This window comes from Ruegeria sp. CJ6 (genome assembly GCF_056536665.1).
Window position 1 is genome coordinate 282,772 of the sequence record NZ_JBQFQB010000003.1, and the last position, 54,089, is coordinate 336,860.

The following is a 54,089-nucleotide window of genomic DNA, read 5'->3' on the forward strand; positions in this document are numbered from 1 at the left end:
CCGGCACCGGCCCCAAGGCGGGCGGCCCGAACTATATGGCACGGTTCTGCGCGCCTGATCGGCAGAATGCTTTGGGACGCTGGGACAGTTCGGCTGAACCAGGTGCGCCCGAAGGGCAACCTGCAACGCCCAGCACCCAATCTCTGCCCGGTCCCACCGGCGAATCAAACCGCCTGACCGAATATTCCCGCTCCCCGCTTTTGTGCATGGGTCCGGGGGCCGAGGCCGCCAAAGCTCAGGCGGATGCGGTCAAATCGTTGGGTGGTACAGCGATCCGTATGACGGGCATGCTGGATCTGCACCGGCTTGAAAACCTGACCGGTTTCTCGGGTGTTCTGTGGTGGGGCGACGACGACACTGCCCGCCAGATCGAGCAGCATTTGGCCCGGCGCGATGGCCCGATCATCCCGCTGATCCCCGGGCAGCCCGACCGTGCGCGGGTACTGGGGGAACGCCATGTCTGTGTCGACACCACCGCCGCCGGAGGCAACGCCGCCCTTCTGGGAGGTGCGGCATAACCGGACCTTGACGCTGGGCGGCGAAAAGCCCAGCGTCGCGCCATGTTTCCGATCCGAGACCATAACCCTTCGGGGCGTACTCCGTTTGTTGTTTATGCCCTTATGGCTGCGAACATCCTGATCTTCCTCAGCTATGTGGGTGTCATGGAGGATGCGCGGCTGATCAATCAGCTTTATGTTGACTACGCAGTCATTCCTGCCCGGATAACTGACGGCTATGGATTCGAGACACTCGTGACGTCAATGTTCCTGCATGGGGGCTGGATGCATCTGGCGGGAAACATGCTGTTCCTGTGGATATTCGGCGACAACCTCGAAGACGAAATGGGGCATGTGCTGTTTCTCGTGTTCTATCTGCTGGCAGGAATCGGAGCAGGGTTGATTCACGTCTTTTCGGCACCGGATTCGGTGGTGCCAACAATTGGCGCGTCCGGAGCGATAGCCGGTGTCATGGGCGGCTATCTTCTGCTTTTCCCAAAAGCGCGCGTAGATATCCTGTTGATTCTGATCGTCTATATCCGGATCTTTACCATCCCGGCCTTTATCATGCTGGGTGTCTGGCTGGGCCTGCAATTCCTTGGCAGCCTCTCCAGCAATCCCGATGAAGGTGGCGTTGCCTATTGGGCGCATACCGGAGGGTTCTTTGTTGGTTTGATCCTGTGCATCCCCCTATGGCTCAGGCGCGGAGGGACTGGGTTCTGGAACCGCACCCACGGCCATCCACCGCATCCGGAACACAAGTACAAACTCTCGCAATCACGCATCCCCAGAGTGCCGCGCAAATAATCAAGCGTCAGCTCTTGGGTAGCCTACCGCCGCTCAGGTGGGTGATCTCTTGCGCCGCGCGCATGACCAGATCGCCCAACTCGGGCGCGCGTTCTCGGCTGAACCTTACGGTGGGTCCGGATACCGAGATACCGGCGCAAGGCTCAGCCCTGTCATTGAAGATGGCCGCACCAATGCAAGACATACCTTCATACCGTTCTTCGTGATCGTAAGACCAACCTCGGGTACGAGTTTCAGCCAGATCTGTATACAGGCCTGAAGCGGGCAACTGCGTATTTTCAGTGAAAGCAACCGGATCAATCCGGCCCAGAACTTTGCCTAAACTCTCTTCGCTCAACGCAGCGAGAATAGCCTTTCCTGTACCGGACGCATACATGGGCGTCCGCGCACCGGGTGGAAAGAAGGCCCGGATGGGGTTCTGAGTTTCGACCTGCCCGACAAAGACCACCTCTGCTCCATCGGGTACGGCCAGATTTGCGGTCTCACCGCTGTCTTGCATCAGACGCCGCAGGATCGGCCTGCCGATTTCCAGAACGCTCTTGCGCCGCAGAAAAGACGCACCGGTCCGATAGGCTTCGATTCCGACCAGCCATTCCTGCCGTTCCTCATCAAAAGATACGAACCCGTGTTTTTGCAGTGTCACCAGAATGCGATGCGTGGTGGCTGTCGGAACATCAACCTCGCGGGCAAGATCGCTTAGCCCGACGCGCTCTAGCCGGGCAACAGTGGTCAGTACGCCCAGCGCCCGATCCAATGATTGCATGGTCCCGGCCGAACTTTCTTTAAACAGCGATTTGGGTCTGCCGCGCGGTCGCTTTTGCGTTTCCATTTCTCACCTGGCTTTCGGACTTTCCCCCGAAAACCCGAACCAATTTTTCTGGCCCGGAATTCTCCGAGATCATTTTGATAAACTGAATTCCTATCCGTTTCAGCACCTTATCAATTTAACGGATAAAATGAAAATATTTTTCAAGAAAATTGCAACACACAACCGTTCAAGCGACACTTGGGTCCAAAGCAGAGGATTGAGTTATGTCGCATCAAAACCCGGTCTTTATCCCAGGCCCAACCAACATTCCTGATCGATTGCGCCTTGCCATGCAGGTTCAGACGCAAGACCATCGCGCCCCGGATTTCGTTGAAACCTTCGCCCCGGTACTGGAGGATACAAAACAGGTCTTTGGCACCACCGAAGGCCAGATAATCACTTTTCCAGCCAGCGGAACGGGCGGTTGGGAGGCAGCGATTACAAATACGCTCAGCCCCGGTGACAAGGTTCTTGTCGCCCGCTACGGCGTCTTCAGCCATCGCTGGATCGATCTGTGCGAAAGACACGGGTTGGACGTTCAGATTGTTGAATGTCCATGGGGAACAGGCGCGCCAGCCGACAGGTTCGAGGCCATCCTGTCCGCGGATAAAGCGCATGAAATTAAGGCCGTATTGGTGACGCATAACGAAACCGCGACAGGTGTGCGTTCCGATATCAGCGCTGTGCGCGATGCGATGGATGCGGCACATCACCCGGCCATGATGTTTGTGGATTGCGTGAGCTCTTTGGCCTCAATGCCGTTCGAGTTTGACCGGTGGGACGTGGATATTGCAGTCTCGGGGTCGCAAAAGGGGTTCATGCTGGCCACCGGCATGGCAATCCTATGCGTTAGCCCCAAGGCACTGGCGTCGATAGAGACTGCGCAACTGCCACGCACCTTCTTTGATTTCCGTGATATGATGTCGGCAAATGCGTCTGGCGGCTTTCCCTATACTCCGCCGCTGCAGCTGATCTACGGCATGCGCGAAAGCCTTAAGATGTTGTTCGAGGAAGGGTTGGACAATGTCTATGCCCGCCACACTCGCCTTGCCGAAGGTGTGCGCCACGCGACTGCGGCCTGGGGCCTGAAGTTGGTCGCACAATCTCCTGACCTCTACTCGGATACCGTCAGCGCCATTTTTGTGCCCGAGGGTTTCGACAGCAACGAACTGACTGACCATGCCTTCAACACCTATGGGGTATCCTTCGGCATTGGTCTGGGTGAGTTGAATGGCAAAGCGTTCCGTATTGGCCACTTGGGCAGCCTGACCGATGTTATGGTCCTGTCGGGGCTGGCCACGGTCGAGATGGCCATGGCCGATCTGAACTACCCGGTGAAGCTTGGCAGCGGGGTTGCTGCGGCGCAGGAATTCTATCGCGCCAGTTCAACCAGCCACGCAAAAGCCGCAGCTTAGGGAGGGCAGTCATGTTGGATCAAATCCCCGTCGCCGAACTGACCTATGCTGACGTGCAGGCTGCGCACGAAAGGATCGGGCCGCACATCCGACGCACACCGGTAATGACCTCGGACTATCTGAATGAATTGACCGGCGCACAGCTGTTCTTCAAATGCGAGAACTTTCAGGAAGCAGGCGCATTCAAAGTGCGCGGTGCCAGTAATGCGGTCTTCGGCCTAAGCGATGAAATGGCGACCAAGGGTGTTTGCACCCACTCAAGCGGGAACCACGCCCTGTCGCTGTCATATGCGGCTGGTCGCCGGGGCATTCCATGCAATGTGGTGATGCCGCGCACCGCGCCGCAGGCCAAGAAAGACGCGGTACGACGCTTTGGTGGTACGATCACTGAATGTGAGCCATCCACCTCTTCCCGCGAGGCAACGTTTGCCGAGGTGCAGGCCCGAACAGGCGGAGAGTTCGTGCACCCGTACAACGACCCTCGTGTTATCACTGGTCAGGCCACATGTTCGGCTGAGCTACTGGAACAGACCGATGGCCTGGATGCAGTGATCGCGCCAATCGGCGGTGGCGGGATGGTCTCGGGCACCTGTCTAACGGTCTCGAATCTGGCACCGGACACCGCGATCTATGCGGCTGAGCCTGAGCAGGCGGACGATGCTTATCGGTCCTTCAAGGCGGGTCATATCATCGCGGACGATGCCCCCAAAACGGTGGCAGACGGGCTGTTGGTCCCGCTCAAGGAAAACACATGGCACTTTGTGTCGAACAATGTGACCGACATCTTCACCGCGTCCGAGCAAGAGATCATCGACGCAATGAAACTCACCTGGAAATACTTGCGCGTGGTGATGGAGCCGTCTTCGGCCGTTCCTCTGGCCACCATTCTCAAGAACCCCGACACGTTCCGGGGCAAGCGCGTCGGCGTCATCATCACCGGCGGCAACGTGGATCTGGACAAGCTGCCCTGGCTGAAAGGGCAAGGAGAAACAGGATGAACAAACCGATGAACAGTGATCAATTCGAAGTTGGCTATGACATCCCTGCCGCGATTGGCATGGATGAATCCGAAATCCAGACGCCTTGCCTGATCCTTGATCTGGAAGCGCTGGAGCGTAACATCAAGAAGATGGGCGACTATGCCAAGGCGCATGGGATGCGGCACCGGGTGCATGGCAAGATGCACAAATCCGTAGACGTCGCGAAACTGCAGGAACAACTGGGCGGCGCAGTCGGCGTCTGCTGCCAAAAGGTTTCCGAGGCCGAGGTGTTTGCGCGTGGAGGCATCAAAGACATTCTGGTCTCGAATCAAGTGCGGGACCCGGCCAAGATTGACCGTCTGGCGCGCCTGCCGAAGCTTGGCGCACGCACAATCGTTTGCGTCGACGATGTGGACAACGTCGCTGACCTGTCTGCTGCTGCCGCTAAGCATGGCACTGAATTGGAGGTTTTTGTCGAGATCGACTGCGGCGCGGGCCGCTGTGGTGTCACCACGACCCCCGCCGTGATCGAAATCGCCAAGGCGGTTGAGGCCGCCCCTAACCTGAAATTTACCGGCATTCAGGCCTATCAAGGCGCGATGCAGCATCTGGATACGTATGAGGCACGCAAAGAAAAACTGGATACCGCAATCGCCATGGTCAAGGATGCCGTCGACGGATTGAAGGCTGAAGGGATCGACTGCGAGCTGGTTTCGGGCGGCGGTACGGGGTCTTATTATTTCGAAAGCAACTCGGGCGTTTATAACGAGCTGCAGTGCGGCTCTTATGCCTTCATGGATGCCGATTACGGTCGGATTCTGGACAAGGACGGTCAACGGATCGATCAGGGTGAATGGGAAAACGCCTTGTTCATTCTGACCAGCGTTATGAGCCACGCCAAAGCGGACAAGGCAATCTGCGATGCGGGCCTGAAGGCGCAATCCGTCGATAGCGGCCTGCCCTTCATCTTTGGGCGGGACGATGTGGAATACCTAAAGTGTTCGGACGAACACGGCGTGATTGGTGACCCGGATGGGGTGTTGAAGGTTAACGACAAGCTGCGGCTGGTGCCCGGCCACTGTGACCCGACCTGCAACGTTCATGACTGGTACGTGGGTGTGCGCGGCGGCAAGGTTGAAGCGCTTTGGCCGGTCTCTGCCCGTGGCAAGGCCTATTGAATTACAGATGAATGCAAGGGCGGACGTTTAGCACCGCCCTTACTAATGCCATCAAAAAGAAAGACAAACGCGATGATCATCGTTCCTGAAAAGGAAATCGGCGCTCTGTTAGGCCGACAGGAAAGCTATACTGCGGTTGAGCAGGTGTTTGCCGCGATGGCGGCTGGGGATGCCTACAATTTCCCGGTCGTGCGCGAGGCCATAGGTCATGCGGATGCGCTCTATGGGTTCAAGGGCGGGTTTGATCGCACGGGCATGAACCTTGGCCTGAAAGCAGGCGGTTATTGGCCAAACAATCTGGAAACGCACGGGCTGATCAATCACCAATCCACCGTGTTTTTGTTTGATCCAGATACGGGTCGCGTTCGGGCCATCGTTGGGGGCAACCTGCTGACCGCGCTGCGCACGGCTGCAGCTTCGTCGGTTTCGATCAACCATTTGGCACGCAAGGATGCCAAGGTGATCGGAATGGTTGGCGCCGGGCATCAGGCGACATTCCAATTGCGCGCGGCATTGGAACAGCGAAACTTTGAGAAAGTCATAGGCTGGAACTTGCATCCAGAAATGCTGCCCAATCTCGAAAAGGTCGCGGCTGAAGCGGGGCTGCCTTTTGAGGCTGTGGATCTGCCCGGCATGGTGAAGGCGGACGTGATTGTCACCATCACCTCCTCCTTCGCGCCAACACTGATGTCCGAGCACGTCTCCGACGGCACACACATCGCATGTATGGGCACCGATACCGTCGGCAAACAAGAGGTCGCCGCAGACCTGATCGCGCGCGCAAGCATCTTTACCGACGAGGTCGCGCAGGCCGTGACATTGGGTGAAAGCCAGCATGCCGTGGCTGCCGGAACCAAAGCCGAAGGCGATATCCGGCAGATCGGAGAGGTCATTAACGGGACCCATCCCGGGCGTGTGTCCGAGGCTGAGGTGACCGTGTTCGACGGTACTGGCGTGGGGCTGCAAGATCTTGCGGTTGCCAGCGCGGCAGTTGATCTGGCGGTCCAGCAAGGGATCGCGATCGAGGTCGACTTCTAAACCAAAACGCGCGCCCGGACCGGACGCGCGTTCCATGATCAAATGACCGGGGTTGAATATCAGCCCCGAATTACCTTTGCGAAATTGTCAAAGATCGGCTCATTGGCGCAGATCACTTCGCCATCCTCAAGCACGCTGCCTTCGGGGTTCAGCGCCTGAACAAAGCCGCCCGCCTCTTTCACGATGATGATGCCTGCGGCCAGATCCCAGGCGTTCAGGCGACGCTCCCAAAAGCCTTCGTAACGACCGGCGGCCACATAGGCCATGTCCAGCGCGGCAGCACCCCAGCGACGAACACCAGCACAGGCAGGCATCAGACGGGCGAGGTCCTGCAAGGTCGCAGGCAGATCCGAACGGCCACCGAATGGCAGACCTGTCGCGAAGATCGACTCGATCATGCGATGGCGGCCCGACACACGGATGCGCATGTCGTTCATCCACGCACCTTCGCCTTTTTCAGCAAAGAACATCTCATCCTTGGCAGGGTCATAGATCACACCCGAAACGATCTTGCCCTTATGTTCCAACGCGATTGAAACGGCCCAGTGCGGCAGCCCGTGCAGGAAGTTGGTTGTCCCATCCAGCGGGTCGACGACCCAGCGACGAGTCGGGTCTTCGCCGTCAATCGCGCCGCCCTCTTCGGCCAGCCAACCATAGGTCGGACGGGCACCCAGCAATTCCTCTTTCAGGATGGCTTCGGCCGCGATATCGGCCTTCGACACAAAGTCGCCCGCACCTTTCATCGACACCTGCAGGTTCTCGACTTCACGAAAATCCTTGACCAGAGAACGCCCCGCCTTACGCGCGGCCTTGATCATGATGTTGAGATTTGCACTGCCAACCATTTTCCATAGGCTCCTGTCCGGTCAAGCCGCGCGTATACTGGGGCAACGCGCCCTTGCCAAGAGGAATGATGTTCAATGTGAAATTGGACACTGACAGCTATTCGTCGTTAGGCAATTGTTGATCCGCGCTGGAGGTCGAATCGCTCTGGTCCGTCTGCCAGCCCGCACATTGAACTCGCACAAATCACTGTGATGCAATTCTAAGGAGATCTCATATGGCTACGTATCACGAGTTTCCCCAAAGAGAAATTGACCAACTTATCGAAACTGGGCGCGCCAATTTTGATGAACAAAACATAGCAGCGCGTTCATCAAAGGACGCAGTGCTTGGTGCTTCTCCGCTCGTTGTAGGTGAAGTCTGTATTTCGGTAACCGTCGAAGATGGAAAAGTTTGTCTGAAAATTCCAATTGTGGACATTGAGGAATGCTTCAAAGTGCCGGGCTGGATTCCCGATGGGACGGTAGCGAAAGCTTGTTTAAAGATTTGCTTTATTGGCCCTGTACCCAGCGGAGTATGCGTTGTGGTAACCGCGCTTGACAAGGAGGTCTTTCGACGGTGCTACGGAGCTTGCTAGTAAAATTGAAGCCGTGTTGTTGAAGAGTTTTCTGGCTTGGTTTAACAAGTTAATTCCATGCATGCTGCAGGCTACTGTGCCTGCAGCTTGTGTGCTTCGGCTCGTGCGAGTTCTACCAACTCTTGTACAAAGGGCTTTTCAAGGTCGTCGCAACGCACTGCAGCGTATAGTCCGCGGGTAACGCCCTGCTTGGTCAGCGGACGTGTTACATACTCAGAGTTGTACTTCACTTCGCGCACCACCCAATCGGGCAGAACGGATATGCCCCTATTCGAAGCCACCAACAACAAGATCACAGCGGTCAGTTCAACCTGTCGGATGGTGGCAGGCTCGACCCGGGCCGGGATCAGCAACTGACTGAAAACATCTAAACGGGTTCGTTCGACCGGGTAGGTAATCAGTGTCTGACCTCGGAAATCTTCAGCTTCGATATAGGGCTTTTCAGCCAATGGATGCGAAGACGCCGCGACAAATACGGCCTGGTAGTCAAAGAGTTCGACAAATTCGACACCCGGCAGATCTTCGGGGTCAGAGGACACCACCAGATCAACCTCTTCCTTCTGCAAGGCGGGCAACGCGTCGAATGCAAGGCCCGGGCGGATATCCACATCAACGTCTGACCAGGATTTACGGAAAGCTTCAAGCACCGGAAACAGCCACTCGAAACAAGCGTGACATTCGATCGCAATGTGCATCCGACCGGTGCGACCGTCGCGCAGCGATGAAAACTCATCCTGCATCGCCTCGACCTGAGGCAGAATTTGTTCAGCGAGCCGCAGCAGCCGCAAACCAGCTGCCGACAACTTCATCGGCTTGGATCGACGTAAAAACAGCTCGACCCCGGCCTGATCTTCCAACCCCTTGATCTGGTGACTTAGTGCGGATTGCGTGATGTTTAGCTGATCAGCTGCACGCGCAAGCCCACCGCATTCGTGGATGGCTTTGATCGTCCGTAAGTGGCGAAATTCGATATGCATTACTCACGTGACTCATGTTGTTGTTGAACAATATGAGTTTGTCTCACAATGCATCTGATGGCACAAGGGCATAAATGACAGCTACGAGGCCACTATGACCAAGCCTGAGATTTCATTCGAGTTCTTCCCGCCGCAGACTCTGGAGGCCTCGTTTCGCCTTTGGGATACGGTTCAGACCTTGGCGCCGCTGAACCCACGGTTTGTATCGGTGACCTATGGTGCTGGTGGTACAACACGTGAGTTGACGCGTGATGCAGTTGCAACCTTGCACAAATCCTCGGGGCTGCCTGTTGCTGCGCATCTGACTTGTGTCGATGCCTCGCGTCAGGAGACGCTTGAGATTGCAGACACATTCGCGCGCGCAGGCGTTCAGGATATCGTTGCCCTGCGTGGCGACCCCCCTAAAGGTCAAGACCGGTTCGCCCCCCACCCTGATGGTTTCACCAACTCGGTAGAACTGATTTCTGCACTGGCCGAGACCGAGATGTTCAGCATCCGTGTCGGCGCCTATCCGGACAAACATCCAGAAGCAAGCAATGCCCGCGCTGATGTGGATTGGTTAAAGGCCAAGCTGGATGCGGGCGCGGACGAGGCGTTGACCCAATTCTTCTTCGAGGCTGAAACCTTCTTCCGGTTTCGCGATGCCTGCGAAAAAGCGGGGATCGACAAGCCTATCGTACCGGGCATTCTTCCCATCGAGAACTGGAAGGGTGCGCGTAACTTTGCAAAACGCTGTGGCGCCCACATTCCCGACTGGATCGAGAACGCATTTGACAAAGCAATCCGGGACGATCGCGAAGATCTTCTGGCGACGGCGCTATGCACCGAACTCTGCTCGGACCTGATAGAAGGCGGCGTGGACAAACTGCATTTCTATACGCTCAACCGACCTGAGCTTACTCGGGATGTCTGCTTTGCCCTGGGCATTACACCCCAGGCCGAATTGCAGAACGTCGCCTGATCCCACAGTTTTTGCGTTTGCCCTGTATCGCCGGGCGTGGCAGTCGTCTGCCATGCTCATTTGCGACAACCGCTGCGCAGGCGACAATCTCGATATGCACCCGTCAACTGTTGCCCTACCTCAGTCTAATTCCTGAAAAAATTTGACAAAAATGTGATCAATGGCAATCTGACCCCGTTGTAGTTTTAATGAGTGTTTTGAGTATGAAGCCAGTGAGCAAGGTACAGGCTCGGGCCGAAGCATTGCAGGTTCTTGGTCTGCCCCCAAATGCAAACGCAAACGAGATTCGTGAAGCCTGGCGCAAAATCGCGTTCCACGATCATCCTGATCATACCGACGGTGATTATTCCGGTTTTTCGGATGCTAAATCAGCCTATGATTTTTTGCGTAAAGAAGGGATGACACGCAAAAACGGTTTAGATTCTTCTACACCGCGTCGTCCTCGTTTGAAGAAACGCGTAATCGAACTGGCCGCAGATGAAATCAAAGCTTGTCACGATCTGTTAAAACCTGAACGCGCGCTGAAGGATTTATCGGAACTGGGTGAACCGGACGCCGCCAAAAGCGCCCGCGAATCTTCGGACCATGTTCCTGATGCAATCGGATGCTTCGGGCGCGATCTTACCTACTTCGTCGCATCGTCAGTCTGCGAAGGGTCTAACCGCGTTGCATTGCCAACCTCGGTCCTTTCCGGCTACCGCAAGTCAGAAACAGAGATTCTGACCTTTCGGTCCAAGGGCTCGGGCTCCGGTGAGATTGTCATTCCTGACCCGATACGCGAGAGGAAATTTCCCGGTGCCAAGAGTGTAACAATACGGTTCGAAGCGGATCAACACATGCGGGATATGTTCGAGTTGGCGGGGTGAGAGAACCCGCCAGCGAAAAAAGCCCGGCCTTAGTGGCCGGGCTTTCTTTCATTAATCGGAATCAGTTGGAAATCGGGCCTTCTGATGTGAATTTCGGGATCACGCTGGTCGAAGCGGCATCCCCTTCGATTCCGGGCCAGTTGCCTTCCGCCAGGTCGATGTTGGCCGGAACATCCTCTTCCCAGAAACCAACAACAACATCAGTGATGTTCAGATAGAGCTTGTCATCGACAATACGCCACAGATTTGGGTTGCCCGGAACCTTGCCGCCTTTCGACACGCCGTATGCACAATGGCCATCATATTGCGGTGCGTAAAAGGCCGGGTTTTCCAGAAACTTGTCACGGTTCTCTTCGGTCGCAAACGCCCAGGTTACACCATTATAGTCTGCGGTGATGTCGGCCCGACCGCGAACAGCCTCGGGTTGCGACTGGCCTAAGGGCACCTGATCCAGGCTGCGGTAAGCAACAACGTCGTATCCCGATACGGCAAATCCGGTGCCATCAACATATTGTTCTCCGGCGAACGCGGGCACGGCAAAAGCCATCGTCGCGGCAAGGGTCAGCGCAAAGCGTTTCATGTGATTGGTCCTCATGTCCTTACGGTTTCTGGTCACCCGAACTGCGGGTCTGGTCAAACAATAGGTAATTTTGGCCCGGCGCGAAGACCCCCTCGCGCCGCTGTGAAAACCAGAGGGGTTTTGTGAGGTGAACGAGGTGCAATGTTACAAATATCTCGCCACATCCGGGGTTGGACTTTGAGTTTTGCAATATTAGCTGTGAAGGCGGCGGCGTTTTGGCCAAATGATGCAGAAAGGCAAAAGATGAGCGAACAATCCACTTACACACCCCCAAAAGTCTGGACTTGGGACAGCGAAAGCGGGGGACGCTTTGCCAATATAAACCGGCCCATAGCTGGTGCGACCCACGATAAGGATCTTCCGGTCGGGAAGCACCCGCTTCAACTGTATTCGCTCGCCACCCCAAACGGCGTCAAGGTTACAGTCATGCTGGAGGAGCTTTTGGCATTGGGCCATTCCGGGGCCGAATACAATGCGTGGCTGATCAACATCGGTGAAGGTGATCAGTTCAGCTCGGGCTTTGTCGGGGCCAATCCTAACTCTAAGATACCGGCGCTGTGGGATCATTCAGGTGAAACACCTGTGCGCGTTTTCGAGAGCGCCTCCATCTTGCTGCATCTCGCTGAGAAATTCGGTGAGTTTCTGCCCGCCAGCGGTGCCGAGCGGACAGAAGTGATGAACTGGTTGTTCTGGCAAATGGGCAGCGCGCCATATCTGGGCGGTGGCTTTGGCCACTTCTACGCTTATGCGCCTGAGAAATGGCAATATCCGATCGACCGTTTCGCGATGGAGGCCAAACGCCAGTTGCATGTGCTGGAACTGGAACTTGCCGATAAGCCTTATATTGCAGGTCAGGACTATACGATCGCCGACATGGCGATCTGGCCGTGGTACGGGCAGCTTGTTCTGGGCCGTCTATACGATGCGGCAGAATTCCTGGATGTCGAAAGCTATGAAAACGTGATGCGGTGGGCCAAAGCCATCGATGCTCGCCCCGCCGTTCAGCGCGGCCGGATGGTCAATCGTGCGTTTGGAGAGCCGCATACGCAGTTGCACGAACGTCATGACGCCAGCGATTTTGAGACGCGCACGCAGGATAAACTGGAAGCGGCAGACTAACGTCCTGCGCTACTTCAATATCGGGGGCCGCTCGGGATCACTGCCCGGCGCGGCCCTTTCCATTTGGGGCGCTTGAGGCTGGGGCAAATCGAACCGCAGCCCAACCTTTGCCAGGGCAGAAGTAGCCGGATCCTGCACTTCAAAAAAGCCAACATCCAGCGCTCCGGCCTCGATCCCCGAAAAGGTCAATGCCTCGGATACGGCGCGTGCAAGCGCTGGCTGCGCGCCTTCGACCGCCGAAACAAAACCCAACAAATGACCCTGCCCCCCATCCTCGGTCCTTGTTCCAACCAGAAACGCCGCCGCAGCCAGACCTGCAGCCGTCGCCAGCTTTGCATCAAGCGCGGTTAACAGAACATCAGGCAAACCGGAGGGCGGATGGAATTCGGCAAGTCGCTGCTGCACCTCCTTAGGACCATGCTGCAGCGTGTCAGACAACCAACCGAGCGCTTCAGCGGGGATCAACATCGACGACGGTGCAACATCAAGGTTCAGACCCAGCCCGACCCCCTGCCCCGACAACATCCCTGAAAGAACACGACCCGACAGAGCGACATAGGGGACCGGTCGACCCGCAAATGCAGCCAGTCGTTCCTCAAGATCAAACACCAGAACAAAACGACCATCCGCCACATCGAACAGCTCGGGCGAAATGCTTTCATCCTTCGCTTCTTCGGTGAGCATCAGAAAGAGCTCGCTATCGGCCAGTCTTTCAAAAAAGCGTAGTCGAGCGTTGTCGTCTTCCGGGGCCGCCTGCATGGCGGCATGTGCAGCATCCAAAGCTGTGGCTTCAGTCATTCAGAACCTCGTGCACCCGTTTCTGTAGCACCGGCAACAGCTCGGCCTCGAACCAGGGGTTTTTCTTCAGCCAAGCCGTATTGCGCCAGGACGGGTGAGGCAAGGCAAAGACGCGCGGCGCATGGTCTCGCCAAAGGCTGACGGTCTCGGTAACCGGTGTTTTTACGCCAAGATGGTATTTATGGGCATGACCCCCGACGAGGATCGTCAACGGTACTTCTCCCAACTTAGCCATCACTTTGTCATGCCAGGTGCGCCCGCATATCGGCGGCGGAGGCAGGTCGGCCTTTCGCTCATTGTATCCGGGGAAGCAAAACGCCATCGGCACGATGGATACGCGCGAACGGTCATAAAATGCGTTCTCATCCAGTCCCAGCCAATCCCGCAGCCGGTCACCCGAAGGGTCGGTGAAAGGCTTCCCTGAAGCATGGACGCGCGCGCCCGGTGCCTGACCTGCGATCAAAATGCGCGCACCGGGGCGAAACCAGACCACCGGGCGCGGCTGGTGCGCAGTCGCGGTCTGCGCGAACCTGTCCGCACACAAACGGCAGGCTTGGATGTCCTCTATCAGCGAATTCATCGGATCAACAGGCTTTTGCAATGTTCATCGATGAAGATAGGCATCATCTACCCTCGAGCCAATGAAACCGTCCTTGCAACACATCAATGTCATGAACGCGGATGCGCATTGATCATTTGTTTCATATTTCGACATAATGTGGCCAACATGGATCGGTAGCACACCGATCCTCAAACCGTCAAAACCCCGAGCGATCTGCAGGCCGCACATGCTGGAATTCGAAAATGTCAGCAAGTCTTTCTGGACCGGAACCCGCCGCAAGGTGATTCTGGATCGGGTCTCGTTCCGGGTCGAGCTTGGAACATCTCTTGGCGTGCTGGCCCCGAACGGAACCGGCAAGACCACGTTGATCAACATGATGGCAGGGCTGGAAAAGCCCGACGAAGGCGTGATTCGGCGCGACTGCCGCGTATCCTTCCCCATGGGCTTTGCAGGAGGTGTGGCCAAGCGCCTGTCCGCGCTGGAGAACGCACGCTATATCGCGAAGATCTACGGCATGGATCCCGACTATGTCGAAGCCTACTGCAAATGGCTGTGCAACTTGGGTGAGTATTTCGACCAGCCGCTCGGAACCTATTCGTCCGGAATGCGGGCCCGGTTTACATTTGCACTGATGCTGGCCCTGGATTTCGATATGTATCTGATCGATGAGGGGATGCCCTCGACAACCGATGTCGAGTTCAACAAGAAGGCGGGCGACATTCTGAAAGAGAAGCTGCGCACGACAACCTTGGTGATCGTATCGCACAACCCTTCGCTTCTTGAAAAATTCGCGCGGCAGGCTGCGGTATTGGTAGACGGCCAGCTTTACATGTTTGAAACCTTGGAAGAGGCAAAGCAGCTCTATGACTACCAAACCCAAGGCTAGGAAATACAACCCCGACCGCACGGCACGCGGTTCTGGCACTGCCGAGGCACGCTCGGACGCCATTTCGCGCATCCGAAAGGCGACCCAAGGCACAGACTCGGCTGACGACACTCAGCAACCGGGCAACGAGTTGGACGCGATCAAACGCGAAGGTCTGACAGGGCGGCAATTGCGCGTCGCGCGGCGTTTGGCGCACAAGAACGGGCTGGCGGCGACGTCAGACTACGATGCGGTCCGGCTGTTACGAAAGAAAGGAATTGATCCGTTTCAGCGCACAAACCTGCTTGATCTGGCAGCTCCTGACCAAGGTAAGCCAACTGGTGATGACGCCGCGCAAGACAATATAAAGATTCACCTGCCGCAAACGACCAGAGACTCGCAGAAGAACCTGCCAGGACCCGAACTCAGCCCGGCCGAACGTCGTGAATATGAAATCGGGCAGATCCAGAAAGACATCGCCCGCCGCCGCCGCCGCAAGCTTGCCGGGCTATTCGCACGATTGACGGTGTTCGTATTCATTCCAACGTTTATCGTGGGCTACTATTTCTATCGCGTGGCGACGCCGTTGTATGCCAGCGACTCGGTGTTTTCGATCTTGCAAGCGGATGGCGGCGGTGCCTCGTTCGGTGGATTTCTGGCGGGCACGCAGTTTGCGACGGCGCAGGATTCCGTGTCCACTCAGGAATTTCTGGAATCCAAGGATGCATTGGAACGGCTTGAGCGTGATGTCGGATTTACTGAGTTTTTTCGGCAGGATTGGATAGACCCGATCCAACGATTGCCGGCTGATGCGACGCTTGAAGAAACCTACAAGCTTTATAAGCGTATGATCACAATCGGATATGATCCTAGTGACGGCGTCATCCGAATGGAGGTCGCAGCGCCGAGCCCCGAGATAGCGGTCGATTTGTCCAGGCGGCTTATCTCTTACGCGGAAGAGACCATCAATGGTCTGACTGAATTGAAACGCGAAGACCAGATGCGCGATGCCTTGGCGAGTTTTGAGGCTGCGCAAGAGGCACGCAGACAGGCTCAGGAAGACCTGATCGAACTGCAGCTGCAAGGTGCGATACTGGACCCGCAAAGTGTGATCGCCAGCCTGCGAGGAAGGATCGATCAGTTCGAATTCGAGCTGCAGGACAAAGAACTACAATTGGCCGCGCTTCTCGATAATACGCGCCCCAACCAGGCCAAGGTGGATGGTACACGGGCGGATATCGCGCGGCTGCAAGCGGTCCTTGATGAGTTGAATGCCGAGATGCTGGATGTGTCGGCGGGCGAAAATTCGCTGGCGCGTTTGAGCGTGCGAATCCAGATGGCTCAGGCCGATCTGGCGGCGCGTGACATGATGCTGCAAACGGCAATGCAGCAAATGGAAGCTACACGGACCGAGGCCAATCGAAAAGTGCGGTATCTGACCGTCTCGGTGAACCCGGTCGCCAGCCAGGAGCCCAGCTATCCGCGCAAGTTCGAAAATACGATTTTGGCATTCCTGTTATTTGCTGGTATCTACCTGATGATCTCGCTTACCGCGTCGGTCCTTCGTGAACAGGTATCCTCGTAAGACTCATGAAACATGTAAAAATAGCCGACCTGACGGTTGGCAACGACCTTCCGCTGACCATCATTGCCGGCCCTTGCCAGCTTGAAACCGCCGATCACGCCCAAATGATCGCCGGCACCATGAAAGAGGCATGCGACGCCGCAGGTGCGCAATATGTGTTCAAGGCCTCGTATGACAAAGCTAACCGGACCTCGCTGTCCGGCAAGCGCGGCATGGGCATGGAGTCCGGGCTGCAAGTGCTGGAAGATATCCGCAAGACCATGGGCATACCGGTACTGACCGATGTCCATACCGAAGCGCAATGCGCGATTGCGGCTGAGGCGGTCGATATTCTGCAAATCCCTGCGTTTCTGTGTCGTCAGACGGACATGCTGCTGGCGGCGGGCAATACCGGCAAAGCGGTCAACGTAAAAAAAGGGCAGTTTCTTGCCCCGTGGGAAATGCCGAATATCGTCACAAAGATCGAAAGCACTGGCAATCAGAACATCCTGCTGACCGAGCGTGGAACTTCGTTTGGCTACAATACGTTGGTCGCGGACATGCGGTCGCTGCCGCAGATGGCGCAAACCGGATATCCGGTCGTCATGGACGCGACCCACTCGGTGCAACAGCCCGGCGGCCAAGGTGGTTCCTCGGGTGGGCAGCGTGAGTTTGCGCCGGTGATGGCGCGCGCCGCTGTATCTCTGGGCGTCGGAGCCGTTTTCATAGAAACCCATCAGGATCCCGACACCGCCCCCTCAGATGGGCCGAACATGATCCCTCTGGATCAAATGGGCCATCTGGTTGACACATTGATGCGATTTGATGCGCTAGCCAAAGAAAACCCAATTCAGATTTAACGATTGAGATTTGTGATGACCAAGCCTTTGCCTGAGGTGACCCCAAACACCTGGAGCTTTCTGCGCGATCCGATGATCAAGCCCACGGGCTTTCGCGAATATGACGCGCGGTGGAAATACCCCGATGAGATCAATCTGCCAGGCATGACGGCCCTGGGTTTGGGTCTGGGCACACAGATGCTCAAACGCGGGATCGAACCCGTGATTGCAGTGGGAAATGACTATCGCGATTATTCCCTGTCGATCAAAAACGCTCTGATCGTTGGACTTATGCAGGCGGGTATTCAGGTGAAAGATATCGGCCCAGCGCTCAGCCCGATGGCGTATTTCGCGCAATTCCATCTGGACGTACCGGCGGTTGCGATGGTCACGGCAAGCCATAACCCGAACGGTTGGACCGGCGTCAAAATGGGCTTTGACCGCCCATTGACCCACGGCCCTGACGAAATGTCGGAACTGCGCGACATCGTCCTGAACGGGGAAGGTGTTGCACGCCCGGGCGGGTCATATGAATTCGTCGATGGCGTGAAGGAAGCCTATATCGACGATCTGGTCGGTGACTTCAAAATGTCGCGTCCGCTGAAAGTGGTTTGTGCCACCGGCAACGGCACCGCCGCCGCCTTCGCGCCCGAGATTTTCGAAAGGATCGGGGTTGAGGTTGTGCCCAGCCATACACGGCTGGATTACACCTTCCCCAATTACAATCCGAACCCGGAAGCCATGGAAATGCTGCATGACATGGCCGACACAGTCAAATCCAGCGGCGCGGACCTGGCGCTAGGGTTTGATGGGGATGGCGATCGTTGCGGTGTTGTGGATGACGAAGGCGAAGAGATATTTGCCGATAAGGTCGGCGTCATCATGGCCCGTGATCTGGCCAAGCTGCATCCAGGTTCGACCTTTGTAGCCGATGTGAAATCCACTGGGCTGTTCGCCAGCGATCCCGAGTTGCAAGCGCTTGGGGTCAAAGCCGACTACTGGAAAACCGGCCATAGCCATATGAAGCGCCGCGTCAAGGAAATCGGTGCGCTGGCTGGGTTTGAGAAATCGGGACACTATTTCTTGGCCGAACCGGTCGGGCGCGGATACGACTGCGGAATGCGCGTGGCGGTGGAAATCTGCAAACTGATGGACCGTAACCCGGATCAAAGCATGTCGGACCTGCGCAAGGCGCTGCCCAAGACGTGGTCAACACCCACCATGTCTCCTTACGCAGCGGATACTGAGAAATACGAAATCCTGCAGCGCTTGGTCGAAAGACTGGTCGCCAAAGCCGATGCGGGCGAACGCTTTGCGGGGCGGGCTATCAAAGAGGTCGTGACCGTCAATGGAGCCCGGGTCATTCTGGACAATGGCAGTTGGGGACTCGTCCGCGCGTCATCCAATACACCCAATCTGGTCGTCGTCTGCGAAAGCAGCGAAAGCGAGGATGAAATGCGCGCGATCTTCGCAGATATCGACGCCGTCATTCGAACTGAACCCGGCGTGGGCGAATACGATCAGACAATCTAAATGACACTATGAAGGGCACCCATTTCGGCGCCCTTTGTTATCGCGCTTAGATCAATCCCCGCCAAACAGCTTGAGCAGGCCTTTCTTGGCCTCATCCTCAAGCTTGTTCTTCAGCGCGTCTTCGATGTGATCGGAATCCGTCACCGTGGTATCCAGTTCTTTACCAACCTTTTCCAAAACCTTCTTCTTTGCGTCGTCTTCCAGTTCTTTAACTTTGCCTTCGGCTGCCGCCTCAATGACTTTGGTAAGGTCCGGCTTGATCGACGGGTCGCTCCACGGACCTTTAATTCGGACGGGTACCGATATCCCCTGCCCTGAGTTGGCGCGCAGGGCAACTGGTGTGAACAGATAATCGATATCGCGAGCTCCTAAGCCAATGCGGCCCGTACCGTCCGCCCGGAAATTATCCAGCTGCATCAACAAGTCCTTGTTGGTCAAGTCGCCATTCTTCATCGTAAAGCTGGCCGTAAGGCTGTTGAATACGGTCGTACCACCCGATCCCTTTCCCCGCCCCATAAGGCGGTCAAGATCCAGCCCCGAGATAACGCCCCGCCCGACCTCGATATCTCCTTTACCGCTGAGCGATCGCATGATCTGATCTTCGCTCTGTCCGACGCCCAGAAATTCAAGATTGCCTGAACCGGTGCCCGAAAGCCGTTTGATATCCCCAAGCGTTTCGAGCGCTTCGTTGATATCGATATTGGCGGCTTTCAGATTTCCACCAACCGACAGACCGTTGCGATTATTGGCGACCACCTGGCCGTTCAATTGCCCCGAGAACAGCGAGGCCGGGTGCATCTGCAATACAGCCCGCGACCGATCAAGGCTGAGTGTCAGATCACTTTTCCCAAAGGTCATACCCGGAACCGCAATCGAGGTCGCTTGCAAGCGGATCTTGCCATTTGCCAGCGCCAGAAACGACGCATCAATTGGGGCTTTTGACCACCCTTCCGTATCTGAGGTGCCGTCAGAAGCGTTGCCTCCGCTTACCTTCGATAAGTCGAGATCGCCTGCGTTCAGACGCGCAGTCATCTGGGGCGGATTTGAAATCTGGATATCAGCTTCGCCCTCAAGCCGGTTTTGATCCAGAACCGCGATCATGTTGCGCAATGAAATCCGCCCGTCCCGGGTATAGGTCATCTGCCCGGATACGCTCGCGACCTGTCCTAGTCCCTCGGGCACGGTGACTCCTCCCTGACCAAACGCGGCCAGCATCTTTTGAGTGTCCTTGGCCGTGACCGTCGTCTTGCCATCCATTTCGCCGGCCAGATTCACCCGGCCCGAGAACTGAATATCTCCGCCAGGCGCGGTTAGGCTCAGCTGCAACGGCGTGACAGCGCCGCTGGAAAATGCGGGCAAGTCGGGGATGGTAAGGTCCACTGCGACGCTGCCTCCGGGGACGGACATACTGGCTTGCATTTCCATTGGGGCCGTTACGTCAGGCCAGCGGGCCGAAAGATCGACATCGGCAAAATCCATACTAACCGCGCCATTCTCAAGATAGATTAGGCGCGCATTGGTCAGTTCCAACCGCTCGAGCGTGATGGGTCGGCTTTCAACGGCTTGCGCCGTAGCGCCCGTTTGCGAGGAGTTACCTGGCTGATGCAGCTCCCAGTTGCCGCGCCCATCGGCGCGTTCAAGGCGTAGAACCGGGCTATCGGCCAACACCCGTTTGATCCGGATATTCCCAGACAACAACGCCGAGGCATCGACCCCAACCGCGAGGCTTTGGGCGCTTAGCATCGGTTCCGGCCCGGCCCAAGGCGCATTGCCAAATGTCACAGGGCCGGTTTCCATCCCCAATACCGGCCAAAATGACAGTTTGACGTCACCGGTCAACGCGAGATCGCGGCCTGTTTGCGCCTTGACTTGTTCAGCAAGTATTGTCGCCAGTTTTTCGCCTGGCATCAGCAGCAAGGCACCAATGACCAGCCCGAAGGCTGCAACTATGAGAAATAGAAAACGAATGAGCCACTTCATGGGTCTGCCTTTCCGGCCTTTCTGCTCTGTTTCAAGTCAGCCCCGAGCGGGCGGGATTTGCAAGAGGAAGCTTTCCCCTCTATATGCCCGGCCATGAGCACGAACCCACCGAACCTCCGCCCCGATCTAGCCCCAGAGGCCCGGATCGCCGAGACGCCCCGCCGTGGCCAACCGACCCTTGGAATGGTGTCGCTGGGTTGTCCAAAAGCGCTGGTTGACAGCGAACGCATCCTGACCCGGTTGCGGGCCGAGGGGTACGGCATTTCGCCGGACTACACGGGTGCTGATGCCGTTATTGTGAATACCTGCGGGTTTCTGGACAGCGCCAAGGCCGAGTCGCTGGACGCAATTGGCGAGGCATTGGTTGAAAACGGTAAGGTCATTGTGACCGGCTGTTTGGGGGCTGAGCCTGACTATATCCGGGAACACCATCCGCGCATTCTGGCGGTTACAGGACCGCATCAGTACGAACGGTTGCTGGACGCAGTACATGCAGCCGTACCACCCGATCCAAACCCTTATGTCGATCTGCTGCCCGCTTCGGGCGTCAAACTTACCCCGCGCCACTATAGCTATCTCAAGATTTCCGAGGGCTGTAATCATAAGTGCAAGTTTTGCATCATCCCCGACATGCGCGGTAAACTCGCAAGCCGCCCGGCCCATGCAGTGCTGCGCGAGGCTGAGAAACTTGTCGACAGCGGTGTGCGCGAACTGCTTGTGATCTCACAGGATACCTCGGCTTATGGGCTGGATCGTAAGTATGACGTGAACCCATGGAAAGATCGGGAGGTGCGCAGCCATATCACCGATCTGGCACGGGAACTCGGCCAATTCGATGCGTGGGTCAGGCTTCATTACGTCTATCCCTACCCCCATGTGCGCGATTTGATCCCGCTGATGGCAGATGCGGGTAGCAATGTGCTGCCGTATCTCGACATCCCATTCCAACATGCGCATCCCGATGTTCTGAAACGTATGGCCCGCCCTGCCGCCGGGGCAAAAACTCTGGACGAGATTGCCAACTGGCGCGCTATTTGTCCGGATATCACTTTGCGATCAACCTTTATCGTCGGCTACCCCGGAGAAACCGAGGCAGAGTTCCAGACGCTCCTGGACTGGATGGACGAAGCGCAGTTGGATCGTGTCGGCTGTTTCCAGTACGAAAATGTCGATGGCGCCCGCTCGAACGACCTGCCGGATCATGTCCCGGCCGAGGTCAAGCAAGAGCGATGGGAGCGTTTCATGGAGAAAGCTCAGGCCATTTCTGAGGCCAAGCTGGCAGCAAAGGTTGGCCAAAAACTCGATGTCATCGTAGACGAGGTGGATGAAGAGGCCGCAACCTGCCGCACTAAGGCCGATGCTCCAGAAATCGATGGCAACTTGTTTATCGACGAAGGCTTCGAAGGCCTGAAACCCGGGGATATCGTCACGGTCGAGGTGGATGAGGCCGGAGAATATGACTTGTGGGGGCGTTTGCACCCCTTGGCGTGACAAAAGGCGTCTGTTCCTAGAGCAGGCCGATCAAAATCACGATCCACGCCACTCCGGCAGCGATTGCAGACAACGCCACCGCTGCACTTGCTGCATCCTTGGCTTGCCCCGCCAACGCGTGGTGCTCGGTCGAGGTGTGATCGACGGCACGCTCGATGGCCGTATTAAATAGCTCGGCCACCAAGACCAGAATGCCCAGAGCAAGGATCAGCGCCCGTTCTGCCGTACCTAGGGGGAGTGCAAGCGCCAATAAAGCAGAAATCAGGTTGGCCCAAACCCACCCACGAAACGAATACTCTTGCCGCCAGGTTGCAGCCAGGCCCTGCCAGCTCCAGCGGGTACGATCCTTTAGGTGGTCAAAGAATTTGCGCATGGGGATTCCGATCAGTCGTCCTGCAAGAAGACGTCCGCGACCCACAGCAGAAAGGCAAGAAAAAACCGCCTCGAAGGCGGTGTTCTTTTTAGAGGTGCGCAGGCGGCCCTGCGATCAGAACCGCCTGCTTCATACTTATTGGGTGACCGGGTTACATACGGTCTGGCCTGCTTCGGTTGTGGCCAGTTCATAGCCTGCCGAGCAACTGGGTGTACCAAACTTGTCATAGTCGGGCTGGATGTAAACCGGGGTCGGTTCCTCTTGCTGCGAGCACGCAGTCAATACAACGGCCGTGGCGCAGATAGCAGCAAATTTCAGTTTCATGTCCATCAATCCTCTATTACTTTTCTGATATTGCCCAGTTTTTCGGGGCCGGTATCAGAATAGGACCAAGAATTTCATATGGCAACCGAATCGATAACGCATTCGTGAATAAAGGCGAAACCACGCTGGAAGGCGGGTTTTCATTCGCAGTCTACCTTTTTTGACAAAGAGCCCTAAACTTTGACTTCGACATCAGCCAAAGACGGAGTAGCCACATGTCAGACGCCCCGATCATCGCCCAGAAATCGCCCTATCCGGTCGAAGTGACCGAAGGAAAAACCTATTTCTGGTGCGCCTGTGGCAAGTCCAAGCGGCAACCATTTTGCGACGGTTCGCACAAAGATACGTCGTTCGAACCCGTAAAATATACGGCTGAGGCCAGCAAAAAGGTGTTTTTTTGTGGCTGTAAGCACTGCGCCAATCCTCCGTTGTGCGACGGAACGCACAATAAGCTCTGAAAGTCAGGTCAAGTCGTTCAAAACCTGAGCATTGGCACAAAAATCAGGTGCTTTCTCAGCCATTCCTTGTTGTGCGGCAAGCCATATCTGACAACGTTCGTCGCATATTGCGCCCCGGCATCGGGTCACCATCTGAGCGTAGTCGGCAGGTGTCAGTTTCCCTTCGGCCATTGCTTCGGTCAGAGAAATCCCTAAGGATCGCGCGACCGAGCGTGTCAGCCAAAAGTGTTTTTCGATCTCGCCCAGTGATGTTCGGTCCATTTGATCACCTTTGTTTGCTGACCCTCAAGGTGGCGAACCTGTGCCGGTTTGGGCAGGTGCAGGGCGCGCTTTCCGCCGTTTCGTTCTCGTTCAACCAGTCTGGGCATGCCCGCGCCCATTCGCACCCGCGGCAGAGCTGAACCATATCTGCCCATTCCTGTTGGCTCAGGTGCCCGTCGCGATGTGCGGTGGCAAGGTCGGCTCCCGTCGCCTGTGCCATTCGCAATACAAGGCGAAGATGGGTCATGATCCGTCCAAGTCGTGGCACGGTACCCCCCTTTGGCGTTACGGCTTGAGCCTGTTCAGCAGCTCGTGATTGCGGCAGTATTCAGGTGTGTCGGGCGCTGTCAGGTTCTTGGCCAGAAAGGCCTTGCAATGGCCCGGATTCGGGCATTCCGTGCACCGCAATACCGCGTCCGAGATTTCGTCGAACTGTAAGGCCCCTTCGATGGCAACTTCTTGCAAATCTACGCCCAGCGTCGTGGCCATCCGATCTACAAGGTCGGCGTGACGTCGCAGCGTTTCACGATCAGACATGCGGTTTCCTTTTCCATTCACTCTATGGAAAGGGTAACGCATGCCCCGCACAGTGCCCTTGACTCAGGTCAATGCCCGGTTGCCAGCTGGTCCAGATAGGCCCGCGTGGCGTCCTGCACGCGGCGAAAGCGGTCCCCGCCCAGCTTCTTGCCACCGTACCAGCGTGTCACGATGATTACGTGATCCGTCAGCTCGGCCCGCTCCATCATCCGCAAAATGACCATTGCCGCGCCAGACTCTCCGTCATCGGCCTTGAGCGCACCGTTTGGCAAGATGGCTGCCCACATGTTGTGAGTTGCCTTCGCATATGCCTTGTCGGATTTCAGTTCCGCCAGCACCGCATCGACATCAGCACGACTGGTGACCCCCGCGCCGGTCACAGCATATTTCGACCCGCGATCACTGAGAACGACACCCAATCGGGTTAAGTTGACCATTACTGTAATCCCAGTTCCCGCGCCGTTTGCAACACAACGTCGACCCGCTGGGCATTGGGAGGGTGCGTGGCAAGGAAACGATCACCCGGATCAGGAATGCGTTGGAAGAAAGCCATCCCGACCAGCGGATTATACCCCGCCGCGTAAGTGATCTGTGTCCCCAGACGATCCGCTTCCAATTCGAACTCACGCGTGTAGTTCTGCACCCCGACCTCAGCACCCAGCGCCTGTGCGCGCTCAATCCCTGCATCGTCCGCGCCCTGATTGCGCGCGAGTTCACCGAATATCCGCGCGCTCTCTTTGGCGTTCTGCGCCTGCCGGGCGATGTGACCCAAAATATGGTGGGCGGCCTCATGGCTCATGACAAAGGCCATCTCGTCCGCGTTCTGCGTTGCATCGATCATCGGCTGTGTAAAAACGACTAGCGGCCGCCCATCCTTGTCCAAGGTCTGAAACGCATTCGCTGGGGCCTTTGACGAGAGATCAACCAAAATCACAAAATCACAATTGGCAGTCCTCGATTGGCGGCGGCATTCCCGGCTTGCGGTCGTTCCGACAGCCCGGCTGACCTGCTCGAATACGCGCGCCCTGTCCTTTTGTTCTGATGACGATGGCTGCCATTGATCGGCCGGGATCGCGATAACAGGCGACATATCGCAAGCCGCCAACAGCATCACCAGCAACAGGGCAAGACGGCGCATTCACATTCCTTTCGGTCACTCTGTCGGCAGACAAGCATAGCGCGGCATTTAAGGCCGGGCCACAGCCGATTACAGCTTGCAACGGGTTGCATTGCGATCTTATGCCCTGCACTCTGCACATATGTTTTCAATTGAACACGAATTCGACTCGACGGTGATTACGCTGGTGGACGAAGGCGCAAAGCCTTTGCAAGAGGATGTCGTCATCAACAACTTCGCTGAATGCGTCACACTTGAGCAGTTGGACCCGCGGACCGATCAGATTCAGAAGATTACCCTGTCACCAGAGCAGGTACGCGATCTGGCCGCTGCGCTGGATTTGCCCGAGGGCGTTTATCAGATACGTGAGTCCGAGAGCACCAAAGACTAGTGGTTCCTTTTGGATCTTGTGTCTGATCACAAGCAGCAATTCAGATTGAATTTGTCGCCTTTTGATGAGCAGTTTGCCCTTGAAAGAGAACAGTATGCCTCCGACATACAGACTGCCATGTGAAGGAAGTTAACATATGATCCTGAAGAACCAAGCTGCGCTGGATTTTCTGCACGCGCGCCGGTCTCGTCCGGCCAAAACGCTGGTAGCCCCGGCCCCGACCCGGGAAGAGCTGAGGCCGCTGCTGACTGCTGCAGCGCGCAGCCCGGACCATGGAAAGCTGGAACCCTGGCGTTTTGTTGTTGTCGAGCATGGGGCCATGCAACGCCTTGCAGATCTTACAGAAACTTGTGGTCTCGCCTTGGGAAAATCGCCCGAAGATATCGCCAAGGCGCGCAGCCAATTCGAAATGGGCCATTTGGCGGTTGCTGTTATTGAGGTGCAGAAACCTTCTGACAAGATACCGGCAATTGAACAGACTTATTCAGCGGGTGCGGTATGTCTGGCTCTGCTGAACGCAGCGCTGGCCGCAGGTTGGGGGGCCAATTGGTTGTCCGGCTGGCAATCGCATGATCGCGAGTTTTGCGAACAGGGGCTTGGCTTGGCCGAAAACGAGAAGATTGCAGGCTTTATCCATATCGCAACCGAAGGTACGACCCCGCCCGAACGACCGCGCCCCAATGTGGCGGCGCTAACCCAATGGGTTTCCGAATGATCATCATCCAGTCGTTTCTACAGGCGCTGGGACAGATCGGCGACCCAAGATTCCGCAAGGTACTTCTGTTGGGTGTTGGCCTGACATTCGCGTTGTTGGTGGCTGCCTATGCCGGATTTTTGTGGCTGATCAACGCGCTGGTCGGCGATCAGGCCACCTTGCCAATACTGGGTGAGGTGACATGGCTGAACGACCTGCTCAGCGTGTCATCATTCCTGCTGATGATGGTGCTGTCGGTGTTTCTGATGGTCCCCGTTGCGTCAGCCATCACCTCGATGTTTCTGGATGAGGTCGCACAGGCGGTTGAGGATAAGCATTACCCCGGTCTGCCGCCGGCTAAGCGCATCCCCTTTGGCGATGCGCTAAGGGATACTCTCAGTTTTCTGGGTGTACTGATCGTTGCCAACCTGTTGGCATTGATCCTCTATGCACTCTTCACGCCATTCGCGTTGTTTATCTTTTGGGGTATGAACGGGTTTCTTCTGGGGAGAGAATATTTCACCCTGGCTGCGATGCGCCGACTGGGGCGCGAGGGGGCGCGAAAGCTGCGCGCAAAGCACGCGACAACCATTTGGGTCGCCGGTATTCTTATGGCGGTCCCGCTCTCTGTGCCATTGGTCAACCTGTTGATCCCGATCCTAGGAGCGGCGACCTTCACGCACATTTATCACGGTCTGTCGGGTAGCCGAACCTGAGCTACTCGCGCGGTTCCAGCTGGTTCAGCCAATCGAAATCGCGCACGCTGATTACGCCGGAGATAATGATGCCGGCAATGATCGCCCACAGCACCACCGATATCCCGGTGGTAATCCACAGCTTCTTCTTCATGTGATGGACTTCCGGCGCACCCGCATGAGTGCCCGGAACAATATCCCCCAGATCCCCCTGCGTTTTGATGCGCACAGGCAGAACAATCAGCAAGGTCAGAAACCAAATTACAGCGAAAAGAACCAGAGCGGCGGTAATGGTCATCGACTTCAGACCTGCTCCAGCTCAACGAGGCATCCGTTGAAATCCTTCGGGTGCAGGAACAACACCGGTTTGCCATGCGCTCCGATCTTGGGTTCACCCGATCCCAGAACGCGCGCACCGGTCTCTTTCAGATGATCGCGGGCTGCGATGATATCCTCGACCTCATAGCAGACATGGTGGATGCCGCCTGATGGGTTCTTTTCCAGAAATCCGTTGATCGGGCTGTTCTCACCCAGCGGATACAGCAATTCGATCTTGGTGTTGGGTAGTTCAATAAAGACCACGGTGACCCCATGATCCGGCTCATCCTGTGGAGCGCCGACTTTGGCGCCAAGCGCATTGCGATACTGGGCCGATGCGGCCTCTAGGTCGGGAACAGCAATGGCTACGTGGTTCAGGCGACCAATCATGGGACTCTCCTTCCTTCTGCGTTGCAGCGGTTATGGGGGCAGTATACCCAAAGGACAAGTGCGCCAAATCGTCGTTAACCCTGTATTAGCCAGAAGTTCCTAGCGTGAGGCATCTGCTAAACAGGAGTTCTGCCATGGACGATTCGGGACCTTTCGCCTCTCCAGCGCTGGCCACCAAGATGCGACCGCTGCTGGGCCAAACAATCCTTGTGGTCGAAGACAGCCGCTATGCGTGCGATGCAATACGATTGATGTGCTTGCATAGCGGTGCGCGTATCCGTCGTGCGGATTGTCTGAAATCAGCGCGGCGCCATCTGCAAATCTATCGTCCCTCGGTCCTGATCGTCGATATGGGTCTTCCTGACGGGTCCGGCGCTGACCTGATAGCCGAAATGACCCACGCTGTACCCCGCATCGGTGTCATTCTCGGGCTGTCTGGCGATGACAGCATGCAGGTTATCGCCAGACGCGCAGGTGCAGATGGGTTTCTGGCCAAACCCCTGACCTCGGTCGCTTATTTCCAGACCTCCATACTTGAACTTCTGCCCGAAGATCGCCGCCCAGGAGGTCTGGATTCCGTCAGGGATAATATCGTTCAGCCCGATCCGCTGGCCTATCGGGACGACATGGCCCATATCGCCGACGTGCTTACCGGCCCCACTGATCAGCGCACGTTGGATTATGCGGTACAATTCCTGCAAAGCGTTGCGCGAGACGCCGAAGATACTGTGCTTGCCGAAGCAGCCCGGGACCTTGCCCAATCTCGTGCGCAGGGGACACCGGTCACCGCCCAGGCTGCACGGATTGCGGGTCTGGTTCAGGATCGGCTCGAGCGGCAAGAGGCGATCTGAGATGCTGACCGCGTACTTTATTACCGCATCGATCCTTTGCATCTGGGTCTACCGCCTGACACGACAGACGGCCAGGAGCATCCGCAATCGTCGGGATGCCGCAAATCCACTGGATTGAGTTGAGCTTGTTTTGAGACCACCACGCAACTCAGATTTGCGTGGCGCGGCGAATACACCGATTGTATTGCACTGCCCCAAACGTAAACCGCCCGCTCAGGGCGGGCGGCTAGATTTAGTCTTGCGGGATGATCCTGAGACCCAGTTCCATCAACTGATCCGAGGTCGGATCGGATGGCGCATCCATCATCAGGTCTTCGGCGCGCTGGTTCATCGGGAACATCATGACCTCGCGGATGTTGGCCTCATCCGCCAGCAGCATCACGACCCGGTCGATACCTGCGGCACAGCCGCCGTGCGGCGGGGCGCCGTAGTGGAAGGCATTGAACAGTGCGCCAAAGCGTGACTTCACTTCGTCTTCACCATAGCCCGCCAGTTCAAAGGCTTTCAGCATGATCTCGGGTTTGTGGTTCCGGATGGCACCCGAAACCAATTCGTAGCCGTTACAGGCCAGATCATATTGGTACCCGCGTACGTCCAGAGGGTTGCCCTGCAAAGCGTCCATCCCGCCCTGCGGCATCGAGAAGGGGTTGTGTTCGAAATCAATCGCACCGGTTTCTTCGTCCTGCTCGTAGATCGGGAAATCGACGATCCAGGCAAAGGCAAAGCGGTCTTTCTCGGTGAGATTCAGTTCATCTCCGATCACGTCACGGGCCTTTCCGGCCACCTTTTCAAAGGCTTTTGGCTTACCACCCAGGAAGAACGCGGCATCACCGACGCCCAGACCCAATTGCTGACGGATCGCCTCGGTTCGTTCGGGGCCGATGTTCTTGGCCAGTGGACCTGCGGCCTCCATACCCTCGCCCTGATCACGCCAGAAAATGTAACCCATACCGGGCAGACCTTCTTTCTGGGCAAATGCGTTCATACGGTCACAGAATTTGCGGCTGCCACCGCTCGGCGCTGGGATAGCGCGGATTTCGGTGCCTTCCTGCTCCAACAGTTTCGCGAATATCGCGAAGCCAGAACCGCGGAAGTGGTCAGAGACCACTTGCATCTTAATGGGGTTCCGCAGGTCAGGCTTGTCGGTGCCGTACCACAGGGCTGAGTCCTTGTAGGAAATCTGCGGCCACTCCTGATCGACTTTGCGCCCGCCCCCGAACTCTTCGAACACACCAGTCAGCACGGGCTGGATGGTGTCGAACACATCCTGCTGCTCGACAAACGACATCTCTAGATCGAGTTGATAGAAATCGGTGGGCGATCGGTCTGCACGCGGGTCTTCATCGCGGAAGCAGGGTGCAATCTGGAAATATTTGTCGAAGCCCGACACCATGATCAGCTGTTTGAATTGCTGCGGGGCCTGCGGTAGGGCGTAGAACTTGCCCGGATGTAGTCGCGAGGGGACCAGAAAGTCGCGTGCGCCTTCGGGCGACGATGCGGTAATGATCGGTGTCTGATATTCACGGAATCCCTGATCCCACATCCGGCGGCGCATAGATGCGACAACGTCCGAGCGAAGGGTCATGTTTTGCTGCATCGCCTCGCGTCTTAGGTCGAGGTAGCGATAGCGCAGACGTGTTTCCTCGGGGTATTCCTGATCGCCGAACACCATCAACGGCAATTCGTCGGCAGCACCAAGAACCTCCAGCTCACGCACATAAACCTCGATCTCGCCTGTCGGCAATTTCGGGTTAATGAGATCAGCGTCGCGGGCTTTGACAGTGCCGTCGATGCGGATGCACCACTCGGACCGTACCTTTTCCAGTTCAGCAAATGCCGCACTATCGCCGTCGCACAAAACCTGGGTCACACCGAAATGGTCGCGCAGGTCGATGAACAGTACGCCGCCGTGATCTCGGACACGATGCACCCAACCGGACAGGCGGACGGTTTCACCGACATTGGCGGCGGTCAGAGCGGCGCAGGTGTGGCTGCGATAGGCGTGCATGGATCATATCCCTTCGGGCGCAGAATTCGTCGCGCCGATACACCCCGTCAGGCTTGGAAAGTCAAGGCGGGTCGCGCCGTCAAAACGGCCTTTGCACGTTGCCCGAGTAGAAATAGACGCCCAGCCCTGCCGCAAAGATAATATTACCGGCAATTGCGTGCAGAAGAACTGCATAAAAGAATGATCCGCGCTTGCGGTAGGCCCAGGTGAACAGGAGGCCTCCGACGAAAGTCATGATGGCTACTACCCAGCTCCAGTACATGAGGTGCGCAAGCGAAAACAGGCCAGCGTTCATAAGGTATGCGGCCCGCCCTTCAGGTAGGATCGCGTGATAGCGTCGGAAAAAGAGAGAGCGGAAAAGCAGCTCTTGTGGCAGAGCGGACAACAACGGGTAGCCGATACAGATGAATATCAACATCTCTGGCCGATGCAGCAGCAAAACAAAGGCTGCATCCGGTCGCGCCCACAGCACCAGGGCGGAACAGAAGGCAGCCATGAACAGGGTAAATGCAAAGACTTCGGTCCACGACCAGTTTCGCCAGCCATACCGAAGCTCCGCCCAGGAAAAACCGGGCGTATCCTGCAGCAGCAGTATGCCCAGTCCGGTAAACGCAAAAAGCGAGGGGAACATCCAGTTTGGCGGGAACAATGTCGCGATGGCTATGGGAACCGCCACAAAAAAGAGCACAAACTCAATCCTGAGGCGTGAATTGGTAACAGGGGTCTCCACCCATTCGGTATTTTTGCTCAAGGTGCCACAAGCTCCGCACGGATCAGCCCCCGAAGGGAATTTCCACAGTGGATAGACTGCGCGTTTTTTAGATCGGTCAAGGTCAGAACGGATTCGGTAACTTCTTTATTATCCAACAATTCCTCGCGCAAAACCCCGGGAAGCAATCCGCATCGCAGTGAGGGCGTCAGTCGTCTGCCGTCGGGCATGGTCAGGAACAGGTTCGTGATAGTGCCCTCGCAAAGCTCATCCCGTTCGTTCAAAAACAAAAGCTCATCAACTCTTAGCGGCAAGCCCGCCCGCGCCATGTCATAGACGGCCCGTCGGGTCGTTTTGTAACCCAGCCAGATATCCGATGATGATAGTCTCTGTTTGGCCAAATCCACACGCCAGACGGGCGGATTGGCAGCCAATTCTCCGGACGTCAGTTCAAATTTGCCATCCGCGTCCAAGGTCAAACGGCAGCGCAATGCAATCTCACCCAAACTCGCATCCAAAATCGTCCAAGCGGCGGTTCGGTCAAAATCAATGCCGAACTTCTGTGCTGTGCGCGCCATGCGGGCCAAATGACGATCAAGCCTGACGAACCCCTGCCCCGGCCTGTAGGCCAAAGTTTCGATCAGACGGAAATCAGGCTCAGTTGGTGGGCGAAGCGGGCTTTCCATAGCGCCTCCTCATATTCCGATGGCGCGGTGCTGTCCCAGACCAGCCCGCCGCCTACGTTAAGGGTCGCCTTGCCACCTTCAACCATGAGGGTCCGGATGGCCACGTTGAATTCCGACCGACCGTCCGGGGCCGCCCAACCGATGGTTCCGCAATAAACATCGCGAGGCCAAGGTTCCAGTTCGGACAGGATCTCCATCGCGCGAATCTTTGGCGCTCCGGTGATTGATCCGCACGGGAACAGGGCGGTCAGAATATCCGAAAGGCCTACGCCAAGGTGTAACTGCGCCTGCACAAGCGAGACCATCTGATGGACAGTCGCATAGGTCTCAACCTTGAACAGCTCGGGTACTTTCACCGATCCGGCCAGCGCGACCCGGCTAATATCGTTGCGCAGCAGATCGACGATCATCAGATTTTCGGCCCGGTTTTTTTCATCCGAAGACAGAAAAGCGCGTCGACGCTCGTCTTCGACCGGGTCCTCGCTGCGCGGTTGCGTTCCCTTCATCGGGCGCGTTTCGATCTTGCCCTCGGCGTCGGTTCGGAAAAAAAGTTCCGGCGAACGGCTCAGCAGATCAGGCAGCCCCTCCTGCTCAACCAAGGCGCCGTGGCCGACGGGTTGACCAGCCGCAAGCGCCGCATAAAGCGCGACGCTGTCTCCGGTTACATCGAGATCAATTGGGAAGGTCAGATTTGCCTGATAAATGTCACCCGCACCAATCGCCTCATGCACCGTACGAAAGGCCTGCGTATATCGCGCCTCGTCCCAGCGGGGCTGAAACGCAGTGACACTGCCCGACGCCTTTGGAAGTCCAACGCGATCCGGTGCGTCAAACACACCGAAACACAGTAGCGGCAGGCGTCGTCCTTCTGGCAGCCGGTCTGCCAGACGGGGTTCTAGCACGTAGCCCAGCTCATAACTTGCGTACCCTGCCAGCCAGGCCCCATCCGCGCGCGCCTGATCCAGCGCTGCCAGAGCCTGGGGCACCTCCGCCGCGTTATCCGCGCGGATAATCCGGGACGGACGCTCAAACCGGGTTCCGCGCCCAGCTGGTCCTTGATCGAAACGAATACGCAATTGCATCCTCATTTGCCGTGCTGCGCGGTATAGAGAATAGCGCGCCAAGGGAAAGAGGGGAAAGCGGCAATTTCAAACCCGTTTCCGATACCTCTTGCACCTTTTCGCGCGGTCCCTATAACGCAGGACAATTTGGGCGCTGGGGCGGTGCCCTGACTCGCGGACAATTGAAGGGGCCAAGCCATGCCGAGAAGAACCGACATCCAGTCGATCATGATCATCGGGGCAGGCCCCATTGTTATCGGTCAGGCCTGCGAGTTCGACTATTCCGGCGCGCAGGCGTGTAAGGCGCTGCGCGAGGAAGGCTATCGGGTCATTCTGGTGAACTCGAACCCTGCAACGATCATGACCGACCCGGGACTAGCCGATGCGACCTATATCGAGCCGATCACGCCCGAAGTTGTCGCCAAGATCATCGAAAAAGAACGCCCCGATGCCCTACTGCCCACTATGGGCGGACAGACCGGCTTGAACACCTCGCTGGCGCTGGAAGAGATGGGCGTGCTGGATAAGTTCAACGTCGAGATGATCGGCGCCAAGCGCGACGCGATCGAAATGGCCGAAGACCGCGCCCTGTTCCGCGAGGCGATGGATAGGTTGGGCATCGAAAACCCCAAGGCCGAGATCGTGACGGCCCCCAAGGATGAGAACGGCAAGAAAGATCTCGACGCCGGTGTGGCATTGGCGCTTGAAACCCTCGAAACAGTTGGTCTGCCCGCCATCATCCGCCCCGCCTTTACGCTGGGCGGCACCGGCGGCGGTGTCGCATATAACCGCGAGGATTATATCCATATTTGCCGCTCGGGTATGGATGCGTCCCCCGTCGGTCAGATCCTGATCGATGAAAGTCTTCTGGGGTGGAAAGAATACGAGATGGAGGTGGTGCGCGACACCGCTGACAACGCCATCATCGTGTGTTCCATCGAAAACGTCGACCCGATGGGCGTGCATACCGGTGACTCGATCACCGTGGCCCCTGCCCTGACGCTGACCGACAAAGAATACCAGATCATGCGCAATCACTCGATTGCCGTGCTGCGCGAAATCGGCGTCGAAACCGGCGGCTCGAACGTGCAATGGGCGATCAACCCGGTAGATGGCCGCATGGTCGTGATCGAGATGAATCCGCGTGTATCGCGGTCGTCGGCGCTGGCGTCCAAAGCGACCGGTTTCCCGATTGCCAAGATCGCCGCAAAACTGGCCGTTGGGTACACGCTGGACGAGCTAGACAATGACATCACCAAGGTCACCCCGGCCTCGTTCGAGCCGACCATCGACTATGTTGTCACCAAGATCCCGAAATTTGCCTTTGAGAAATTCCCCGGCTCGGAACCCTACCTGACCACCGCGATGAAGTCGGTGGGTGAGGCCATGTCCATCGGCCGCACCATTCACGAATCGATGCAAAAGGCTCTGGCCTCGATGGAGTCGGGTCTGACAGGCTTTGATGAGATCGAAATCCCCGGTCTGAACGTCGGAGTCTGGGAAGAAGCCGACGACAAGGCCGCCGTGATCAAGGCGATCAGCCAGCAGACCCCCGATCGTCTGCGCACAATCGCGCAGGCCATGCGTCACGGCCTGACCGACGATGAAATCTTCGGTGTCACCAAGTTCGACCCGTGGTTCCTGGCCCGCATTCGTGAGATCATCGAGGCCGAGCGTCAGGTGCGCAAAGATGGTCTGCCGGTTACCGAGGACGGTATCCGCAAACTGAAAATGCTTGGATTCACCGACGCGCGTCTGGGCAATCTGACCGGCCGTGACGAAGACAACGTCCGCCGCGCCCGCCGCAATCTGGGTGTGAATGCCGTCTTCAAACGCATCGATACCTGCGCTGCGGAATTTGAGGCGCAGACCCCCTATATGTACTCGACCTACGAAGCCCCGATGATGGGTGAGGTCGAATGCGAGGCGCGTCCAAGCGACCGCAAAAAGGTCGTCATCCTAGGCGGTGGCCCGAATAGGATCGGTCAAGGCATCGAATTCGACTACTGCTGCTGTCACGCCTGTTTCGCGCTGACCGAGGCGGGCTATGAAACGATCATGGTCAACTGCAACCCCGAAACGGTCTCAACGGACTATGACACCTCGGACCGTTTGTATTTCGAGCCGCTGACCTTCGAACACGTCATGGAAATCCTTACGAAGGAACAGGAAGCCGGTACGCTGCATGGAGTGATCGTTCAGTTTGGCGGGCAGACCCCGCTGAAACTGGCCAATGCGTTGGAGGCTGAAGGTATCCCGATCCTTGGTACCACGCCCGACGCGATCGACCTCGCCGAAGATCGTGAGCGTTTCCAGGCGCTGGTCAATGAACTGGGCCTGAAGCAGCCCAAGAACGGCATCGCCTCGACCGACGAAAAGGCGCTGGAGATTGCCGAAGATATCGGCTTCCCGCTGGTCATCCGCCCCTCCTATGTTCTGGGCGGCCGCGCGATGGAAATCGTGCGCGACATGGATCAATTGCGGCGCTACATCAACGAGGCCGTGGTGGTTTCGGGCGATAGCCCGGTTCTTCTGGACAGCTATCTGGCCGGTGCGGTCGAACTGGACGTGGACGCGCTGTGCGACGGTAACGACGTGCATGTTGCAGGCATCATGCAGCACATCGAAGAGGCCGGCGTGCACTCGGGCGACTCGGCCTGTTCGCTGCCGCCTTATTCGCTGTCGAAAGAGATCATCGAACAGATTAAGGATCAGGCGTTCAAGCTGGCCAAGGCGCTGAATGTCGTCGGCCTGATGAACGTGCAGTTCGCCATCAAGGATGACGAGATTTACCTGATTGAGGTCAACCCTCGTGCCAGCCGCACCGTGCCTTTTGTGGCCAAAGCCACTGACAGCGCGATTGCGTCGATTGCGGCGCGGGTGATGGCGGGCGAGAAACTGGCGAATTTCCCGAAACGCCCCCCTTACAAAACGGTCGATGACACCAAAATCGCCGACCAGATGACGCTGGCCGATCCCGACATGCCGTGGTTCTCGGTGAAAGAAGCCGTTTTACCTTTCGCCCGCTTCCCCGGCGTTGACACCATCCTGGGCCCTGAAATGCGTTCGACCGGAGAGGTCATGGGCTGGGATCGCGACTTCCCGCGCGCTTTCCTGAAAGCACAAATGGGGGCCGGTATGGTGCTGCCCAGCGCAGGTCGTGCGTTTATCTCGATCAAGGATGCTGACAAAGGGCCGGATATGCTCGAAGCAGCGCGTGTTCTGGTTGAGCAAGGCTTTGAGCTTGTTGCGACCCGCGGCACACAAGCCTGGCTGACTGAAGAAAGTGTGCCGTGCGGCGTGGTCAACAAAGTGTACGAAGGCCGCCCGGATGTGACCGACCTGATGAAGGACGGCGGCGTGCAGCTGGTCATGAACTCGACCGAAGGCGCACAGGCGGTGGAAGACAGCCGATCAATCCGGTCGATCGCGCTGTATGACAAGATCCCCTATTACACCACAGCCGCAGCAAGCTATGCCGCCGCGCTGGCGATCAAGGCGCAGGCCGAAGGCGATGTTGAGGTGAAATCGCTGCAGGGCTAAGCCCCGGCAATGGTATGAATGAATGGACCCCGGCCTCGGCCGGGGTCTTTTTTCTTCCCCTCCTTGCCCATCGCCCACATGATGGGCGGGGAAGGAGTGCTCATGGACCTCTACACCACATACGGAAGCAACGACCTGCCGCGGGCTATCCGCTTTTATGATGCGATCTTCGCAGTTCTTGGTCAGCCACGCCTGCCCGGATGGATCGACGGTTGGGCCGGATGGGGCGCCGATCCCGACAGCGGGACCGGCTTTTGGATCTGCAGACCTTTTGATGGAGCCCCCGCCAGTACCGGCAATGGCACGATGATCGCCTTTCCCGCTCAGAGTGCCGTTCAGGTTCGGCATTTCCATGCCACGGGTCTGGAAAACGGCGGCACGGATGAAGGCAAACCGGGCGTCCGACCTCATTACGAGCCCGGTTTCTATGTGGCCTATCTGCGTGATCCTGATGGCAACAAGCTATCCTGTTTTTACTACCATTATGATCCAAAGGAGGATGCGGGCGGTTGATCAACCAGCAGCCAGACGTCGCTTTTCTTCACGGTTGAAAAACAACATGTAGAAGACAGGTGCGGCAACCATGGTCAGGATCGTGGCAAAGGCCAGACCGCCCATGATCGTGACTGCCATGGACACAAAGAACGCATCCGTCAGAAGCGGTGCCATCCCCAGAATCGTCGTGATCGCCGCCAACATTACCGGGCGCAGACGCGAGACAGAGGCCTCAACAATCGCAGGACGCAGGGCTTTGCCAGTAGCGCGGACCAGATCGATTTCTTCCACCAGTACGATGCCGTTCTTGATCAGCATCCCTGACAGACTTAACAGCCCCAATAGCGCTGTGAAGGTGAAGGGCAGGCCTGTTCCAAGCAGACCGATAACCACGCCGTTTACGGACATCGGGACCAGTAGCCAGATAATGACCGGTTGCCGGATTGCATTGAACAGCAATACGGAAATCAACACCATAATCAGCAAGCTCAGCGGCAACTGCCGCCCAAGGCTGGCCTGCGCATCGCCTGAATCCTCGAACTCGCCCCCCCATTCCATACGATAGCCGATCGGCAGTTCCATCGCTTCAATGGCACTGCGTACTTCGGAGTGGACCTGCGCGGCGGTCATGTCAGGGGGGATGTCCGCTCCAACCGTGATGGTCAACACTCGGTCACGGCGGTGAACCAACGTATTGAGCGCCTTGTAGTCGAAGCCATCCACCATCTGCTCGATTGGAACGAAACGTTCCGACTGATCGGAGTAAACCACCTGATCGACGATCGAATAGTCCCCATCCGCCGGACGGCGCAAGATGATCGGGATCTGGCGGTCGCGCTCGCGCAAAACGCCGCCCGTGATGCCATCGGTCGAAAACTGCAACGTAGCCGCAATGTCTTCGCGCGATACGCCTGCTGTTTGGGCGCGCTCCGTGGCATAGATCGGCTGCACGGCCAATTCCTGCTCACGCCAGTCGTGATGCACATGTAGCGCATTCGGAGATGCGGCTGACATGCGCTGTACCGCTTCTTCGGCCAGTTGACGCAGAACAACCGGATCACTACCCGAGAACCGAGCCTGGATTGGATCGCCGCCACCGGGACCAAAAATCAGGCGTTTGGTGCGGAACTCGCCTTCGGGGAACTGGGCTGAACCGAACTCCTCAAGATCGGCTTGCAAGGCAGGAATGTCGTCCAAAGCCTCGGTGCGGATGATCATATGTCCATAGCTTGGGTTTGGCTTCTCGGCAGCATAGGTCAACATGAACCGCGTGGCCCCCTGCCCGACGAATGTGGCAACCGAGACGACGTCATCACGTTCGGCCAGCCAGCCCTCGAATACGGCCATATCTTCCGCCGTGCGGGCGATCGGCGTGCCTTGTGGCAGCTTGTAGTGCACGAAGAACAACGGCGTGTTCGAGTTTGGGAAGAATTGCTGTTTCATCAGTCCAAAGCCCGCAAAACAGACGACTGTGACCCCGATCAACCCGGCCACTACCAGCCATCGGAACCGAAGCGCCCAGTTCAGGATTGCACCGTAGACGCGGAACAGGATGCCGCCATAGGCATCCACCTCACCCTCTTTGCCCTGCTTGAAGAAATAGTGTCCGAGCAAAGGTGTCACCGTGATCGCCAGAACCCAGCTCAGCAGTAGTGAAATGCCGATCACGGCAAATAACGAGAACAGGAACTCCCCGGTCGCGTCAGGACTGAGCCCGATCCCGGCGAAAGCCATGATCCCGATCACCGTCGCGCCCAGAAGTGGGATCTGCGTTTTTGACGCAACCTCTTCCGCAGCATCGCGCGAGGATTTTCCCCGCAACATCGAAATCTGCATTCCTTCGGCCACCACGATGGCGTTGTCGACCAGCATCCCCATGGCGATGATCAGAGCGCCCAGCGAGATCCGTTCCATCTCGATCGAGAACATCGACATGAAGAGCAAAGTGCCCACAACGGTCAGCAACAGTGTGGAACCCACGACGATGGCCGCGCGCCAGCCCATGAAAATGCCCAGAACCGCGACCACGATGCTGACTGACATGGCGAGGTTCAGCAGGAAGGCGTTCGAGGCCTCATCGACAATAACATGCTGCTGATAGATGGGCAGGATTTCGACACCAAAGGGGATTTCGGAATCCAGTTCGGCCAGTTTGGCATCTGCACGCTGCCCGACTTCGACGATGTTTTCAGTGGCCAGCCCAGCGATACCTAGCGTGAAAGCTTCAGCGCCGTTGAATCGGATCATGATATCGGGATCATTCTGCCGCCCGCGATAGACATCTGACATATCAAACAGATTGATCACCTGCCCCTGCGATCCAACCGACAGGCCGGCGATCGCCGACACGCTGTCCGAGCCCTCGGCCGTCAAGATCGTGGTGCGGTCACTATTGGATCGCAGCGAACCCGAAGCGTTGACCGAGTCCGCGTTTGCGATAGCTTCGTTGATCGCCTGCAGCGGAACGTTCTGATTGACCGAGATCGACAGGTCCGGCTCAATAAAGATCGCCTCATCCGGCAAGCCCTGAACCTCGACATCTGCAACACCGCTTACCGTCAGCAATTCGCGGCGAAGGAAGGTCGCCAGTTCGTGCTTCTCGGCGTCAGAAAACCCTTCTGCCGTAACGGCATAGAACAGGCCGAACACATCCCCGAACCCGTCATTCACATAAGGCGCACCCACGCCCGAAGGCAGACCGCGTGCTGCATCGCGCACCTTGGCGCGCAGACGGGTCCAGATGTCGGGCAACTCACTGCCGTCATAGGTGGATTTAATCTCAACCTCGATCAGCGACTGTCCCGGCTGGTTGACCGAGGTGATGACATCCACCTCGCCCATCTGCTGAATGGCAGATTCCAGCGGTTCTGAAACCTCCAGCGCCACCTGTTCGGCAGTCGCACCGGGATATTGCGTGGCGATCACCGCCTGTTTGATGGTGAAGGCCGGGTCTTCAAGGCGACCTAGCGACGTGAAACCCCAAATGCCGCCGAACAGGGCGATCAGGATGAACAGCCACGTATAGAGAGGCCGGTCGATCGAAGCGCGTGCGATGCTCATGAAACCGCCCTCAGTTCGAGAAGCCGACAAAGCGGCGGACAGTTTGACCATCGGACAATGCACCCCCACCGGCAACGACGATTTCGTCTCCATCCGTCAAGCCGGTGAGTACGCGGACATCGCCGCTCTGCGTAGGTTCAACAGTCACGGGAACCCGGCGGACGGTGCCTTCGTCGGCGCCAGCCGGCGAGAAGACCAGAACGCCCAGCGCGCCGCTGGCATCAGCAACTACAGCCGTTGGCGGGATGATGATACCGGTGCGTTCATCCTGCACCTGCACCGTGACGGTCACGGAGGAACCGGGAAGAATCTGCAATCCCTCGGGCGGTGTCAAACCGAACTGGATGCGAAAGGTCTGGCCCACGCTTGAGGATTCAGCATCGAATTCCCTTATTTCCAGCGGAAAGATCTCGTCGCTGACAGGGAACTTGGCAGTAATCGTGATGTCGTCCTGCTGTCCGGACCGCTGAAATAGGATTTCGGGCACATCCACCTCAATACGCAGTTCAGACATATCGTGAATCCGCACGATCGGAGTACCCGCAGAAACAGTTGTAAACGCCTCAACTGCACGGCTTGAAACCAGCGCGTCGAACGGAGCGGTCAGCGTCGCATGTTCCAACTCATATTCTGCATCTCGAACCGCAATCGCAGCCAGTTGCGCAGCTGTTTCGGCATCATCGACGGCAACCTGGCTGGCTGCGGTTCCACGCAGACGCGACAGGCGGGCGAGTGTTCGATCCGCCTGATCTTTTTGCAAGCGCGTCCGGTCGCGCTGCAGTTCGAACGGTTCCTGATCGAGGCGGGCAATCAACTCACCCTTTGGGATTACAAAGCCTTCGGTCACAGGCATCTCAACGATCTGCCCTGCGACCTGAAACGCCAGATCAACTGTCTGACGAGCGGCGATCCGACCAAAGAATTGGCGCGAAAAGCCGGGAGAGGTTTCGCTTACCTGCATCAGTTTCACAGGCTTGGCAGGCTCTTGCGCCATGGCAGGCGCAGTCAACAAGGACAGTGCGAGGCAAACAGAGGTCAGGAGTTTCATTTCGTCAATCCCTCGGGAATTCCGGTTTTCAGAATGTTGTCACGGATTTTGTGAGCCAGCCGTGCGAACTCGGCGGTTTCTTCGGTGTTCAGACCCGATGCGCTGTGGAAAAGCTCACCCGCCACGGCCACCAGCATATTGCGGGCCTCTTCGCCCTGTTCGGTCAGCACCAAAAGCCAGGCGCGACGGTCTTCGGGATCACGCTGTCGGGTCAGGTGCCCCGCCAGTTCAAGTGCATCGGCGGTCGCCGTAATCGTTGACGGCACTGTCAACATATCTGCGGCCAGCACTCCCATACGTTTGGGCACATCGAGCTTGATTAGCATGTGGCATTCCTGATGGCTCAGGTCTGTTTCGATGCTGTCAAAGCTCTCTTCCAGTTTCCAATAAAGCGCGTAGACCCCCATCATCGCCTGAATCTCAGGGCTGAGGCGTCCTAACCGCATGCTGATATCGTCTGACATGATTCTTTTCCGTGCGAGTCGCGGCGAAATATACTTCGAATTTTGAACTATTCAAGTTATGAAGCGAGGGGCGATGCATTCCCTTGGGTCAACACATCTTGATCAATACGAATAGGGACTGCATTTTGTGCAGATCATGAACTCAGGGCCAGCCATGTACACTCCTGCCATCACCGGGACCGGTGTCTATACACCAGAAAACATCATAACCAACGCCGAACTGGTGGAAGCGTTCAATGCCTATGCCGACCGGATGAACGTCGAAAACGCGGATGCGATTGCCGCGGGCGACATGGAACCGATGCAGCATTCCTCGGAAGAGTTCATCCTGAAGGCATCAGGGATCGAAAACCGGTATGTGATGGACAAGACCGGTGTTTTGAACCCCGAGATCATGCATCCCGCGCTGCGCCAGCGTAGCGACGACGAGCCTGGGATCATGACCGAGATGGCGGTGGATGCGTGCCTTAAGGCGCTAGCACAAGCGGGGCGCAGCGCCGAGGATGTCGATTTGGTGATCTGCGCCGCTTCGAACCATGAACGTGCCTATCCTGCAATTGCCATCGAGATTCAGCAGGCATTGGGGATCAGCGGATTCGGGTTTGACATGAACGTGGCCTGTTCCTCGGCCACATTCGGCATTCAGGCGGCGGCGGATATGGTACGCTCGGGCTCGGTCCGGGTGGCGCTGGTTGTCAACCCCGAGATCTGCTCGGGTCATCTCGAGTGGCGCGACCGGGATTGCCATTTCATATTTGGCGATGTCGCGACCGCTACTCTGATCGAGCGGATCGAAGACGCCCGAGGCCCACATTTCGAGATTGTCTCGACCCGGTGTGCAACTGCGTTTTCAAACAATATCCGCAACAATAACGGCTTCCTCCGCCGTTCACGCCCCGATGGTCTGGTAGATCGCCGCGACATGCAGTTCATGCAGAATGGTCGCAAGGTGTTCAAAGAGGTCCTGCCCATGGTCAGCAAACATATCAGCGACCACATGGAGGCAGAAGGCATCAGTAGTGATGATCTAAAACGCCTCTGGCTGCATCAGGCCAACAAGACGATGAACGACTTCATCGGCAAGAAGGTTCTAGGGCGCGAGCCTGAACTGGGTGAGCAACCCAACATTCTGCAAGACTACGCCAATACCTCATCCGCCGGGTCGATTATCGCCTTCTCAAAGCATTCCGATGATCTGGATGCGGGCGATGTGGGCCTGATTTGCTCGTTTGGGGCCGGGTATTCGGTAGGCTCTGTGATCGTCAAACGGCATCAATAAGCGCGCGCCTTAACTGCGCTGCTGGAATCGCTGCAAGACCAAACCGCTTTCTCAAGAATTATTCAGACGGGCTCAACCGCTCCTTCATCTCTGACCGACACATCGAAACCCGGATGCCCTGTGCATCCGAGTGATGTAGTTATGGGAGCCCGCTGTTATGGGAAATAATATTCGCTTTGGACTGGCCGCGCTGGTTGCTGCACCTTTCATTGGGGTCATGGCGACCGGCGCGGCAATCGCAGAACCGCAAACCTGTACAGTCAACACCGCGCGTGTTGCCGCCAATGAAGGCGATTTTGACACGCTCTGCGGCTGTTCGCAGGTAACGCGAGGATTTGTATCACATCTGCAAACACGATCTGATTTTGCTTCGATTCTGCAGAACACTTCGGCGCAATGTCCCGGGCTGACCCAGCTATTGAGCGATCTGCCCACAGCATCGATCTCTAACACGAATGCCGGGGAAGATCGCAGCAGCGATCCATCCTCCAACTCGGGTGACGCAAACGGAAGCGGAAGTTCGGACAACAGTGGAGGTAGCCCAGGCAACAGCGGAGGAAACTCTGGCGGCAGTAGTGATCCGGGTGATGGCGGAAACAGTCCAGGCGACGGTGGAGGCAAAGGTGGCCACGGCGGAGGTGACAAACCCGGTAAAGGCGGTGGCAAAGGTGGTCACCACGGGGGTGACAAGCCCGGAAAAGGCGGGGGAAAGGGTAAAAAGTAGCCCGAAACCAAGACAGAAATGAAAGGATCTGTGCCTCGCGAGTGGCTCAGGTCCCATTATTGGTCACGAATGGGGACGACTTACCGAGATAGCGCTCTCCCATTTGCCCTGTGCGGGACATTCAGCTAACGCTTTCCTCTTCCAGATGCAGCTTCATCTCAATCAGCACCTGCTGCAGCATACTGGTTTCTTTCAACAGTCGCTTCGCCTCGTTCACCGTGATGATGCCATCTTCTATCGCCGACTGATATTCCGTCATCAGCATGGCAAACCGCTGGCTCAGCGCAATGACATCGGAATTTACCCCGCCCGTACGTGGGCTGTCCGAGTTTCGTCCATCGTAAGAAAGCGTGATATTCTTCAAATCCGCCAATGCCGCAGTCACGTGCGGATAGGCAGCCGCGTTTTCCAACCGGGCAACAGCATCCACCGGCATGAACCGGTCAGAATGTTCTGCGTTGTCTGAATAGTACCTGCCAAGCGTGGCTTTGGATTTCCCGGTGATCTCGCACGCTGCTTCGATTCCGACATCCTTAACCAATGCTTCGGTATGCTTTTTCAGATAGGCCCCGATATCTGCCATTTTGCTACCCTTGTTACCTGCGCCCTGCCCCCTCTGCCTGTCCATGCTGGGGGAAAGGGTAGGGAAATTTCCCATATTCGATTCATAATTGAAATGGCAATAATTGACTATCCCTCAGATATGCAGGGATTTTGTGAGTGAGTGGCGGCCGTTCGAGCCGGTAAAGAGTGTATGCGGGGCAGGATTTTAGCCTTGCATTGTATAGGCCACTTGTAGGCCGACGACGCCGCTGTCGCGAAGGCGAGGTAATCCATCCCCAAGAGCATTTGCTCAACCTCAGCTGTAGCGATGGTGGCGTCGATTTACCCCCATGAGACGTCTTGCCCAGGCAGCACATGCGAATTAGACCCACGGCATGGCAAAGCTCTATTTCAACTATTCGACTATGAACGCGGGCAAATCGACCGTGTTGCTACAGGCCTCGCATAACTATCGCGAACGCGGCATGGATACCTACCTGATGACAGCCGCCATTGACGGACGCGCCGGTGAGGGGCGGATCGCATCAAGAATCGGAATCTCGGAACGAGCGGACAGGTTTCGTCCCGACGACAATGTGTTTGCCATGATCGAAAACCGCCTTACGCAAGGGGGCATCGCCTGCGTATTCATTGATGAAGCCCAGTTTCTTTCGGAAGAGCAGGTCTGGCAACTTGCGCGCGCCGTAGATGATCTGAAGGTCCCAGTGTTGACCTACGGGTTGCGGGTGGATTTTCAGGGTAAACTATTCCCCGGGTCGGCAGCATTGTTGGCTCTGGCCGATGAGATGCGCGAAGTACGCACCATCTGCGAATGCGGGCGCAAGGCGACGATGGTGATTCGTCAGGATGAAAACGGAAACACCATCACCGAAGGGGCGCAGGTCCAGATTGGCGGGAACGAGACTTATGTCTCGCTCTGCCGCAAACACTGGCGCGAGGCGGTGGGTTCCTAAACCGGGTTGGGTAACGTTCGCCCGGCCACGAACGCCGCGACATTGTCCAACGCCATGTGACCCATATCGGTGCGTACCTCTTCGGTCGCGGTGCCGAGGTGGGGCAGCAGAGTCACATTTTCCATGTCACACAAGGCCTGCGGCACCTTGGGCTCGAACTCGTAGACATCCAGCCCAGCGCCAGCAATCTGACCCGCATGAAGCGCTTGGATTAAGGCGGCTTCATCCACAACTTCACCGCGCGCAATGTTTATCACAATGCCCGAGGGCTTCATCGAGGCCAAAATCTGCGCGTTGACCAAGTGTCGTGTTTCAGCTCCTCCGGGGACGGCTATGACAAGAAAATCCACTGCCGCAGCCAATGCATTGAGTTCAGGGAGGTACTCTGCTTGGAAGTCCAGCTGTTTTGGACTGCGTGATTGATAGGCAACGGTCATGTCGAATCCGAAATGACACCTCCGGGCAATGGCCTGACCTATGCGGCCCATTCCGATGATGCCCACCTTTTTGCTGGTCACATGTTGGCCCAGCATCTGTGTGGGATGCCACCCCTGCCACTGGCCTGACCTGACCAACCTTTCCCCCTCACCTGAACGGCGGGCCGTCGTGAGCAAAAGTGTCATGGCAATATCGGCGGTGGCATCGGTGACGGCACCCGGCGTGTTGGTAACCGCGACTCCGGCAGCATGTGCGGCGTCCACGTCGATATGATTGTAACCAACGCCGAAATTTGCCAGCAGTTTACAGCGAGGCTCTGGCACCTGAGCAAAGATCTCTGCCACGAACTGATCGCCCAACGTCGGGACCACGACGTCAAATTCAGTCAGCGCCCGCAACATTTCTTCATGCGCCAGAGGCGTGGTTTCACTGCGGATTTCCACATCGAATTCGGCACGGGCGCGCGCTTGGACAGCCGAAGTCATCGGTCGGGCAATCAGCAGTTTCATCAATGCATCCTTCCACCGATGGGCACAGCGCCATCGGGGCCTATCAACACGATCTCACCGTTTTCGTCGGGAAGACCCAACACCAAAACCTCGGACATGAATTTACCGATTTGGCGCGGGGGAAAGTTGACCACGGCCATCACCTGCTTGCCCACCAGCGTCGCCGGATCGTAGTGCGCGGTGATCTGGGCTGAAGTTTTGCGCTTACCGATCTCACCGCCAAAATCGACCCACAGCTTGATCGCGGGCTTGCGGGCCTCCGGGTACGGCTCGGCGCGTATCACCTCACCTACACGAATGTCGACTTTGAGAAATTCGTCGAATGAAATCTCACTCACGAGACAGCTCCTTGGATCGGTCGGTTGCAGCTTTGACGGCACGATGTAGCAGGTCTGGGAAACCCTCTTCTTCATGCATCAACACCTCCAGTGCGGCCTGAGTGGTGCCGTTGGGAGACGTGACGTTAACTCGCAATTGCGAGGGGTGTTCGTCAGCGGCCATCGCCAACGCCCCTGCCCCGGCGACGGTTGATTTGGCCAACTTCATCGCCAGTTCAGGTGGCAGACCATGCGCTTCGCCAGCTTGCGCCAGTGTTTCGATCAGGTGGAATACATAGGCCGGGCCCGAACCGCTGACCCCGGTGACGGCATCCATCTGCGTCTCATCATCCAATCGAACCGTCTCACCAATGGCCGAAAGCAGGTCTTCAGCCAGTAGGATATCCGCGTCCGAGGTGTTGGCATTCCCAATCAGCGCCGTGATCCCCTGCCGAACCGCCGCAGGCGTATTTGGCATCGCACGGATGATCGGTGTGTTCGCGCCGAGGACGTTTTCGAAGGTGGCCAGTGAGGTACCTGCCGCGACCGATATGAAAAGACTGTCACCATCGCCCAGCGCTTGAATGGCTGGCAGGGCTTCGCCCATCATCTGTGGTTTGACCGCTACGAGTACAACTGCGGGTGCCTCGGGGAGAGGAGTGTTGATGTTGACGCCCTGCGCCTTCAGCCAATCCGAGGGAAATGGATCGATCACCCAGACCGATGCGGCAGGAAGGCCATGTTCCAACCAGCCTGCAAGCATCGCCGAGCCCATCTTGCCGCATCCCAGAAGCACAAGCCCCTGTTCCGCAACTCGCGAGATATCCATGATTGCCCCTCCCCTATGGTTCGGGGCAAAGCTTTACGCGCGGCCGTAGGCCTCTGCAATGGCGACTTGCATCGCCTCTTCGGGGTCTCGGTTGCCCCAGGTCACCAGTTGGATCGCGGGGTAGTAGCGCTCAGCGCTCAGTACCGCTGCGGTGATCATGGTATCGATCTGTTCCGGGCTGGCCGTCTGACCACCGGCCAGCACCAAGCCATAGCGATAGACCATCAATTTCTGATTGGCCCAGTAGGTAAACGCCCCGGCCCAACACTGATCATTCATCTTGTTCAGCAGCTCATAAAGCTCGGTTTCGCGCTCGGCCGGAGGCTCCATCTCAAAGGAACACACCATGCGGAGCGTTTCATCGTAATTCGACCAGGCCAAAGTTATCGAATATGTGCGCCACTGTCCTTCGACGGCCATCGCAATCTGATCATCCCCGATCCGGTCAAAATCCCAGTCGTGATGTTCTGCAAGATGTTCAACAATGTCGATCGGATGAAGGTCTTCTTCGAGATACTGCTCGGAAAGGGCCATAATGCCACCTCACTAATCTCTAGCATTTTGGGGCTGGCAGCGCCCCAGCGCTAGTTGCCTGCTCTACAAGCCGGGCTTCCCCAGTCTGCCTGTACTAAATATGGTGCGATGTGAGCACTGCTCTGGCAACCCTATTTATTGGGGATAACAGCAATAAGTTGTGGACAGTTGGCAACGCCGATCAAAATATTGGCGTTGGATGCAGCTTTGTCTTGATAAATTTCTGCAGAGCGGCAAAATGCACAACACCGCACAATCCAAGTTCGGATTGCGCGGCGGATGCTTTTACCCAAAATCTTAAATTCCTGCGGACGTTACTTGTCCAGCTTCGCCTCGAGCGCGGCAATTCGCTGTTCAAGTGCACCGTTCTCTTCGCGCGCTTTCTGCGCCATGGCACGCACAGCATCAAATTCTTCACGGGTTACGAAATCCCGGTCGGCCAGCCAGCGATCCATCATTGATTTCATCGCATTTTCGGCCTCTTCTCGTGCCCCCTGCGCCACACCCATGGCATTGGTCATCAGTTGAGACATATCGTCCAGAATCTTGTTACGGGTTTGCATGGGCTTTCTCCGATTTCGCGATTGCTCTCTATATGGGTAAAGATTGGCCCGGGCTCAAGGTTGACTTGCCACGCAAACCCCGGGCAATGAGACGCACATGCAGGCTGTTTTGAATTTCCCCGATCTGTCACCCGAAATTTTCTCGATCTCTCTGTTCGGGATGGAGTTTGCGCTCAGGTGGTATGCGCTGGCCTATATCGTCGGCATCCTGATTGCTTGGCGCATGGCGCTGATGGCGCTTAGGCGGCCTGTGCTTTGGGCTGATGACACACCACCGATGCAACCCGATCGGCTTGAGGATTTGGTCACCTGGATCATACTGGGTGTAATTCTTGGTGGTCGATTGGGGTTCGTCCTTTTCTATCAACCCGCATATTATTTTGCGTATCCACTGGAAATTCTGATGGTTTGGCAGGGTGGCATGGCCTTCCATGGCGGCCTGTTGGGCGTGGTGATCGCCACGTATCTGTTCGGCAGGCGCCACGCTACACCGATTCTTTCGCTGGGTGATCTGGTTGCCTACACAGTGCCGCCCGGGTTGTTGCTGGGACGATTGGCGAATTTCACTAATGCCGAGCTTTGGGGTCGACCCAGTGAATTGCCATGGGCGGTGATCTTTCCCGGAACTGCGGCCCAGGATTGCCCCGGCGTTGTTGCGGGGATGTGCGCCCGCCACCCTTCGCAACTGTATGAGGCAGCACTTGAGGGTCTGATCCTCGGGGCGATTCTGATATGGCTGGCCTACCGGCGCGGCGCGTTTCAAAAACCAGGTCTGGTTATGGGCGTATTTCTGGCTGGCTACGGCGCATCGCGGTTTTTTGTCGAATTCTTCCGTCAACCCGATGCGCTATTTGTATCGCCCGGGAATCCGCTAGGGCTGGCGTGGCATGTTGGCGGATATGGATTGACGATGGGGCAAGTCTTGTCGCTACCAATGATTGCACTTGGCCTTTGGTTCGCAATTCGGGCACAACGCAGATCATGAACCTGAAGGATCGTCTGCTCCTGCGCATCCAGAATGATGGCCCTATGACCATCGCTGACTACATGACCGAGTGTCTGATGCATCCGGAACATGGATACTACACAACCCGCGATCCGCTGGGCGCTCAGGGCGATTTCATTACAGCGCCTGAAATCAGTCAGATGTTCGGAGAGCTAATAGGACTGTGTCTGGCGCAATGCTGGCTGGTACAAGGCAAACCCGAAAAGTTTGTTCTGGCCGAGCTTGGCCCTGGTCGTGGCACCCTGATGGCTGACATCCTGCGCGCCACTCAGAGTGTGCCTGGCTTTCACAAAGCGGCCGAGATCGCGTTGCTCGAAGCTTCACCTGTTTTGCGCGACGTACAAGCCAAGGCACTGCAAGGGTATGAACCTCAGTGGATCGAGGCAATTTCTGATTTTGAAGATCTTCCTCTGTTTCTGGTGGCAAACGAGTTCTTTGATGCCCTGCCCATCCGCCAGTTCCTGCGCGAAGGCGAAGGTTGGCGCGAGAGGTTAGTTGGCAAAAATGGTGCATCGCTTGCGTTCGGTCTTGGTGCGCAATCTGCACAAGCTGCGCTCAGCGGACGTGTCGAGGATACGCAGGACGGAGATCTGGTAGAACTGTGCGCTGCTGCCAGTTCCATTATGTACTCTGTTGCCGGGCAGATCGCTCGTAACGGCGGAGCCGCGCTGATCATCGATTATGGTGACTGGCGCTCGCTTGGCGACACATTGCAGGCGTTGCAAGCGCATGAACGTGTCGATCCCCTGGATCAGCCCGGTCAGGCGGATCTGACCACACATGTCGACTTTGAGGTCTTGGCGAAGGCGTCTCATACTTCGGGCTGCGCTTATACAAAACTGACCCCGCAGGGTGTGTTTCTTGAGCGGCTCGGGATCACCGCGCGCGCGCAATCGCTTGCCGCCCCTCTCAGCGGGTCACAGCTTGAGGCGCTGGTCTCTGCACATCGACGGTTGACGCACCCCGACGAAATGGGAAACCTGTTCAAAGTACTGGGCCTTTATCCGCCAAACGCCACGCCGCCACCGGGACTGGAACCATGACACTGGAAATCATTACCTCAGACATGCTGTCCCCCGTACGACACGGGTTCTTCAGCCGCCGCGGTGGCGCATCTTCTGGTATCTTCGAAGGACTCAACTGCGGAACCGGGTCGACAGATTTGACTGAGGCCGTAGCTTTGAACCGTCGGCGCGTCGCCGACGCGATGGAAGTGGCACCTGAGGCGATGATCGGTGTGCATCAAGTGCATTCGCCGACCGTGATTGCAGTCGATGGGCCGATGACGGGTGACAAACCCAAAGCTGACGCGGTTGTCACATCAACGCCGGGTTTGGCGCTTACAATCTTAACCGCTGATTGTCAGCCAGTGCTGTTCGCGGACCCTGACGCAAATGTGATCGGGGCCGCACATGCCGGTTGGCGCGGCGCGTTGGATGGTGTGCTGGAATCAACACTGGACGCGATGGAAGCGCTGGGAGCCAACCGGGATAACACAGTTGCCGTAATCGGCCCCACGATTTCACAACGCGCTTACGAGGTCGGCTCAGAGTTTCTGGACGACTTCCTTGCTGACACGCCAGAGAACGCGCGTTTTTTTGCAAATGGCAAAGGTGACCGGATGCATTTCGACCTGCCCGCCTTTGGCCTGCATCGTCTGCGCGAAGCTGGTATCGGCCAGGCCGAGTGGGTCCGTCACTGCACTTATTCCGACCCCGACAGGTTTTATTCCTACCGGCGATCGACCCATGCCAACGAGGCCGACTACGGCAGATTGATTTCCGCTATCAGGTTGTAAATCTGGCCCATATTAAGGCGGCTTTGCCCAGTTTCTGCCACATTTCTTGTGTTTATCAGAGTCAGAATCGTCTCAAATTTTCGCCAATGCACAGACGGTTACCCCAAGTGGGTTCGTCATGGCATGGGCGGAAGCAACTAAGAGGTACCTGAAACCTTCAATTTGTCCTCAATTCAACCCGGATCAGCCTTATAGGCGCCGCAAATCAGCGTCACATTGGCTTCATAAACGGGAACAGGGCGACCGCCCTATCGAAGCAGGACAATGGATATGAAATCGAAATCACGCTTTCTCAGCGCCGTTTTTGCGGCTGTCAGGGATCAAGAACCAGAAATGCCCTGGAAGCGGGTTTCAAGTCACTCAGTCAGAGTTGCACGCCGTCTGGCGGCGCGACGCTGACACAGCAACCCCAAGAGACCAGCTGCCGGTCTCAGAGGGCAAACGCATACCGGATGAAGCTCCGGTTCGGTGTGTGGGGTCGCAATCAGGACTGCGACCAGGGTTCGGAGCGTGTGTGTGCAGGCAATTGCAGCCTGCGGTTTACGAGTTTGTCTGGGGGGTCAAGAACTTGACCAAAACACTGGTGTTTTCTGATGCGGCGCTGTGCATTCGCGGCGACCGGCCTGTGTTTACCCATCTGATTACAGACAAAGAACAAGGTCGTCCGGCGATATTGCACGGGGGTTCAAGCCGTCGGACGGAATTTAGAGGGGACGGAATACCATGACTATTCCAAATTCTCTGGCCCGCGCTGCCAGAAACGCGGTCGAAACGTCAGCGCTATTGCGCGATGCGCCTCGTCCCGCGACAAAGCAAAAAGCACAGCTTCGACGCTATGAAGTGTGCAGTCTGCTGAAAAACGGGGATATTTCACAGACACGCCATATCGCGCCAGCTTTACCGATGTTTGAAGATGCATTTTGTGCGTTCACACGCGGATCGTTGGTCGAGACGCCACAGGGCCAGATGGCGATCGAAGATCTGCTGCCGGGTGATGATGTCCTCACTCAAGACGGATCATCGGAAACCGTACTTTGGAAAGGGTCTGTCACACTGATTCCCGGACGCGAGGATACGCGCGGGCGAACCCGGCCGCTGACACGGATCATGGCCGACACGTTCGGGATGCAAAAACCGATGTCGGGCGTCATCACGGGCCCCGCCGCACGTCTGCTGGGTACGCCTACGCACATGCGTCATTTGAACGGCGGGCAGCCCATGCTGACACCCGTCAGTGAGTTTCAGGATGGAATGGGTATCATTGAAACGCTGCCACCGACTCCGGTCGAGCTGTTTCATATCTGTGTCGCCCGGCATTCCGTGATTCGGGTCGATGGCCTGCAATTCGAGACCTATCATCCGGGCATCAACGCAGTCCGAATGATCAGTCACTCTTTGCGTTCGATCTATTTGAATCTATTCTCACATATCGAATCGTTGAATGATTTTGGGCCGTTGCTCTTGCCAAGAGCCGGAGATGGTGAAATTGACGCTATGACAGCGTGAACTGGTTAACTATTACTGCAAGCGTGGGGCATTATGCAGATTTTACTGAGTTGGGTTTTAACCCTTGCACTGGCAGCGATGCTGCCACCCTGTCCTGTGGATCAAACAAGAGGTAGGTTCAGGCCGTCCGGTTCATCCGGTCTTCCAGTACGTCAAATGGTACGCCTGGCTCGTCTTTTGCGCCTCGGATAACAAGCGAAGTCTTGACGCTGGCCACGTTTGGCGTGGTCAGCAACTCGCCTGTCAGAAATTGCTGAAAACTGCTGAGATCCGGTGCGACGCATTTCAGGATGAAATCAACCTCGCCATTCAGCATGTGGCATTCGCGAACCAATGGCCATTCCCGACAACGGTCTTCAAAGGCGCTGAGTTCGGATTCAGCCTGACTTTCAAGTCCGACCATGGCAAAGACCTGCACTTCGAACCCAAGCTCGCGGGCGTTCACCTCGGCATGATAGCCGCGAATGTACCCCGAATCTTCCAGCGTCCGCACCCGTCGCAGGCAAGGAGGAGCGGATATTCCTACGCGCTTGGCAAGCTCAACATTGGTCATACGGCCATCGGCCTGCAGTTCCGCAAGAATTTTGCGGTCGATTTCATCCAACCGGGTCGTGACCATCGAATGCTCCTGAGTTTTTCAGTTGTTATATCAGCAGCCCCGGGAGGCGCAATAATATTTCACAGCCACGCAATTTTCGTTATTTCAGATACATAATTGGCCGCAAAGCCAATCATTAGGCACATCACGGACCTGCAATATGAAGGGGCTTTAAGCCCTGCCCTGCGGTCGCTATATCGATCCGCACCGGACAACACGTCCGCCGAGGCAGTTTGAGTGAGGATACCATGGCCGAAACACGACACACCAAGGTTCTGATCATCGGGTCGGGACCTGCAGGATACACCGCGGGCGTTTATGCAAGCCGGGCCATGTTGGAACCGATCCTGTTGCAGGGTATCGAACCCGGTGGACAACTGACCACCACAACCGAGGTGGAAAACTGGCCGGGTGACACCGAGGTTCAGGGGCCAGACCTGATGGTTCGGATGCAGGATCACGCCAAGGCAATGGGATGCGAAGTGATCGGCGATATCATCAGCGATCTCGATCTAAGCCAGCGTCCCTTCACAGCCAAAGGCGACAGTGGCACCGTCTACACCGCCGACGCGGTGATTCTGGCAACGGGCGCACGAGCCAAGTGGTTAGGCATTCCCTCGGAAGAGAAATTCAAAGGGTTTGGCGTGTCAGCCTGTGCCACCTGTGACGGCTTCTTCTATCGCGGTCAGGAAATCGTTGTGATCGGCGGC

The 54,089-nt window shown here is 56.9% G+C and carries 60 protein-coding genes (2 of these 60 only partly in view); 30 read left to right on the plus strand and 30 right to left on the minus strand.

What is annotated here, in order from left to right:
• Positions 1-518 carry the 3' portion of a bifunctional proline dehydrogenase/L-glutamate gamma-semialdehyde dehydrogenase PutA gene (gene putA / locus ACR0BT_RS11040; protein WP_480763133.1) on the plus strand. Its footprint begins 2,881 nt before the window's first position, so 518 of the gene's 3,399 nt are visible here — the last part of the coding sequence; the start codon falls outside the window, past its left edge; it ends in the stop codon at positions 516-518.
• A 42-nt stretch (positions 519-560) separates the two neighbouring features.
• Complete coding sequence (locus tag ACR0BT_RS11045; RefSeq protein WP_170420670.1) at positions 561-1,304, plus strand: rhomboid family intramembrane serine protease; 744 nt, start codon at positions 561-563, stop codon at positions 1,302-1,304.
• Positions 1,305-1,311: 7 nt separating this feature from the next.
• Here the strand turns inward: ACR0BT_RS11045 and ACR0BT_RS11050 are convergent, their stop codons facing one another.
• A complete protein-coding gene (locus ACR0BT_RS11050; protein ID WP_170420668.1) occupies positions 1,312-2,133 on the minus strand; it encodes an IclR family transcriptional regulator in 822 nt (273 codons plus the stop codon).
• A gap of 203 nt (positions 2,134-2,336) precedes the next feature.
• Here ACR0BT_RS11050 and bhcA point away from each other — a divergent pair, with 203 nt between their 5' ends.
• The 4 genes from bhcA to bhcD all read left to right on the plus strand — a co-directional run bounded on the left by bhcA (position 2,337) and on the right by bhcD (position 6,723).
• Positions 2,337-3,527: an L-aspartate--glyoxylate aminotransferase BhcA gene (gene bhcA, locus ACR0BT_RS11055; RefSeq protein ID WP_170420666.1), complete on the plus strand. Its 1,191-nt coding sequence runs from the start codon at positions 2,337-2,339 to the stop codon at positions 3,525-3,527.
• Positions 3,528-3,538: 11 nt separating this feature from the next.
• On the plus strand, positions 3,539-4,525 hold the full coding sequence (gene bhcB, locus ACR0BT_RS11060) for a beta-hydroxyaspartate dehydratase BhcB (protein ID WP_480763135.1): 987 nt from the start codon (positions 3,539-3,541) through the stop codon (positions 4,523-4,525).
• A complete protein-coding gene (gene bhcC / locus ACR0BT_RS11065) occupies positions 4,522-5,685 on the plus strand; it encodes a 3-hydroxy-D-aspartate aldolase BhcC (RefSeq protein WP_480763136.1) in 1,164 nt (387 codons plus the stop codon). The genes bhcB and bhcC overlap by 4 nt, the downstream gene beginning before the upstream one ends.
• A 72-nt stretch (positions 5,686-5,757) precedes the next feature.
• Positions 5,758-6,723, plus strand: a complete 966-nt coding sequence (gene bhcD, locus ACR0BT_RS11070) for an iminosuccinate reductase BhcD (protein WP_480763137.1) — start codon at positions 5,758-5,760, stop codon at positions 6,721-6,723.
• Positions 6,724-6,782: 59 nt separating this feature from the next.
• Here bhcD and ACR0BT_RS11075 read toward each other — a convergent pair whose 3' ends face one another.
• Positions 6,783-7,568 (minus strand): inositol monophosphatase family protein, encoded by a 786-nt coding sequence (locus tag ACR0BT_RS11075; RefSeq protein WP_480763138.1) that lies wholly within the window; start codon positions 7,566-7,568, stop codon positions 6,783-6,785.
• Between the two features lie 215 nt (positions 7,569-7,783).
• Between ACR0BT_RS11075 and ACR0BT_RS11080 the strand changes: the two genes are divergently transcribed.
• A complete protein-coding gene (locus tag ACR0BT_RS11080) occupies positions 7,784-8,143 on the plus strand; it encodes a hypothetical protein (protein ID WP_170512468.1) in 360 nt (119 codons plus the stop codon).
• A gap of 71 nt (positions 8,144-8,214) precedes the next feature.
• Here the strand turns inward: ACR0BT_RS11080 and ACR0BT_RS11085 are convergent, their stop codons facing one another.
• A complete protein-coding gene (locus ACR0BT_RS11085; protein WP_480763139.1) occupies positions 8,215-9,120 on the minus strand; it encodes a LysR family transcriptional regulator in 906 nt (301 codons plus the stop codon).
• A gap of 94 nt (positions 9,121-9,214) precedes the next feature.
• Here ACR0BT_RS11085 and metF point away from each other — a divergent pair, with 94 nt between their 5' ends.
• A complete protein-coding gene (metF, locus tag ACR0BT_RS11090; RefSeq protein ID WP_170661853.1) occupies positions 9,215-10,081 on the plus strand; it encodes a methylenetetrahydrofolate reductase [NAD(P)H] in 867 nt (288 codons plus the stop codon).
• A gap of 203 nt (positions 10,082-10,284) precedes the next feature.
• Positions 10,285-10,947, plus strand: coding sequence for a J domain-containing protein (locus ACR0BT_RS11095; protein ID WP_170401705.1), 663 nt, complete (start codon positions 10,285-10,287; stop codon positions 10,945-10,947).
• A 61-nt stretch (positions 10,948-11,008) separates the two neighbouring features.
• Here the strand turns inward: ACR0BT_RS11095 and ACR0BT_RS11100 are convergent, their stop codons facing one another.
• Positions 11,009-11,527 (minus strand): YHS domain-containing (seleno)protein, encoded by a 519-nt coding sequence (locus tag ACR0BT_RS11100; RefSeq protein WP_170420652.1) that lies wholly within the window; start codon positions 11,525-11,527, stop codon positions 11,009-11,011.
• A 243-nt stretch (positions 11,528-11,770) separates the two neighbouring features.
• On the opposite strand from ACR0BT_RS11100, the gene yghU reads away from it, so the two are divergent.
• Positions 11,771-12,646: a glutathione-dependent disulfide-bond oxidoreductase gene (yghU, locus tag ACR0BT_RS11105; RefSeq protein WP_170420651.1), complete on the plus strand. Its 876-nt coding sequence runs from the start codon at positions 11,771-11,773 to the stop codon at positions 12,644-12,646.
• A 9-nt stretch (positions 12,647-12,655) separates the two neighbouring features.
• Here the strand turns inward: yghU and ACR0BT_RS11110 are convergent, their stop codons facing one another.
• Together ACR0BT_RS11110 and ACR0BT_RS11115 are read right to left on the minus strand one after the other, a co-directional pair.
• The gene (locus ACR0BT_RS11110) at positions 12,656-13,444 is read right to left on the minus strand and encodes an SseB family protein (protein ID WP_170392307.1); all 789 of its coding nucleotides are present in this window, start codon (positions 13,442-13,444) and stop codon (positions 12,656-12,658) included.
• Positions 13,437-14,024 (minus strand): uracil-DNA glycosylase family protein, encoded by a 588-nt coding sequence (locus ACR0BT_RS11115; protein WP_480763140.1) that lies wholly within the window; start codon positions 14,022-14,024, stop codon positions 13,437-13,439. Before ACR0BT_RS11115 ends, ACR0BT_RS11110 begins: the two co-directional genes overlap by 8 nt.
• A 208-nt stretch (positions 14,025-14,232) precedes the next feature.
• On the opposite strand from ACR0BT_RS11115, the gene ACR0BT_RS11120 reads away from it, so the two are divergent.
• The 4 genes from ACR0BT_RS11120 to ACR0BT_RS11135 are packed head-to-tail and all read left to right on the plus strand — an operon-like array spanning position 14,233 to position 18,807.
• Complete coding sequence (locus tag ACR0BT_RS11120; protein ID WP_170392311.1) at positions 14,233-14,892, plus strand: ABC transporter ATP-binding protein; 660 nt, start codon at positions 14,233-14,235, stop codon at positions 14,890-14,892.
• Positions 14,870-16,456, plus strand: coding sequence for a KpsE/RkpR family capsule polysaccharide export protein (locus ACR0BT_RS11125; RefSeq protein ID WP_480763141.1), 1,587 nt, complete (start codon positions 14,870-14,872; stop codon positions 16,454-16,456). Before ACR0BT_RS11120 ends, ACR0BT_RS11125 begins: the two co-directional genes overlap by 23 nt.
• Before the next feature lie 5 nt (positions 16,457-16,461).
• On the plus strand, positions 16,462-17,295 hold the full coding sequence (gene kdsA, locus ACR0BT_RS11130; RefSeq protein ID WP_170661846.1) for a 3-deoxy-8-phosphooctulonate synthase: 834 nt from the start codon (positions 16,462-16,464) through the stop codon (positions 17,293-17,295).
• Positions 17,296-17,310: 15 nt separating this feature from the next.
• Positions 17,311-18,807 (plus strand): phosphomannomutase/phosphoglucomutase, encoded by a 1,497-nt coding sequence (locus ACR0BT_RS11135; protein ID WP_223116835.1) that lies wholly within the window; start codon positions 17,311-17,313, stop codon positions 18,805-18,807.
• A 51-nt stretch (positions 18,808-18,858) separates the two neighbouring features.
• On the opposite strand, the gene ACR0BT_RS11140 is transcribed toward ACR0BT_RS11135, so the two are convergent.
• On the minus strand, positions 18,859-20,787 hold the full coding sequence (locus ACR0BT_RS11140) for an AsmA family protein (RefSeq protein WP_480763142.1): 1,929 nt from the start codon (positions 20,785-20,787) through the stop codon (positions 18,859-18,861).
• 93 nt (positions 20,788-20,880) lie between these two features.
• Here ACR0BT_RS11140 and rimO point away from each other — a divergent pair, with 93 nt between their 5' ends.
• Entirely contained in the window at positions 20,881-22,278 is a 1,398-nt protein-coding gene (gene rimO, locus ACR0BT_RS11145) for a 30S ribosomal protein S12 methylthiotransferase RimO (RefSeq protein WP_480763143.1), read from the plus strand.
• A 16-nt stretch (positions 22,279-22,294) separates the two neighbouring features.
• Here rimO and ACR0BT_RS11150 read toward each other — a convergent pair whose 3' ends face one another.
• Both ACR0BT_RS11150 and ACR0BT_RS11155 read right to left on the minus strand, forming a co-directional pair.
• Positions 22,295-22,651, minus strand: a complete 357-nt coding sequence (locus ACR0BT_RS11150) for a diacylglycerol kinase (protein ID WP_170392323.1) — start codon at positions 22,649-22,651, stop codon at positions 22,295-22,297.
• A gap of 135 nt (positions 22,652-22,786) precedes the next feature.
• Positions 22,787-22,975, minus strand: a complete 189-nt coding sequence (locus ACR0BT_RS11155; RefSeq protein WP_255611743.1) for a hypothetical protein — start codon at positions 22,973-22,975, stop codon at positions 22,787-22,789.
• A 215-nt stretch (positions 22,976-23,190) separates the two neighbouring features.
• On the opposite strand from ACR0BT_RS11155, the gene ACR0BT_RS11160 reads away from it, so the two are divergent.
• The gene (locus ACR0BT_RS11160) at positions 23,191-23,433 is read left to right on the plus strand and encodes a CDGSH iron-sulfur domain-containing protein (RefSeq protein ID WP_010441831.1); all 243 of its coding nucleotides are present in this window, start codon (positions 23,191-23,193) and stop codon (positions 23,431-23,433) included.
• A 3-nt stretch (positions 23,434-23,436) separates the two neighbouring features.
• Here ACR0BT_RS11160 and ACR0BT_RS11165 read toward each other — a convergent pair whose 3' ends face one another.
• The 5 genes from ACR0BT_RS11165 to ACR0BT_RS11185 all read right to left on the minus strand — a co-directional run bounded on the left by ACR0BT_RS11165 (position 23,437) and on the right by ACR0BT_RS11185 (position 25,369).
• Positions 23,437-23,694: a DUF6455 family protein gene (locus ACR0BT_RS11165; protein WP_170512454.1), complete on the minus strand. Its 258-nt coding sequence runs from the start codon at positions 23,692-23,694 to the stop codon at positions 23,437-23,439.
• A gap of 4 nt (positions 23,695-23,698) precedes the next feature.
• Positions 23,699-23,962, minus strand: a complete 264-nt coding sequence (locus ACR0BT_RS11170; protein WP_370644304.1) for a DUF6455 family protein — start codon at positions 23,960-23,962, stop codon at positions 23,699-23,701.
• 17 nt (positions 23,963-23,979) lie between these two features.
• Entirely contained in the window at positions 23,980-24,231 is a 252-nt protein-coding gene (locus ACR0BT_RS11175) for a DUF6455 family protein (RefSeq protein WP_170420623.1), read from the minus strand.
• A 68-nt stretch (positions 24,232-24,299) separates the two neighbouring features.
• The gene (locus tag ACR0BT_RS11180) at positions 24,300-24,668 is read right to left on the minus strand and encodes a YigZ family protein (RefSeq protein WP_170818817.1); all 369 of its coding nucleotides are present in this window, start codon (positions 24,666-24,668) and stop codon (positions 24,300-24,302) included.
• On the minus strand, positions 24,668-25,369 hold the full coding sequence (locus ACR0BT_RS11185) for a M48 family metallopeptidase (RefSeq protein WP_170818818.1): 702 nt from the start codon (positions 25,367-25,369) through the stop codon (positions 24,668-24,670). The genes ACR0BT_RS11180 and ACR0BT_RS11185 overlap by 1 nt, the downstream gene beginning before the upstream one ends.
• A 121-nt stretch (positions 25,370-25,490) precedes the next feature.
• Here ACR0BT_RS11185 and ACR0BT_RS11190 point away from each other — a divergent pair, with 121 nt between their 5' ends.
• The 3 genes from ACR0BT_RS11190 to ACR0BT_RS11200 all read left to right on the plus strand — a co-directional run bounded on the left by ACR0BT_RS11190 (position 25,491) and on the right by ACR0BT_RS11200 (position 27,149).
• On the plus strand, positions 25,491-25,739 hold the full coding sequence (locus ACR0BT_RS11190) for a hypothetical protein (RefSeq protein ID WP_170392337.1): 249 nt from the start codon (positions 25,491-25,493) through the stop codon (positions 25,737-25,739).
• Between the two features lie 136 nt (positions 25,740-25,875).
• Positions 25,876-26,454: a nitroreductase family protein gene (locus tag ACR0BT_RS11195; RefSeq protein ID WP_480763144.1), complete on the plus strand. Its 579-nt coding sequence runs from the start codon at positions 25,876-25,878 to the stop codon at positions 26,452-26,454.
• Positions 26,451-27,149, plus strand: a complete 699-nt coding sequence (locus tag ACR0BT_RS11200) for an EI24 domain-containing protein (RefSeq protein ID WP_170512503.1) — start codon at positions 26,451-26,453, stop codon at positions 27,147-27,149. Before ACR0BT_RS11195 ends, ACR0BT_RS11200 begins: the two co-directional genes overlap by 4 nt.
• 1 nt (position 27,150) lies before the next feature.
• Here the strand turns inward: ACR0BT_RS11200 and ACR0BT_RS11205 are convergent, their stop codons facing one another.
• Positions 27,151-27,426, minus strand: coding sequence for a DUF1467 family protein (locus ACR0BT_RS11205; protein ID WP_170392343.1), 276 nt, complete (start codon positions 27,424-27,426; stop codon positions 27,151-27,153).
• 5 nt (positions 27,427-27,431) lie between these two features.
• Positions 27,432-27,836: a methylmalonyl-CoA epimerase gene (gene mce, locus ACR0BT_RS11210; protein WP_010441821.1), complete on the minus strand. Its 405-nt coding sequence runs from the start codon at positions 27,834-27,836 to the stop codon at positions 27,432-27,434.
• A gap of 134 nt (positions 27,837-27,970) precedes the next feature.
• Between mce and ACR0BT_RS11215 the strand changes: the two genes are divergently transcribed.
• Entirely contained in the window at positions 27,971-28,687 is a 717-nt protein-coding gene (locus tag ACR0BT_RS11215; protein WP_170401760.1) for a response regulator, read from the plus strand.
• A 232-nt stretch (positions 28,688-28,919) separates the two neighbouring features.
• Here ACR0BT_RS11215 and aspS read toward each other — a convergent pair whose 3' ends face one another.
• From aspS to ACR0BT_RS11235, 4 genes are all read right to left on the minus strand, one after another.
• Complete coding sequence (gene aspS / locus ACR0BT_RS11220; protein WP_480761249.1) at positions 28,920-30,695, minus strand: aspartate--tRNA ligase; 1,776 nt, start codon at positions 30,693-30,695, stop codon at positions 28,920-28,922.
• A 79-nt stretch (positions 30,696-30,774) separates the two neighbouring features.
• Positions 30,775-31,371 (minus strand): CPBP family intramembrane glutamic endopeptidase, encoded by a 597-nt coding sequence (locus ACR0BT_RS11225; protein ID WP_480763145.1) that lies wholly within the window; start codon positions 31,369-31,371, stop codon positions 30,775-30,777.
• Between the two features lie 71 nt (positions 31,372-31,442).
• Positions 31,443-32,090: an aminotransferase class IV family protein gene (locus ACR0BT_RS11230; RefSeq protein WP_480763146.1), complete on the minus strand. Its 648-nt coding sequence runs from the start codon at positions 32,088-32,090 to the stop codon at positions 31,443-31,445.
• Complete coding sequence (locus ACR0BT_RS11235) at positions 32,045-33,172, minus strand: aminodeoxychorismate synthase component I (RefSeq protein WP_480763243.1); 1,128 nt, start codon at positions 33,170-33,172, stop codon at positions 32,045-32,047. The genes ACR0BT_RS11230 and ACR0BT_RS11235 overlap by 46 nt, the downstream gene beginning before the upstream one ends.
• 177 nt (positions 33,173-33,349) lie before the next feature.
• Here ACR0BT_RS11235 and carB point away from each other — a divergent pair, with 177 nt between their 5' ends.
• Together carB and ACR0BT_RS11245 are read left to right on the plus strand one after the other, a co-directional pair.
• Entirely contained in the window at positions 33,350-36,694 is a 3,345-nt protein-coding gene (carB, locus tag ACR0BT_RS11240; protein WP_170401770.1) for a carbamoyl-phosphate synthase large subunit, read from the plus strand.
• 102 nt (positions 36,695-36,796) lie between these two features.
• Positions 36,797-37,207: a VOC family protein gene (locus ACR0BT_RS11245; protein WP_480562424.1), complete on the plus strand. Its 411-nt coding sequence runs from the start codon at positions 36,797-36,799 to the stop codon at positions 37,205-37,207.
• Here ACR0BT_RS11245 and ACR0BT_RS11250 read toward each other — a convergent pair whose 3' ends face one another.
• Genes ACR0BT_RS11250 through ACR0BT_RS11260 form a run of 3 tightly spaced genes read right to left on the minus strand, consistent with a single transcriptional unit; the run spans position 37,208 to position 41,761 of the window.
• Positions 37,208-40,249, minus strand: a complete 3,042-nt coding sequence (locus ACR0BT_RS11250; protein WP_480763147.1) for an efflux RND transporter permease subunit — start codon at positions 40,247-40,249, stop codon at positions 37,208-37,210.
• Positions 40,250-40,259: 10 nt separating this feature from the next.
• Positions 40,260-41,297, minus strand: coding sequence for an efflux RND transporter periplasmic adaptor subunit (locus ACR0BT_RS11255; protein WP_170564087.1), 1,038 nt, complete (start codon positions 41,295-41,297; stop codon positions 40,260-40,262).
• A complete protein-coding gene (locus ACR0BT_RS11260; RefSeq protein WP_170420601.1) occupies positions 41,294-41,761 on the minus strand; it encodes a MarR family winged helix-turn-helix transcriptional regulator in 468 nt (155 codons plus the stop codon). The genes ACR0BT_RS11255 and ACR0BT_RS11260 overlap by 4 nt, the downstream gene beginning before the upstream one ends.
• Before the next feature lie 154 nt (positions 41,762-41,915).
• Here ACR0BT_RS11260 and ACR0BT_RS11265 point away from each other — a divergent pair, with 154 nt between their 5' ends.
• Together ACR0BT_RS11265 and ACR0BT_RS11270 are read left to right on the plus strand one after the other, a co-directional pair.
• A complete protein-coding gene (locus ACR0BT_RS11265; RefSeq protein WP_480763148.1) occupies positions 41,916-43,040 on the plus strand; it encodes a beta-ketoacyl-ACP synthase III in 1,125 nt (374 codons plus the stop codon).
• 157 nt (positions 43,041-43,197) lie between these two features.
• Positions 43,198-43,764, plus strand: a complete 567-nt coding sequence (locus ACR0BT_RS11270) for a hypothetical protein (RefSeq protein ID WP_480562427.1) — start codon at positions 43,198-43,200, stop codon at positions 43,762-43,764.
• 121 nt (positions 43,765-43,885) lie between these two features.
• Here ACR0BT_RS11270 and ACR0BT_RS11275 read toward each other — a convergent pair whose 3' ends face one another.
• Positions 43,886-44,347, minus strand: a complete 462-nt coding sequence (locus ACR0BT_RS11275; protein WP_170392365.1) for a hypothetical protein — start codon at positions 44,345-44,347, stop codon at positions 43,886-43,888.
• A 355-nt stretch (positions 44,348-44,702) separates the two neighbouring features.
• Here ACR0BT_RS11275 and ACR0BT_RS11280 point away from each other — a divergent pair, with 355 nt between their 5' ends.
• Positions 44,703-45,281: a thymidine kinase gene (locus ACR0BT_RS11280; protein ID WP_170625203.1), complete on the plus strand. Its 579-nt coding sequence runs from the start codon at positions 44,703-44,705 to the stop codon at positions 45,279-45,281.
• Here ACR0BT_RS11280 and ACR0BT_RS11285 read toward each other — a convergent pair.
• The 5 genes from ACR0BT_RS11285 to ACR0BT_RS11305 all read right to left on the minus strand — a co-directional run bounded on the left by ACR0BT_RS11285 (position 45,278) and on the right by ACR0BT_RS11305 (position 48,471).
• Positions 45,278-46,228 (minus strand): 2-hydroxyacid dehydrogenase, encoded by a 951-nt coding sequence (locus ACR0BT_RS11285; protein ID WP_480763149.1) that lies wholly within the window; start codon positions 46,226-46,228, stop codon positions 45,278-45,280. The two genes, ACR0BT_RS11280 and ACR0BT_RS11285, sit on opposite strands and share 4 nt — an antisense overlap.
• A complete protein-coding gene (locus ACR0BT_RS11290; protein ID WP_480763150.1) occupies positions 46,228-46,566 on the minus strand; it encodes a tRNA-binding protein in 339 nt (112 codons plus the stop codon). Before ACR0BT_RS11290 ends, ACR0BT_RS11285 begins: the two co-directional genes overlap by 1 nt.
• Positions 46,559-47,374 carry a pyrroline-5-carboxylate reductase gene (proC, locus tag ACR0BT_RS11295; RefSeq protein ID WP_480567334.1) on the minus strand — a complete coding sequence of 272 codons (816 nt, stop codon included), beginning with the start codon at positions 47,372-47,374 and terminating at the stop codon, positions 46,559-46,561. Before proC ends, ACR0BT_RS11290 begins: the two co-directional genes overlap by 8 nt.
• Before the next feature lie 33 nt (positions 47,375-47,407).
• Positions 47,408-47,908, minus strand: coding sequence for a type III secretion system chaperone family protein (locus ACR0BT_RS11300; protein ID WP_010441802.1), 501 nt, complete (start codon positions 47,906-47,908; stop codon positions 47,408-47,410).
• 314 nt (positions 47,909-48,222) lie between these two features.
• Positions 48,223-48,471, minus strand: a complete 249-nt coding sequence (locus tag ACR0BT_RS11305; RefSeq protein WP_170512483.1) for an accessory factor UbiK family protein — start codon at positions 48,469-48,471, stop codon at positions 48,223-48,225.
• Between the two features lie 97 nt (positions 48,472-48,568).
• Here ACR0BT_RS11305 and lgt point away from each other — a divergent pair, with 97 nt between their 5' ends.
• The 4 genes from lgt (at position 48,569) to ACR0BT_RS11325 (ending at position 52,781) form a co-directional block, all read left to right on the plus strand.
• Positions 48,569-49,456 carry a prolipoprotein diacylglyceryl transferase gene (gene lgt / locus ACR0BT_RS11310; protein WP_480763151.1) on the plus strand — a complete coding sequence of 296 codons (888 nt, stop codon included), beginning with the start codon at positions 48,569-48,571 and terminating at the stop codon, positions 49,454-49,456.
• Entirely contained in the window at positions 49,453-50,520 is a 1,068-nt protein-coding gene (locus ACR0BT_RS11315; RefSeq protein ID WP_480763152.1) for a class I SAM-dependent methyltransferase, read from the plus strand. Before lgt ends, ACR0BT_RS11315 begins: the two co-directional genes overlap by 4 nt.
• Entirely contained in the window at positions 50,517-51,275 is a 759-nt protein-coding gene (gene pgeF, locus ACR0BT_RS11320; protein ID WP_170401812.1) for a peptidoglycan editing factor PgeF, read from the plus strand. Before ACR0BT_RS11315 ends, pgeF begins: the two co-directional genes overlap by 4 nt.
• 723 nt (positions 51,276-51,998) lie before the next feature.
• Positions 51,999-52,781, plus strand: coding sequence for a Hint domain-containing protein (locus tag ACR0BT_RS11325; RefSeq protein WP_170392383.1), 783 nt, complete (start codon positions 51,999-52,001; stop codon positions 52,779-52,781).
• Between the two features lie 118 nt (positions 52,782-52,899).
• Here ACR0BT_RS11325 and ACR0BT_RS11330 read toward each other — a convergent pair whose 3' ends face one another.
• On the minus strand, positions 52,900-53,400 hold the full coding sequence (locus tag ACR0BT_RS11330) for an Lrp/AsnC family transcriptional regulator (protein WP_170392385.1): 501 nt from the start codon (positions 53,398-53,400) through the stop codon (positions 52,900-52,902).
• A 227-nt stretch (positions 53,401-53,627) separates the two neighbouring features.
• Here ACR0BT_RS11330 and trxB point away from each other — a divergent pair, with 227 nt between their 5' ends.
• Positions 53,628-54,089, plus strand: the beginning of a protein-coding gene (gene trxB / locus ACR0BT_RS11335) for a thioredoxin-disulfide reductase (protein ID WP_480763154.1). The gene runs 480 nt beyond the window's last position; 462 of the gene's 942 nt are visible here — the first part of the coding sequence; its start codon is at positions 53,628-53,630; its stop codon lies beyond the right edge, outside the window.

What these genes read in the sequence shown, in the direction of transcription:
- ACR0BT_RS11190 (WP_170392337.1), top strand. Translation starts at nt 25,491, where the DNA reads ATGTTTTCAATTGAACACGAATTCGACTCGACGGTGATTACGCTGGTG.
- ACR0BT_RS11195 (WP_480763144.1), top strand. Translation starts at nt 25,876, where the DNA reads ATGATCCTGAAGAACCAAGCTGCGCTGGATTTTCTGCACGCGCGCCGG.
- ACR0BT_RS11215 (WP_170401760.1), top strand. Translation starts at nt 27,971, where the DNA reads ATGGACGATTCGGGACCTTTCGCCTCTCCAGCGCTGGCCACCAAGATG.
- bhcC (WP_480763136.1), top strand. Translation starts at nt 4,522, where the DNA reads ATGAACAAACCGATGAACAGTGATCAATTCGAAGTTGGCTATGACATC.
- ACR0BT_RS11165 (WP_170512454.1), bottom strand. Translation starts at nt 23,694, where the DNA reads ATGGACCGAACATCACTGGGCGAGATCGAAAAACACTTTTGGCTGACA.
- aspS (WP_480761249.1), bottom strand. Translation starts at nt 30,695, where the DNA reads ATGCACGCCTATCGCAGCCACACCTGCGCCGCTCTGACCGCCGCCAAT.
- metF (WP_170661853.1), top strand. Translation starts at nt 9,215, where the DNA reads ATGACCAAGCCTGAGATTTCATTCGAGTTCTTCCCGCCGCAGACTCTG.
- ACR0BT_RS11315 (WP_480763152.1), top strand. Translation starts at nt 49,453, where the DNA reads ATGAACCTGAAGGATCGTCTGCTCCTGCGCATCCAGAATGATGGCCCT.
- bhcA (WP_170420666.1), top strand. Translation starts at nt 2,337, where the DNA reads ATGTCGCATCAAAACCCGGTCTTTATCCCAGGCCCAACCAACATTCCT.
- ACR0BT_RS11200 (WP_170512503.1), top strand. Translation starts at nt 26,451, where the DNA reads ATGATCATCATCCAGTCGTTTCTACAGGCGCTGGGACAGATCGGCGAC.
- ACR0BT_RS11080 (WP_170512468.1), top strand. Translation starts at nt 7,784, where the DNA reads ATGGCTACGTATCACGAGTTTCCCCAAAGAGAAATTGACCAACTTATC.
- ACR0BT_RS11270 (WP_480562427.1), top strand. Translation starts at nt 43,198, where the DNA reads ATGGGAAATAATATTCGCTTTGGACTGGCCGCGCTGGTTGCTGCACCT.
- ACR0BT_RS11265 (WP_480763148.1), top strand. Translation starts at nt 41,916, where the DNA reads ATGTACACTCCTGCCATCACCGGGACCGGTGTCTATACACCAGAAAAC.
- ACR0BT_RS11160 (WP_010441831.1), top strand. Translation starts at nt 23,191, where the DNA reads ATGTCAGACGCCCCGATCATCGCCCAGAAATCGCCCTATCCGGTCGAA.
- bhcD (WP_480763137.1), top strand. Translation starts at nt 5,758, where the DNA reads ATGATCATCGTTCCTGAAAAGGAAATCGGCGCTCTGTTAGGCCGACAG.
- ACR0BT_RS11285 (WP_480763149.1), bottom strand. Translation starts at nt 46,228, where the DNA reads ATGAAACTGCTGATTGCCCGACCGATGACTTCGGCTGTCCAAGCGCGC.
- ACR0BT_RS11135 (WP_223116835.1), top strand. Translation starts at nt 17,311, where the DNA reads ATGACCAAGCCTTTGCCTGAGGTGACCCCAAACACCTGGAGCTTTCTG.
- ACR0BT_RS11150 (WP_170392323.1), bottom strand. Translation starts at nt 22,651, where the DNA reads ATGCGCAAATTCTTTGACCACCTAAAGGATCGTACCCGCTGGAGCTGG.
- ACR0BT_RS11110 (WP_170392307.1), bottom strand. Translation starts at nt 13,444, where the DNA reads ATGACTGAAGCCACAGCTTTGGATGCTGCACATGCCGCCATGCAGGCG.
- ACR0BT_RS11205 (WP_170392343.1), bottom strand. Translation starts at nt 27,426, where the DNA reads ATGACCATTACCGCCGCTCTGGTTCTTTTCGCTGTAATTTGGTTTCTG.
- rimO (WP_480763143.1), top strand. Translation starts at nt 20,881, where the DNA reads ATGAGCACGAACCCACCGAACCTCCGCCCCGATCTAGCCCCAGAGGCC.
- ACR0BT_RS11330 (WP_170392385.1), bottom strand. Translation starts at nt 53,400, where the DNA reads ATGGTCACGACCCGGTTGGATGAAATCGACCGCAAAATTCTTGCGGAA.
- mce (WP_010441821.1), bottom strand. Translation starts at nt 27,836, where the DNA reads ATGATTGGTCGCCTGAACCACGTAGCCATTGCTGTTCCCGACCTAGAG.
- ACR0BT_RS11045 (WP_170420670.1), top strand. Translation starts at nt 561, where the DNA reads ATGTTTCCGATCCGAGACCATAACCCTTCGGGGCGTACTCCGTTTGTT.
- ACR0BT_RS11230 (WP_480763146.1), bottom strand. Translation starts at nt 32,090, where the DNA reads ATGGAAAGCCCGCTTCGCCCACCAACTGAGCCTGATTTCCGTCTGATC.
- ACR0BT_RS11100 (WP_170420652.1), bottom strand. Translation starts at nt 11,527, where the DNA reads ATGAAACGCTTTGCGCTGACCCTTGCCGCGACGATGGCTTTTGCCGTG.
- ACR0BT_RS11180 (WP_170818817.1), bottom strand. Translation starts at nt 24,668, where the DNA reads ATGGTCAACTTAACCCGATTGGGTGTCGTTCTCAGTGATCGCGGGTCG.
- ACR0BT_RS11235 (WP_480763243.1), bottom strand. Translation starts at nt 33,172, where the DNA reads ATGCAATTGCGTATTCGTTTCGATCAAGGACCAGCTGGGCGCGGAACC.
- ACR0BT_RS11185 (WP_170818818.1), bottom strand. Translation starts at nt 25,369, where the DNA reads ATGCGCCGTCTTGCCCTGTTGCTGGTGATGCTGTTGGCGGCTTGCGAT.
- pgeF (WP_170401812.1), top strand. Translation starts at nt 50,517, where the DNA reads ATGACACTGGAAATCATTACCTCAGACATGCTGTCCCCCGTACGACAC.
- proC (WP_480567334.1), bottom strand. Translation starts at nt 47,374, where the DNA reads ATGGATATCTCGCGAGTTGCGGAACAGGGGCTTGTGCTTCTGGGATGC.
- ACR0BT_RS11300 (WP_010441802.1), bottom strand. Translation starts at nt 47,908, where the DNA reads ATGGCCCTTTCCGAGCAGTATCTCGAAGAAGACCTTCATCCGATCGAC.
- carB (WP_170401770.1), top strand. Translation starts at nt 33,350, where the DNA reads ATGCCGAGAAGAACCGACATCCAGTCGATCATGATCATCGGGGCAGGC.
- ACR0BT_RS11125 (WP_480763141.1), top strand. Translation starts at nt 14,870, where the DNA reads ATGACTACCAAACCCAAGGCTAGGAAATACAACCCCGACCGCACGGCA.
- ACR0BT_RS11050 (WP_170420668.1), bottom strand. Translation starts at nt 2,133, where the DNA reads ATGGAAACGCAAAAGCGACCGCGCGGCAGACCCAAATCGCTGTTTAAA.
- lgt (WP_480763151.1), top strand. Translation starts at nt 48,569, where the DNA reads ATGCAGGCTGTTTTGAATTTCCCCGATCTGTCACCCGAAATTTTCTCG.
- ACR0BT_RS11175 (WP_170420623.1), bottom strand. Translation starts at nt 24,231, where the DNA reads ATGTCTGATCGTGAAACGCTGCGACGTCACGCCGACCTTGTAGATCGG.
- ACR0BT_RS11255 (WP_170564087.1), bottom strand. Translation starts at nt 41,297, where the DNA reads ATGAAACTCCTGACCTCTGTTTGCCTCGCACTGTCCTTGTTGACTGCG.
- ACR0BT_RS11085 (WP_480763139.1), bottom strand. Translation starts at nt 9,120, where the DNA reads ATGCATATCGAATTTCGCCACTTACGGACGATCAAAGCCATCCACGAA.
- ACR0BT_RS11245 (WP_480562424.1), top strand. Translation starts at nt 36,797, where the DNA reads ATGGACCTCTACACCACATACGGAAGCAACGACCTGCCGCGGGCTATC.
- ACR0BT_RS11305 (WP_170512483.1), bottom strand. Translation starts at nt 48,471, where the DNA reads ATGCAAACCCGTAACAAGATTCTGGACGATATGTCTCAACTGATGACC.
- ACR0BT_RS11115 (WP_480763140.1), bottom strand. Translation starts at nt 14,024, where the DNA reads ATGAATTCGCTGATAGAGGACATCCAAGCCTGCCGTTTGTGTGCGGAC.
- ACR0BT_RS11250 (WP_480763147.1), bottom strand. Translation starts at nt 40,249, where the DNA reads ATGAGCATCGCACGCGCTTCGATCGACCGGCCTCTCTATACGTGGCTG.
- ACR0BT_RS11095 (WP_170401705.1), top strand. Translation starts at nt 10,285, where the DNA reads ATGAAGCCAGTGAGCAAGGTACAGGCTCGGGCCGAAGCATTGCAGGTT.
- ACR0BT_RS11120 (WP_170392311.1), top strand. Translation starts at nt 14,233, where the DNA reads ATGCTGGAATTCGAAAATGTCAGCAAGTCTTTCTGGACCGGAACCCGC.
- ACR0BT_RS11260 (WP_170420601.1), bottom strand. Translation starts at nt 41,761, where the DNA reads ATGTCAGACGATATCAGCATGCGGTTAGGACGCCTCAGCCCTGAGATT.
- kdsA (WP_170661846.1), top strand. Translation starts at nt 16,462, where the DNA reads ATGAAACATGTAAAAATAGCCGACCTGACGGTTGGCAACGACCTTCCG.
- bhcB (WP_480763135.1), top strand. Translation starts at nt 3,539, where the DNA reads ATGTTGGATCAAATCCCCGTCGCCGAACTGACCTATGCTGACGTGCAG.
- ACR0BT_RS11140 (WP_480763142.1), bottom strand. Translation starts at nt 20,787, where the DNA reads ATGAAGTGGCTCATTCGTTTTCTATTTCTCATAGTTGCAGCCTTCGGG.
- ACR0BT_RS11075 (WP_480763138.1), bottom strand. Translation starts at nt 7,568, where the DNA reads ATGGTTGGCAGTGCAAATCTCAACATCATGATCAAGGCCGCGCGTAAG.
- ACR0BT_RS11325 (WP_170392383.1), top strand. Translation starts at nt 51,999, where the DNA reads ATGACTATTCCAAATTCTCTGGCCCGCGCTGCCAGAAACGCGGTCGAA.
- ACR0BT_RS11280 (WP_170625203.1), top strand. Translation starts at nt 44,703, where the DNA reads ATGGCAAAGCTCTATTTCAACTATTCGACTATGAACGCGGGCAAATCG.
- yghU (WP_170420651.1), top strand. Translation starts at nt 11,771, where the DNA reads ATGAGCGAACAATCCACTTACACACCCCCAAAAGTCTGGACTTGGGAC.
- ACR0BT_RS11155 (WP_255611743.1), bottom strand. Translation starts at nt 22,975, where the DNA reads ATGAAACTGAAATTTGCTGCTATCTGCGCCACGGCCGTTGTATTGACT.
- ACR0BT_RS11275 (WP_170392365.1), bottom strand. Translation starts at nt 44,347, where the DNA reads ATGGCAGATATCGGGGCCTATCTGAAAAAGCATACCGAAGCATTGGTT.